Origin of the sequence: Devosia sp. Root685 (genome assembly GCF_001427875.1) — a bacterium.
In the GTDB taxonomy this organism is placed as follows: Bacteria; Pseudomonadota; Alphaproteobacteria; order Rhizobiales; family Devosiaceae; genus Devosia.
The window spans coordinates 1366696-1424366 of sequence record NZ_LMHK01000002.1; the positions used below are offsets into that span (position 1 = coordinate 1366696).

At 61.3% G+C, this 57671-nt stretch carries 54 protein-coding genes and 1 tRNA gene (2 of these 55 only partly in view); 32 read left to right on the forward strand and 23 right to left on the reverse strand.

Translation table 11 applies throughout. The annotated features are described in order from the left end of the window. Positions 1–570: the start of a DUF637 domain-containing protein gene (locus ASD83_RS14840; protein ID WP_082561214.1), read on the reverse strand. It extends 5517 nt beyond the left edge of the window; the window shows 570 of its 6087 coding nt (coding positions 1–570); the start codon lies at positions 568–570; its stop codon lies off the left edge, out of view. An 11-nt stretch (positions 571–581) separates the two neighbouring features. Next, positions 582–2288 (reverse strand): ShlB/FhaC/HecB family hemolysin secretion/activation protein, encoded by a 1707-nt coding sequence (locus ASD83_RS14845; protein ID WP_082561215.1) that lies wholly within the window; start codon positions 2286–2288, stop codon positions 582–584. A gap of 502 nt (positions 2289–2790) precedes the next feature. On the opposite strand from ASD83_RS14845, the gene ASD83_RS14855 reads away from it, so the two are divergent. The 4 genes from ASD83_RS14855 (at position 2791) to dxs (ending at position 9376) form a co-directional block, all read left to right on the forward strand. After that, on the forward strand, positions 2791–3375 hold the full coding sequence (locus tag ASD83_RS14855) for an alpha/beta hydrolase family protein (RefSeq protein WP_244489184.1): 585 nt from the start codon (positions 2791–2793) through the stop codon (positions 3373–3375). A gap of 350 nt (positions 3376–3725) precedes the next feature. After that, the gene (locus ASD83_RS14860; RefSeq protein WP_082561216.1) at positions 3726–5426 is read left to right on the forward strand and encodes a L,D-transpeptidase family protein; all 1701 of its coding nucleotides are present in this window, start codon (positions 3726–3728) and stop codon (positions 5424–5426) included. Positions 5427–5620: 194 nt separating this feature from the next. Further along, positions 5621–7303, forward strand: a complete 1683-nt coding sequence (locus ASD83_RS14865; protein WP_320409109.1) for a DUF882 domain-containing protein — start codon at positions 5621–5623, stop codon at positions 7301–7303. Between the two features lie 144 nt (positions 7304–7447). Beyond that, positions 7448–9376: a 1-deoxy-D-xylulose-5-phosphate synthase gene (gene dxs, locus ASD83_RS14870; protein ID WP_056312142.1), complete on the forward strand. Its 1929-nt coding sequence runs from the start codon at positions 7448–7450 to the stop codon at positions 9374–9376. A 133-nt stretch (positions 9377–9509) separates the two neighbouring features. On the opposite strand, the gene ASD83_RS14875 is transcribed toward dxs, so the two are convergent. Continuing rightward, positions 9510–10673: a glycosyltransferase family 2 protein gene (locus ASD83_RS14875; protein WP_056312144.1), complete on the reverse strand. Its 1164-nt coding sequence runs from the start codon at positions 10671–10673 to the stop codon at positions 9510–9512. 154 nt (positions 10674–10827) lie between these two features. Here ASD83_RS14875 and ASD83_RS14880 point away from each other — a divergent pair, with 154 nt between their 5' ends. After that, complete coding sequence (locus tag ASD83_RS14880; RefSeq protein WP_056312146.1) at positions 10828–11982, forward strand: hypothetical protein; 1155 nt, start codon at positions 10828–10830, stop codon at positions 11980–11982. Beyond that, positions 11966–12571 carry a hypothetical protein gene (locus ASD83_RS14885; protein ID WP_056312148.1) on the forward strand — a complete coding sequence of 202 codons (606 nt, stop codon included), beginning with the start codon at positions 11966–11968 and terminating at the stop codon, positions 12569–12571. Before ASD83_RS14880 ends, ASD83_RS14885 begins: the two co-directional genes overlap by 17 nt. Positions 12572–12616: 45 nt before the next feature. Here ASD83_RS14885 and ASD83_RS14890 read toward each other — a convergent pair whose 3' ends face one another. After that, the gene (locus ASD83_RS14890) at positions 12617–12877 is read right to left on the reverse strand and encodes a DUF2312 domain-containing protein (protein ID WP_056312150.1); all 261 of its coding nucleotides are present in this window, start codon (positions 12875–12877) and stop codon (positions 12617–12619) included. A gap of 174 nt (positions 12878–13051) precedes the next feature. Between ASD83_RS14890 and ASD83_RS14895 the strand changes: the two genes are divergently transcribed. Continuing rightward, on the forward strand, positions 13052–13633 hold the full coding sequence (locus ASD83_RS14895) for a DUF1036 domain-containing protein (RefSeq protein ID WP_082561217.1): 582 nt from the start codon (positions 13052–13054) through the stop codon (positions 13631–13633). After that, on the forward strand, positions 13630–15069 hold the full coding sequence (gene pyk / locus ASD83_RS14900; protein WP_056312152.1) for a pyruvate kinase: 1440 nt from the start codon (positions 13630–13632) through the stop codon (positions 15067–15069). Before ASD83_RS14895 ends, pyk begins: the two co-directional genes overlap by 4 nt. 192 nt (positions 15070–15261) lie before the next feature. On the opposite strand, the gene ASD83_RS14905 is transcribed toward pyk, so the two are convergent. Together ASD83_RS14905 and ykgO are read right to left on the reverse strand one after the other, a co-directional pair. Further along, the gene (locus ASD83_RS14905) at positions 15262–15858 is read right to left on the reverse strand and encodes a hypothetical protein (RefSeq protein ID WP_056312154.1); all 597 of its coding nucleotides are present in this window, start codon (positions 15856–15858) and stop codon (positions 15262–15264) included. Positions 15859–16167: 309 nt separating this feature from the next. Beyond that, positions 16168–16293, reverse strand: a complete 126-nt coding sequence (gene ykgO / locus ASD83_RS14910; RefSeq protein ID WP_046144158.1) for a type B 50S ribosomal protein L36 — start codon at positions 16291–16293, stop codon at positions 16168–16170. A 197-nt stretch (positions 16294–16490) separates the two neighbouring features. Here ykgO and ASD83_RS14915 point away from each other — a divergent pair, with 197 nt between their 5' ends. Continuing rightward, positions 16491–16985, forward strand: a complete 495-nt coding sequence (locus ASD83_RS14915) for a response regulator (RefSeq protein ID WP_056312156.1) — start codon at positions 16491–16493, stop codon at positions 16983–16985. Here ASD83_RS14915 and ASD83_RS14920 read toward each other — a convergent pair. The 5 genes from ASD83_RS14920 to eda all read right to left on the reverse strand — a co-directional run bounded on the left by ASD83_RS14920 (position 16982) and on the right by eda (position 20745). Then, a complete protein-coding gene (locus tag ASD83_RS14920; RefSeq protein WP_056312158.1) occupies positions 16982–18166 on the reverse strand; it encodes an alpha-hydroxy acid oxidase in 1185 nt (394 codons plus the stop codon). The genes ASD83_RS14915 and ASD83_RS14920 overlap by 4 nt on opposite strands. Before the next feature lie 75 nt (positions 18167–18241). Beyond that, positions 18242–18925: a molybdate ABC transporter permease subunit gene (modB, locus tag ASD83_RS14925; RefSeq protein ID WP_056312161.1), complete on the reverse strand. Its 684-nt coding sequence runs from the start codon at positions 18923–18925 to the stop codon at positions 18242–18244. After that, positions 18922–19650 (reverse strand): molybdate ABC transporter substrate-binding protein, encoded by a 729-nt coding sequence (gene modA / locus ASD83_RS14930; protein WP_056312484.1) that lies wholly within the window; start codon positions 19648–19650, stop codon positions 18922–18924. The genes modB and modA overlap by 4 nt, the downstream gene beginning before the upstream one ends. Positions 19651–19721: 71 nt before the next feature. Then, positions 19722–20087 (reverse strand): winged helix-turn-helix domain-containing protein, encoded by a 366-nt coding sequence (locus tag ASD83_RS14935; protein WP_056312162.1) that lies wholly within the window; start codon positions 20085–20087, stop codon positions 19722–19724. A 22-nt stretch (positions 20088–20109) separates the two neighbouring features. Further along, positions 20110–20745 (reverse strand): bifunctional 4-hydroxy-2-oxoglutarate aldolase/2-dehydro-3-deoxy-phosphogluconate aldolase, encoded by a 636-nt coding sequence (gene eda, locus ASD83_RS14940; RefSeq protein ID WP_200946516.1) that lies wholly within the window; start codon positions 20743–20745, stop codon positions 20110–20112. A gap of 166 nt (positions 20746–20911) precedes the next feature. Between eda and ASD83_RS14945 the strand changes: the two genes are divergently transcribed. From ASD83_RS14945 to ASD83_RS14955, 3 genes are all read left to right on the forward strand, one after another. Beyond that, positions 20912–21922: an SPFH domain-containing protein gene (locus tag ASD83_RS14945; protein WP_056312166.1), complete on the forward strand. Its 1011-nt coding sequence runs from the start codon at positions 20912–20914 to the stop codon at positions 21920–21922. Positions 21923–21936: 14 nt separating this feature from the next. Then, positions 21937–22386, forward strand: coding sequence for an NfeD family protein (locus ASD83_RS14950; RefSeq protein WP_056312168.1), 450 nt, complete (start codon positions 21937–21939; stop codon positions 22384–22386). Positions 22387–22471: 85 nt separating this feature from the next. After that, positions 22472–23803: an outer membrane beta-barrel protein gene (locus tag ASD83_RS14955; RefSeq protein WP_056312170.1), complete on the forward strand. Its 1332-nt coding sequence runs from the start codon at positions 22472–22474 to the stop codon at positions 23801–23803. A gap of 6 nt (positions 23804–23809) precedes the next feature. Here ASD83_RS14955 and galU read toward each other — a convergent pair whose 3' ends face one another. Next, a complete protein-coding gene (gene galU, locus ASD83_RS14960) occupies positions 23810–24694 on the reverse strand; it encodes a UTP--glucose-1-phosphate uridylyltransferase GalU (RefSeq protein WP_056312172.1) in 885 nt (294 codons plus the stop codon). A gap of 105 nt (positions 24695–24799) precedes the next feature. Here galU and galE point away from each other — a divergent pair, with 105 nt between their 5' ends. The 3 genes from galE to ASD83_RS14975 all read left to right on the forward strand — a co-directional run bounded on the left by galE (position 24800) and on the right by ASD83_RS14975 (position 28211). Beyond that, a complete protein-coding gene (galE, locus tag ASD83_RS14965) occupies positions 24800–25786 on the forward strand; it encodes a UDP-glucose 4-epimerase GalE (protein ID WP_056312174.1) in 987 nt (328 codons plus the stop codon). Between the two features lie 11 nt (positions 25787–25797). Further along, the gene (locus tag ASD83_RS14970; RefSeq protein ID WP_056312176.1) at positions 25798–26991 is read left to right on the forward strand and encodes a lytic murein transglycosylase; all 1194 of its coding nucleotides are present in this window, start codon (positions 25798–25800) and stop codon (positions 26989–26991) included. Positions 26992–27059: 68 nt separating this feature from the next. After that, positions 27060–28211, forward strand: coding sequence for a DUF459 domain-containing protein (locus ASD83_RS14975; protein ID WP_056312178.1), 1152 nt, complete (start codon positions 27060–27062; stop codon positions 28209–28211). Between the two features lie 29 nt (positions 28212–28240). Here ASD83_RS14975 and ASD83_RS14980 read toward each other — a convergent pair whose 3' ends face one another. Continuing rightward, entirely contained in the window at positions 28241–29791 is a 1551-nt protein-coding gene (locus tag ASD83_RS14980; RefSeq protein WP_413813498.1) for a UxaA family hydrolase, read from the reverse strand. A 173-nt stretch (positions 29792–29964) separates the two neighbouring features. On the opposite strand from ASD83_RS14980, the gene ASD83_RS14985 reads away from it, so the two are divergent. The 4 genes from ASD83_RS14985 to ASD83_RS15000 all read left to right on the forward strand — a co-directional run bounded on the left by ASD83_RS14985 (position 29965) and on the right by ASD83_RS15000 (position 32952). After that, positions 29965–30651: a GntR family transcriptional regulator gene (locus tag ASD83_RS14985; RefSeq protein WP_162249175.1), complete on the forward strand. Its 687-nt coding sequence runs from the start codon at positions 29965–29967 to the stop codon at positions 30649–30651. A gap of 31 nt (positions 30652–30682) precedes the next feature. Continuing rightward, the gene (locus tag ASD83_RS14990) at positions 30683–31117 is read left to right on the forward strand and encodes an RbsD/FucU family protein (protein ID WP_056312183.1); all 435 of its coding nucleotides are present in this window, start codon (positions 30683–30685) and stop codon (positions 31115–31117) included. Positions 31118–31204: 87 nt separating this feature from the next. After that, positions 31205–32056 (forward strand): fumarylacetoacetate hydrolase family protein, encoded by an 852-nt coding sequence (locus ASD83_RS14995; RefSeq protein ID WP_056312185.1) that lies wholly within the window; start codon positions 31205–31207, stop codon positions 32054–32056. A gap of 143 nt (positions 32057–32199) precedes the next feature. Next, on the forward strand, positions 32200–32952 hold the full coding sequence (locus ASD83_RS15000; RefSeq protein ID WP_156385975.1) for a hypothetical protein: 753 nt from the start codon (positions 32200–32202) through the stop codon (positions 32950–32952). Positions 32953–33174: 222 nt separating this feature from the next. On the opposite strand, the gene ASD83_RS15005 is transcribed toward ASD83_RS15000, so the two are convergent. Further along, a complete protein-coding gene (locus ASD83_RS15005; RefSeq protein WP_056312188.1) occupies positions 33175–34050 on the reverse strand; it encodes a c-type cytochrome in 876 nt (291 codons plus the stop codon). Positions 34051–34116: 66 nt separating this feature from the next. After that, on the reverse strand, positions 34117–35058 hold the full coding sequence (locus ASD83_RS15010; protein WP_162249176.1) for a carbohydrate kinase family protein: 942 nt from the start codon (positions 35056–35058) through the stop codon (positions 34117–34119). A gap of 193 nt (positions 35059–35251) precedes the next feature. Here ASD83_RS15010 and ASD83_RS15015 point away from each other — a divergent pair, with 193 nt between their 5' ends. Both ASD83_RS15015 and ASD83_RS15020 read left to right on the forward strand, forming a co-directional pair. Next, positions 35252–35815 carry a TRAP transporter small permease subunit gene (locus ASD83_RS15015; RefSeq protein ID WP_056312193.1) on the forward strand — a complete coding sequence of 188 codons (564 nt, stop codon included), beginning with the start codon at positions 35252–35254 and terminating at the stop codon, positions 35813–35815. Continuing rightward, positions 35815–37203 (forward strand): TRAP transporter large permease, encoded by a 1389-nt coding sequence (locus ASD83_RS15020; protein WP_056312196.1) that lies wholly within the window; start codon positions 35815–35817, stop codon positions 37201–37203. The genes ASD83_RS15015 and ASD83_RS15020 overlap by 1 nt, the downstream gene beginning before the upstream one ends. Positions 37204–37275: 72 nt before the next feature. On the opposite strand, the gene ASD83_RS15025 is transcribed toward ASD83_RS15020, so the two are convergent. The 5 genes from ASD83_RS15025 to ASD83_RS15045 all read right to left on the reverse strand — a co-directional run bounded on the left by ASD83_RS15025 (position 37276) and on the right by ASD83_RS15045 (position 42508). Next, positions 37276–38376 (reverse strand): TRAP transporter substrate-binding protein, encoded by a 1101-nt coding sequence (locus tag ASD83_RS15025; protein ID WP_056312198.1) that lies wholly within the window; start codon positions 38374–38376, stop codon positions 37276–37278. A 136-nt stretch (positions 38377–38512) separates the two neighbouring features. Beyond that, positions 38513–38887, reverse strand: coding sequence for a RidA family protein (locus ASD83_RS15030; RefSeq protein WP_056312488.1), 375 nt, complete (start codon positions 38885–38887; stop codon positions 38513–38515). A gap of 52 nt (positions 38888–38939) precedes the next feature. Then, entirely contained in the window at positions 38940–39977 is a 1038-nt protein-coding gene (locus tag ASD83_RS15035) for a DUF3298 domain-containing protein (protein ID WP_056312200.1), read from the reverse strand. 78 nt (positions 39978–40055) lie between these two features. Next, positions 40056–41801 (reverse strand): diguanylate cyclase, encoded by a 1746-nt coding sequence (locus tag ASD83_RS15040; RefSeq protein WP_056312201.1) that lies wholly within the window; start codon positions 41799–41801, stop codon positions 40056–40058. Positions 41802–41908: 107 nt separating this feature from the next. Next, positions 41909–42508, reverse strand: coding sequence for an alpha/beta hydrolase (locus ASD83_RS15045; protein WP_056312203.1), 600 nt, complete (start codon positions 42506–42508; stop codon positions 41909–41911). Between the two features lie 112 nt (positions 42509–42620). Between ASD83_RS15045 and ASD83_RS15050 the strand changes: the two genes are divergently transcribed. Beyond that, on the forward strand, positions 42621–44015 hold the full coding sequence (locus ASD83_RS15050) for an L-serine ammonia-lyase (RefSeq protein ID WP_056312205.1): 1395 nt from the start codon (positions 42621–42623) through the stop codon (positions 44013–44015). Positions 44016–44182: 167 nt separating this feature from the next. Here ASD83_RS15050 and ASD83_RS15055 read toward each other — a convergent pair whose 3' ends face one another. Beyond that, on the reverse strand, positions 44183–45604 hold the full coding sequence (locus ASD83_RS15055; RefSeq protein WP_056312207.1) for a mannose-1-phosphate guanylyltransferase/mannose-6-phosphate isomerase: 1422 nt from the start codon (positions 45602–45604) through the stop codon (positions 44183–44185). Positions 45605–45766: 162 nt separating this feature from the next. Here ASD83_RS15055 and ASD83_RS15060 point away from each other — a divergent pair, with 162 nt between their 5' ends. The 8 genes from ASD83_RS15060 to ASD83_RS15095 all read left to right on the forward strand — a co-directional run bounded on the left by ASD83_RS15060 (position 45767) and on the right by ASD83_RS15095 (position 54691). Next, positions 45767–46756: a LacI family DNA-binding transcriptional regulator gene (locus ASD83_RS15060; RefSeq protein ID WP_162249177.1), complete on the forward strand. Its 990-nt coding sequence runs from the start codon at positions 45767–45769 to the stop codon at positions 46754–46756. Between the two features lie 109 nt (positions 46757–46865). Then, positions 46866–48143 carry an extracellular solute-binding protein gene (locus ASD83_RS15065; RefSeq protein ID WP_056312210.1) on the forward strand — a complete coding sequence of 426 codons (1278 nt, stop codon included), beginning with the start codon at positions 46866–46868 and terminating at the stop codon, positions 48141–48143. Positions 48144–48216: 73 nt separating this feature from the next. Continuing rightward, entirely contained in the window at positions 48217–49104 is an 888-nt protein-coding gene (locus ASD83_RS15070) for a carbohydrate ABC transporter permease (RefSeq protein WP_056312212.1), read from the forward strand. Beyond that, positions 49101–49943, forward strand: a complete 843-nt coding sequence (locus tag ASD83_RS15075; RefSeq protein ID WP_082561219.1) for a carbohydrate ABC transporter permease — start codon at positions 49101–49103, stop codon at positions 49941–49943. The genes ASD83_RS15070 and ASD83_RS15075 overlap by 4 nt, the downstream gene beginning before the upstream one ends. A gap of 3 nt (positions 49944–49946) precedes the next feature. Next, positions 49947–51287: a glycoside hydrolase family 32 protein gene (locus ASD83_RS15080; protein ID WP_056312214.1), complete on the forward strand. Its 1341-nt coding sequence runs from the start codon at positions 49947–49949 to the stop codon at positions 51285–51287. Next, entirely contained in the window at positions 51280–52278 is a 999-nt protein-coding gene (locus tag ASD83_RS15085) for an ABC transporter ATP-binding protein (RefSeq protein WP_056312216.1), read from the forward strand. Before ASD83_RS15080 ends, ASD83_RS15085 begins: the two co-directional genes overlap by 8 nt. Before the next feature lie 269 nt (positions 52279–52547). Continuing rightward, positions 52548–53708 carry a type II toxin-antitoxin system HipA family toxin gene (locus ASD83_RS15090; RefSeq protein ID WP_056312218.1) on the forward strand — a complete coding sequence of 387 codons (1161 nt, stop codon included), beginning with the start codon at positions 52548–52550 and terminating at the stop codon, positions 53706–53708. Positions 53709–53767: 59 nt separating this feature from the next. After that, positions 53768–54691, forward strand: a complete 924-nt coding sequence (locus ASD83_RS15095; RefSeq protein WP_244489186.1) for a transcriptional regulator — start codon at positions 53768–53770, stop codon at positions 54689–54691. A 139-nt stretch (positions 54692–54830) separates the two neighbouring features. Here ASD83_RS15095 and ASD83_RS15100 read toward each other — a convergent pair. After that, positions 54831–54907: transfer RNA gene (locus ASD83_RS15100), tRNA-Met, on the reverse strand. A 240-nt stretch (positions 54908–55147) separates the two neighbouring features. Between ASD83_RS15100 and ASD83_RS15105 the strand changes: the two genes are divergently transcribed. Next, a complete protein-coding gene (locus ASD83_RS15105; protein WP_056312221.1) occupies positions 55148–56185 on the forward strand; it encodes an aldo/keto reductase in 1038 nt (345 codons plus the stop codon). A gap of 29 nt (positions 56186–56214) precedes the next feature. Further along, positions 56215–56946: a DUF599 domain-containing protein gene (locus ASD83_RS15110; protein WP_082561221.1), complete on the forward strand. Its 732-nt coding sequence runs from the start codon at positions 56215–56217 to the stop codon at positions 56944–56946. Positions 56947–56975: 29 nt separating this feature from the next. Here the strand turns inward: ASD83_RS15110 and ASD83_RS15115 are convergent, their stop codons facing one another. Continuing rightward, positions 56976–57671 carry the 3' portion of a tetratricopeptide repeat protein gene (locus tag ASD83_RS15115; protein WP_056312223.1) on the reverse strand. 576 nt of this gene lie beyond the right edge of the window, so the window shows 696 of its 1272 coding nt (coding positions 577–1272); the start codon falls outside the window, past its right edge — the gene reads right to left on this strand; its stop codon occupies positions 56976–56978.

Genomic DNA, 57671 nt, shown 5'->3' on the forward strand with positions numbered 1-57671 from the left:
ATTGCCGATTTCGACGACGCCCCCCTGGACAGAAAGCTCCGAAAGCTTCCCATTGGAGCCAATAACCGCAGTACCCGTGGTCAGCGTGGCGCGAGGGGTGTTGATGAAGCCGCAGCCATTGCAGGCAATGCCATTGGGGTTGGCGATGACAAGGTCAGCGGCAATACCGTGAATCTCGATAACGCCGGCCAAGGACGAGGCGTTGGAGCTCGTGACCTCATTGAGAATGAGGTTTGCGGCGCCACCGGTCAGGTTCGGGTTCGGATTGACGAAACCACCAAGCTGAGACTGACCGACGGAGGTGGCGTTGTTGAGAATGAGTCCCGAGCCTCCGACGTTGAAGTCGGAGTAGCGGTTATGTGAGAGGCCCGCATCGTTCGCCGGTGCGATGTTGACCATCGGAACGCCATTCGGCGCCGTCGTGATCAGGGTGCCTGTCCCAGATGGGTCGACCGCAAGAGACTGTGCGTATGCGACCACTGTAGTCTGCACGACCAGATTACCGGCAGCAAAAACAGCGAAGGAGACACGAGCAGCGCGAAGGAGGCGCATCGACCAGGACTTACGCATAACTACACTCACTAAAACCGGATCGGCGCGATACCCACGCTGAAGCGATAGACAGGCTGATTGTCGAAGGGTTGGGAGGAGATAAGGGGCTGCTCGAGGCTAAGCTCACCGAACAGCAGGCCGTTTTGCAGGCGGACGCCACCGGCTATGCCTGCGGCATTGCCGGTGGTGGCAGCCCCTGACGCGCCAGGGAAGGTCCAGCCGAGATCCAGGGCGCCGAAAAGCGTCCCTTGACCGAGAACGGTCTTGAAGGCGTCGTTATCAAAATCGGTCTTATGGGAGATCTCGTTGCGCAAGGTTATGGCGTTCTCGCTGCCAAGCACGGCACTTTCAAAACCACGTACCGACGAGGCCCCGCCCACACTCATATGTTCCGAGCTGTAGAGCGCGTCGGGGCTCCATTGGCCCCTCGCGGTCGTCGACCAGGCCATCCCATTCTGGTGCTGCAAGATGAGGTCGACCTGACCATCGACCTTGGTGAAGATTGAGAATGGATCTGCGTCGACGTCCACGCCGAGAATGGGCAGTCCACGCGAAATTCCGGCCGACGCCTTGATCAACCCGAGGCCGGCCAGCTTGTGCTCGTGCTCAAGACCGATGCGGGCGATCGTCAGATTCCTGCTGGAAACGTCAATCAGCGACCCGGCGAGAAAATTCCGGTTGGCCTTTGCGGACAGGCCCAGGATCAGGTGCGTCTTGCTGGACTGGTCGCGCGCCAACAGCTTGCGGATATCGAGTGTATGGGTCCAGCTGTCACCCGAGGATTCAAAGGTTTGCAACTGTCCTGCGATCGGTGACCGATAGCTGTAAAAGCTGGTGCCGATGTCGAAGGTCCAGTCGCCCAGTGGAAGCGTCAGCGAGGCAGTGACATTCTGAGAGCTCTTGCTGTCGCTTTCGCTATCGAGGTTCCGCTTGTAGGATGCTCGAATTGTTTCAAAGGCGCCAAAAACGTCTTCGAGCACCAGATTTGTCGCTGACTGCAATTTTCCCGTTGTGTCAGCGCCGCTATTGTCGACGCTTTGCTTCAAAGAGAGCGGGGATCCAGACGTGATCTCCACGACGCCGATGCTCGTTCCGACTTCGTCGCCGGGGCGAAAGGTCACCTTCGCATCCATGGACCCCAAGGCGTTGATCTGGTCGATGCCCTGCTCAAACTCTCTGAGCTGAACCACGCGGCCCGGCTGTGCTGGTACAGCCGCATGGCCGATAGCGCGCGGTTGACCATTTTCCAGGAGCTCTACGTCGGCAAGACGGCCTTCCATGACGCTGATATGCAATTGGCCGGAAGATAAATCCTGCTCCGGCAAATATGCGCGCGAGGTCACGAAGCCCGCATCGACATAGAGGTTGGTCGTCAGGCGAACCAACTCGAACATCTGTTCGAGCGAAAAGCACGAGACGCCTGCATGCAGTGCGGCCAGTCGGTCTTTCGAGAAGAGGCTTGCCCCATCGAAATGCACTTCGCTGACTGGGATGCAGGCGGCAGATGCGGTGCCCGTGAGGTCAGTTGGTTCTTCCGGCAGTTGCCCAGGGAACGATGGGGTAGTGCCATGGCGCTCTGCCTCCAGGCGGAGGGCCTGTTCTGCTTGCTGTTGCTGCGCATCGCGCTGCACTCGGGCAAGCGCATCGGCGTCTTGGGCCGATGCGTACTGCCAGCCGATCGGAGATAAACTCACCAACAGAACGGCGATCAGGCAATGCTTCTGAATATACCGCAAACCGAGATATCGACCTGATCAAATCAACCAATACAAAATCCGTACTAGTTTTGATTCCGTGGCGTGTCAATTTTCTATGTGACTGCAAAGGGTTGCGTTTCGTTACGTCGGATTTAACCAAAATCGTCGCATACGGAAATCTCCCAATATGCGAATTAGGACCTTCACTGTATGAACTTCGCCCGCCGAATTCCGGCGTCCGTCAAAAGTCGATTTCATTTGTCTCTCACCATGCGTTTCCGTGGGGTGTGGACGAGCAAGGGCAGGGCGTTGCACCCTTCCGAATTGAAGTGATAGCTGCCAAGGGGCAGGTACACTCAGCGGTGCACTGATGACTTTCGAGAAGTTCTTCATTCCATCGCCCGAACCCCGGGTCGAATTGGAGATCGTTGCCGCTAAGCCCGAGGGGAAAGGTCCGTTTCCAACAATCGTGTTCAACCACGGTTCGACTGGATGAGGGCAGAATACGGCCCTTTACACCAGGACCGTGGCGCCGGCCGTAGTGGCAAGCCATTTTGCCGATCGTGGTTGGATGGTGCTGTTCCCTCAACGTCGAGGGAGGGGGAAGTCAGGCGTAGCGTATGGCGAAGGCCTTGCTTCCGATGGCTCGGGCTATTCGTGCAAGGTTGAAATTGCGCTGGCGGGCTTCGAGCGCGCCGTCGAAGACGTCGACGCTGTCGTCCGGCATTTACGCGGTCGGATGGACGTGGATCACGGCAAGCTCGTCATCGGAGGCGTTTCGCGTGGCGGCATCCTGGCCATCGCGTATGCAGGTGTGAGGCCAAACATATTCTGCGGTGCCATCAACTTCAACGGCGGCTGGCTAGGGAGAGGATGTCCGAGCCACGAATTCGTCAATCCGCTGCTTTTCGAGCGAGGTGCCACGACCGAATTTCCTAGTCTTTGGCTGCATGGCAACTCTGACCAGTACTACCGGATAGAGCACTGCCGGGCAAATTTTGACAGGTTCCGGTTGGCGGGCGGGCGAGGGACGTTCGTCGCCGCACCGATGGGCCATGCTCTTATGTTCAAGCCGGCCCTTTGGGGCGAGCAAGTTGATCAGTATTTGCGCGATCTACGAGATTAGGCCTCCGATCGTGTGGCCGCTTATCTATCTGCAGTTCCAAAACCTGACTGTCGGCTTACCACCCCATTTCCGCCGTCCGCCTTCTACTCTCGTTCGCCAGCCCGAAGAGGGCGATCGAGCGTGTCCACTGCGGTGACGGCGCCATCAGGCATCTCGAGAGCTAGACCGGCGTCTAATGTCAAAATTTGCGCGACCAAATGGCAATGCACAGCGTGGCCTCTCCGCCACAGATGAACATCACGTTTATGGGAGCGATTGCTCCCGTTAAGGTTTCATGAGTAATGAATTTAATCCAGATCTGCCCGAATCTCAGGGATTCGCGGGCGTTTCCGGCGTGAGTAGGAGCAAAGATGCGTAAGCTAGTGGTCAGTCTCGTTGCGGTGCTTGCTGCGACCTCATTTGGCCAGGTGGCAATCGGCCAGGAAGTGGCCGCTCTTGCCATTCAGCCCGTTGTTATCGCTCCGCCGCAAAACGATCTGGCCCGCACCATCAAGACTGGACTTTCCTCTGCCTATGGCTCCGCCAAGACCGGCTCGCGCGCCTATGAAGAGGCGCAAAAACTCTATTTCCTCTATGGCGAACGCCATTTCGAGCCGATCTGGCTCAGCGAAGGCGCCGGCGGCAAGGTGACCTTCTCGCCCTCCGCCCAAAAGATCATCGCGCTCTTTCAAGAGGCTGGCGCCGAAGGCCTGCGCCCCAGCGATTATCTGACCGCCGACATCGACCTCACCCGCGCCAATAGCAGCGACCCCATTGCCCTCGCCGGCCTTGAAACCGCCTTTTCCGGCGCGGTCCTCCGCTATGCCAACCATCTCTACAATGGCCGCATTCGCCCCCAGTCGGTGAGCGAAAACCTCGACATCCAGCCCAAGCCGATCGATCAGGCCGCTCTTCTCGAGCGCCTCGCCCAGAGTTCCGACCCCGCCCCGATCCTTGCCGAACTCGAGCCCAAACATCCCGAATTCCTGGCCCTGAAAGCCGCACTCGCCAATTTCGGCGCCAGCACCACGGCCCGTCCGGCCCCGATCGGGGAAGGTCCGGTGCTGCGCCCCGGCAATTCCGATGCCCGCGTCCACGCGATCCGCGCCCGGCTCGAACTGCCCGCAGTCACCTCGAACCTTTACGACGACACCCTCGTCACCGCCGTCGAAACCTTCCAGGGCGGCGTCGGCCTCGAAGTCGACGGCATTATCGGGCCGGCGACCATCGCGGCCTTCAATGGCGGCAATGCCACGCGCCGCGAGGACATTCTGGCCAATATGGAACGCTGGCGCTGGATGCCGGCCGACCTCGGCCAGTTCAACGTCTTCGTCAACATCCCCGAATTCCGCCTCTCCATTCAGCGCAATGGCGTCGAGGAATATGCCACCCGCGTCGTCGTCGGCACCACCAAGAACCAGACCCCGATTTTCTCGGACAATATCCGCCACCTGGTGGTCAATCCCTATTGGAACGTGCCCTCCTCGATCATCAAGGGCGAGATCGCCCCGGCCGTTTTGCGCAATCCCGGCTATACCGACAGCCACAATATGGATCTGCTCTATAACGGCACTCCGGTCAGCCCCTGGCAGGTGGATTGGTCGCAGGTCTCCACCTCCTACTTCCCCTTCAAGGTCCGCCAGCGCCCCGGCGCCGGCAATGCCCTGGGCCAGATCAAGTTTCTCTTCCCCAACAAGCACGACGTCTATCTCCACGATACGCCGTCCAAGTCGCTCTTCGCCCGGTCCTTCCGCGCCTTCAGCCACGGCTGCATTCGCGTCGAAAACCCCTTCGAATTCGCCGATGCGCTGATGGCCAATGAGACCAAGATCAGCCGCACCTCGCTCGAAGCCCTGTTCGGCCCCTCCGAGCGCTGGGTGAACCCGGAAAAACAGATTCCAGTCCACCTCGCTTACTTCACCCTGCGCGTCGGTCCGGATGGTGCGATCCGCTCCTATGGCGATGTCTACGGGCACAATGAAAAGCTCATCGAAGCCATGGGTCTTGCCAATTCCGCCCCGCCGACCATCATGGCCGAGGCCGAAAACGTCCCCGAAGAGCTGTCGCCGTAACCGAATGTGGCTGCGGTTACGCTCAACGGTAACAGTCTGTTAGCATTTTCGCCTTGGTTGCGCCTGTTTTTGCCCTTAATAACGAAGGCGTGAGGGGGCCTAAGGTCGGTTCACACCTGGTTAGCGTTAATAAAATCGAGCGATTTTTGCGCTAACGTCCAACGATACTGGCATTGAACCGGGCAGAGTTAGGCGTGACGGGGATTTCCTTTTTGCAGCGTGGTGTTCTCTCGCGTTTTATCGCGACGACGCTTGTAACTATTTGTATGACCGGCATTTTCGCCGTCCAGCCCGCCGTGGCTGCGACTGAGCGCGCCCTCTATCTCTACTATACGCACACCAAGGAAACCTCGCGCATCGTCTTCAAGCGCGACGGCAAATATGTGCAATCGGGCCTCAACGAGCTCAACCAGTTCCTCCGCGACTGGCGCCGCAACGAACCCACCAAGATGGACCCCCGCCTTTTCGATCTGGTTTGGGAGGTTTATCAAGAGGTTGGCGGCACTCAGCCGATCAATGTCGTCTCCGCCTACCGCTCCCCCGCCACCAATGCCATGCTGGCCGACAAGTCTTCGGGCGTTGCCGACAATTCCCAGCACATGCGCGGCACGGCCATGGATTTCTTCATTCCCGGCGTGAACCTGTCAAAATTGCGTGCCGTTGCAATGAGTAAGCAGGTTGGCGGCGTTGGTTTCTACCCAACCTCGGGCAGCCCCTTCGTCCATCTCGACGTCGGCTCCGTCCGCGCCTGGCCGCGCATGACCCGCGCCCAGCTCAAAGAAATTTTCCCCGACGGCCGCACCATGCATCTGCCGACCGACGGCAAGCCGCTCTCCCAGGAAGGCTACAACATCGCCCTCGCCGAGTGGAAACAGTGCCACGCCTATCCCTGCAATGGCCGCAGTTCCTCGGGCACCATGGTGGCCGATTCCGGCGGCGGCAGCGGCGGCAAGACGCTGATGGACGTGCTCTTTGGCGGTAAGCCGGGCAATGCCCCAGCGCCGGTCGCAGCGGCAGCACCCGCCCCTATGCAGGTCGCCGCCGTGGCGCCGCAGACCGCCACCTCCGACCTTGCCCCCGTTCCCGCCCCACGCCCGGCCAGCATGATGGTTGCAGCCGTAGCAACGCCGCAGCCTTCCGCCGTGGCGCCCGTTCCGGCCGACCCCGCCTTCATGCCCTTCTCGACCGTCGGCAGCGCGCCGCTCGACGCCGCGGAGCTGACGACGCCCGTTATTGCCCCAATGCCGGCGATGAAATCCGAAACTCTGCGCGTCGCCACCGCTGCGGCCCTGCCCGCCGGCGATGCCGTCACGGCTCTTGCCGCGTTGACCGACGCACCCGTTCCGATGCCGCCGCTCCATGCGGCCGAGCCCGAAGTCACGCTCACAGCCTATGCCGCGGCACCAGCCGGTCTCGGCCGCCCCGTGATCGCTTCGCTAGGTCCGACCGTGACCGGCTCCATTCCCGCCACGCCCGCGTCGCGCTCCGTTCTTGCCTCGGTCGGTACGCCCATGCCAACCGAACTGACAGCGCTGCCGCCCTCGCAGACGGAAATGGCCAACCTCTTCTCAGGCACTTTTGACGCCGTCGAAAGCGCCAAACCATCCGAACTCGTCGCCGCTCTGACCAGCCACGTTTCGCGTCCGGTCGCCGCCGGCATGCGCAAGCCCGACCTCGTTGCGCCCGATTTCGAGCACGTCGCCGATGTCTTTGCCGCCCCGGTGAGCCTGAGCTCCAACCACTTCGCGGTGATCTTCGATCGTGATGAAGCCGATTTCGATCCCACCCCGGAAATGGGCCGCTACGTCATCGTCATGGGTGCCGGGGAAGACACGACCATGGGCGGAAATCGCCGTTTCGCACCCTCGACCAACTAAAACGCTGGCAACGCCGTATCGGCGCCACTTTCTTTGATTTCAAGCGTTTGGTGAGACCGGCACCTTGCCGTGCCGGTCCTTGCATTGGCACGGTCACGCGCCTAAAGAACGTTCTGCTGCCGCCGCTTCCCAAGGAGCCCTCGCTTGGCCGAAAAGCCGCACACGCCGTTGCTCGACACGGTTCAAACGCCCGCCGATCTGCGCGCCCTGCCCCGCGAGCAGTTGCGCCAGCTTGCCGATGAACTGCGCACCGAAGTCATCGACGCCGTTTCCGTTACCGGCGGCCACCTCGGCGCCGGCCTTGGCGTCGTCGAGCTGACCGTAGCGCTGCACGCGGTTTTCGACACCCCACATGATCGCATCATCTGGGACGTCGGCCACCAGGCCTATCCGCACAAGATTCTGACTGGCCGCCGCGACCGCATGCGCACGCTGCGCCAGAAGGACGGCCTTTCCGGCTTCACCCGGCGCGCCGAAAGCGAATACGATCCCTTTGGCGCTGGCCACTCCTCGACCTCGATTTCCGCAGGCCTCGGCATGGCCGTTGCGAGCGAACATCTCGATACGCCACGCAATGTCGTTGCTGTCATCGGCGATGGCGCCATGTCGGCCGGCATGGCCTATGAAGCCATGAACAATGCCGGCGACATGGACGCGCGGCTCGTCGTCATTCTCAACGACAACGACATGTCCATCGCGCCCCCGACCGGCGCCTTGCGCGCTTATCTCGCCCAACTCGTCTCAAGCCCGGCCTATCGCGGCACGCGCGACGCGGCAAAATCCGTGGTCAGCAAACTGCCGCAGTTCCTCTATGAACCGGCGCGCAAAACCGAGGAATTCGCCCGCTCCTTCTTCACCGGCGGCACGCTTTTTGAAGAGCTTGGCTTCTATTATGTCGGCCCCATCGACGGGCACAATCTCGACCACCTGCTGCCCGTGCTCGACAATGTGCGCGAGATGGAAAAAGGCCCCGTCCTCGTCCATGTCGTGACGAAGAAAGGCAAGGGCTATGCCCCCGCCGAAGACTCGGCCGACAAGTATCATGGCGTCTCAAAATTCAACGTCATCACCGGCGCCCAGACCAAGGCGCCGTCCAACGCGCCATCCTATACGTCGGTCTTTGCCGAAACGCTGATCCAGGAAGCGCAGAACGACAAGCGCGTCGTTGCCGTCACCGCTGCCATGCCCTCGGGTACCGGCCTCGACAAGTTCGCTGAACTCTTCCCCGACCGCATCTACGATGTCGGCATCGCCGAACAACACGCCGTCACCTTCGCGGCGGGCCTTGCCAGCGAAGGCATGCGCCCCTTCTGCGCCATCTATTCGACCTTCCTGCAGCGCGCCTATGATCAGGTGATCCACGACGTCGCTATCCAGGGTCTGCCGGTGCGCTTTGCCATCGACCGCGCCGGTTTCGTCGGCGCCGATGGCCCCACCCATGCCGGCAATTACGACAATGCCTATCTCGGCGCCATTCCCGGCATCGTGCAGATGGCCGCCGCCGACGAAGCCGAACTCCGCCATATGGTGGCAACGGCATCAGCCTATGACGCCGGCCCGATCAGCTTCCGCTATCCCCGTGGCGATGGCATGGGCGTCGACATGCCCGCCCGTGGCGAAATCCTGTCCATCGGCAAGGGCCGCATCATCCGCCAGGGCAGCACGATTGCGCTCCTGTCCTATGGCACGCGGCTGGGCGAAGTGCTCGCCGCCGCCGACAAGCTCGCAGCCCTCGGCCTCAACCCGACCGTCGCCGATGCGCGTTTCTTAAAGCCGCTCGATGAAGAGCTAACCGCTCGTCTCGCCCAGACGCACGACGTGCTGATATCAACCGAGGAAGGCGGCCTTGGCGGCTTTGGCAGCCACGTGGCGACCTTCCTCGCCTTGAACGGCCTCCTTGACGGCAAGGTGCGTTTCCGCCCGCTGATGATCCCGGATCGTTTCGACGAGCATTCGAGCCAGAACGACATGTACGCCGCCGCGGGCCTCGACCGCGCCGGCATCGTCCAGACCGCTCTCACCACCCTCGGATATGACGAAGCCGCCATGAAGGCGGCCCTGGCTCAGGCGTAAAGCCGCGGCCTAAAAAGCCCCAAACCCACAGTGTCATTCCCGCGAAAGCGGGAATCTCCGTTTTCAGCCTTTAGCAGAGATTCCCGCTTTCGCGGGAATGACACCGTGGTTGGGAAAATGAGGCGTTCTGGCCTTACTTCCAGGTAAAAGCCCGCGTCACAGCATAATTGAACACCGAGCTCATGATCGCGCCCGAAAGGCCCGCTACAAAAGTCTGGTGATCCCACTGGTAGATCGCGTTGGCGACGGAAATATTGGCGATGCCGCCCAGCGCGCAGATCGCACAAAAACTGAGGAAGCCGGTAATCAACCTGCGGCCCTTAAGCTTGCGATCGGCATAGGTCAGGTTGTTATTAAGCACAAAATTCCAGGCCATGGCGATCATCGTCGCGGCGATCTGGGAAATCAAAAACTCCGTCGTCTGCGACACCACCTCGCCCTGGATCAGCACCGAGGTGAAGAACCACAGCGTGGCTAGGTGCACGACGACGCCGGTGCCACCAACGAGACCGAAGAGCAAAAAACTCGGCGGCAACGCGCCGCCAGTCATCTTCGATACCCAGAGACCCAAATACTGGATCACGATCAGCGGGTTCATCTTGCTCTCGCCCGCATGGCGCGGGCGGAACGTATAGGGCACTTCGGCGATCTTCAGCGGCTTGCCCATGCGGGCTGACGTCACGATCAGGTCGATCAGAATCTTGAACCCATCGCTGGCAAGCTTCGGCGCAGCTTCAAGCGCCGCCTCCCGACGAATGAGAAAAAACCCGCTCATCGGATCGCTCACCGCCTGCCCGGCGATCATGCCGGCAAGACGATTGGCAAGATTGCTGCCCGAAAGCCGCGCCTCGCTGAGACCATCGCCGGCCGAACCGCCCTCGGCAAAGCGCGACCCGACGACGAGATCGGCGCCGCTCAGCGCTTCCGCCAACATCTGGGGAAGGATGGTTTCGTCATGCTGATGGTCGGCATCGATCACGGCAACATATGGCGCGGCCGTTACCGCCATGCCCTCGATACAGGCCGAGGCAAGTCCCCGCCGACCAAAGCGTCTGACGCAGCGGATATTGGCATAGACCCGGCTCAACTCGTTGACAACGTCGGCCGTCCCATCGGGACTATTGTCGTCGACGACGATCATTTCCCAGGCGGTATCGCCCAGCGCCAGCGCAACCTTTTCATAAAGCAACTCGATGTTGCCCCGCTCATTATAGGAGGGGACGATGACGGCGAGCTGCGGGGGGCGAAAATTGGTGGGAAGTGCGACGCTGGCTTCTTGGATAGGGCCGTTCGACATTTTCTTGAGCACTCTGGCTGCGGGCATCCCCCTTAAAAGCACGTCACGCACTTAAAGTTGCGTGGGATAGATTTCATGGCAGGGTTGCGTGGCACGCAGATGTGGCCCGCCGCGCTTTGTGTCACTTCACCCTTTCCCCATGGCAGGAGGCGCCGTGTATCCCCCCAGTATCGATTTCAGGCAGGATAGGCCCAGCGCGCTGATCCTGCTTTTGCCGCTCGTTTTCGTTCTGAGCGGCACGCTGATCCGCTTCCTCGCCTTCCGCTATGCTCAGCCCGATACCGAATGGACGCAGTATTTCAGCGCACTCTGCCGCTGGGATTGCACTTGGTATGTCCGCATGGCCGAAACCGGCTACGACACTTTTCCGGTCCCCTCGCGCGTCAATGCCGGCAATTGGGCGTTCTTTCCGTTCTATCCGATCCTCGTCGGGCTGATCGGCAAGCTCATCCCCCTGCCCACCATCGTTTTGGCGAGCCTTCTCTCGATACTGACGGCCTATGCCGCCGTCGTCGTGGCCTGGCCGCTGCTGGGCCGGAATATCCGCGCCTATACGCTCTACGCCGCCTTCATGCTGTCCGGCCCCGTCTCGTTCTATTTCACCACCTTCTTCACCGAGGTGATGTTCGTCCTCCTGACGACGCTGGTCTTCCGGTTTCTTGGTCGCTCGGACTATCTCGGCGCTGCCGCCGCATCAGCCCTCCTCTCGGCCACCCGCATCGTCGGTGTCTTCGCCTCACTCTCTATCGGCATCAAGGCGCTGATGGACTATCGGCAGGACAAAGGAACCTGGCGCGGCATCCTCGGCGGCCTTCTCGGTCAACCAAAACTGGTGCTTGCCATCTTCATCTCGCCGCTCGGCTTTTTCACCTATATGGCCTTCCTCAATTATTGGGTCGGCGATGGCCTCGCCTTCAGCCACACCCAGCGCGCCTGGGGCCGGCAGATCGCCAATCCCCTGACCTATCTCTGGGAAGGTCTCGTCAATTGGCCTGGCGCTGGTGCCCTCCTCAGCAATTCCCAGATCCTGGCGCTCGCCGCCATTGTCGGCCTCGGGCTCACCGCAGTTCTCGCCTGGCGAAAACAATGGCCTGCCGTGGTCTTTTGCCTCTTCTGCATCGTCATTCCACTCGCCGCCGGCCTTGCGTCGATGCTCCGCTTCATGGCCGGCATGGCCCCGATCACCATCACCGCGGCAACGCTTCTGGGCAAAAACCGGGTCGTCTTCGCCGTCAGCCTTGTGGGCCTCATCATCGGCGCCTGGTTCGTTACGCTCGCCTGGCTGGGAGGCAATGTTGCGCTTGTCTGATCGCTCGCCCCTGGCGCTTGGCGCCTATGCCTTCGCCGCTATTATCGCGCTCGTCGAGCTGACCATTCTCTGGCAAGGCCTACACCCCAGCGTGTCCGCGGACTATCGTGCCTACTATATCGACCGCACGACCACCTGCCTGCCGCAGCCGGTCACCGGCGAATATGTGCTGGGCGCGGAACTCGATTTCCGCTCGGACGGCGACGAAACCCGTGAACTACGCCCCTGTGGCTGGACCGGGACTGCCGGCGACGGCGCCCATTCGGTCGGCGAAACCTCGCGCCTGCGCTTTGCAGTAAGCGCGCCCGGTGCGCTGACACTGATGCTGGAATTGACCGGCGTCACCCTGCCGGGCCCCGCCCAGCAACGGGTTCTGATCTCGGCCAATGGCAAGGAAATCGGGGAAATTGCGGTAACGCCCGACAAGACCGAGCGTTTTGCCATCTCAATCCCGGCAAGTGCCCGGGACGATGATGGCTTTGTCGACATAAAACTCGACTATCCCGACGCCATTTCGCCGGGCAAGCGGGTCGCGAACACCTATTGGCGCTCGGTAAAACTCACCGCCGCTTCGCTCAGCCCGGCATGAGCAGATTTGCTCAGCCCGGCAGTACCGGGCTGAGCTGGGCAAAAATCAGTCGGAACCGCCTTCGATCATGCCGAGCGCCGACATGTAAAGTTCGAGTATGGCTTCCTGCTCCATGCGCTCATTGGCGTCCTGCTTGCGGATCGTCACGATCTTCCTGAGGATTTTCGTATCGAAACCGTTGCCCTTGGCTTCGGCATAGATTTCCTTGATGTCAGCCGCGATCGCGGCCTTTTCTTCTTCCATCCGCTCGATGCGCTCGATAAAGGCGCGGAGCTGATCCTGGGCGACGCTGTCTTCGACGGCCATCGTAAACCTCTTTTTGTTCTGGCTGTCTTGAACCCCAAGGGCTCGTTCGGTTCAAGCCCTTGACTGGCCGATTCTCCCAAGAAGCACGAAATGCATGCCCGCAATTCGGTCAAATCCAGTCATTAGCCATTGACCGCACTTGTCGCATCGGCTCAAACACTCCCGGTATCTCCCATGACCAATGGCCCGCTCTTGCACCGCTTCTGCCTCGGCTCGACGCTTTTGCCGCTTCTTGCTTGTGGCTTTTTTTTAAGCCCGGTCGTGCCCGCCTATGCGGATCTGCGCATTTGCAACGAGACGGCAAATATCCTCTCCGTGTCCCTTGGCTATCGCGCCGAGCGCGGCTGGATGAGCGAAGGCTGGTGGCAAACCCCGCCCGGCGATTGCCGAACCCTCTATCAGGGCGACCTGCAACGGCGCTTTTATTACCTCTATGCCGTCGACGATATCGGCGGCGGCGCCTGGGATGGCCAGGTGTTCATGTGCACGCGTGACGAAACCTTCACAATATTCGGGGTTGAGGATTGCCTCGCGCGGGGCTATGAGCGCACCGGGTTCTTTGAAATCGATACCCAGAACCGGACGGACTGGACGCTGCAGCTGACCGAAAGCGCGGGCGCCCCCAATGTGGTCGGTCCGGATGCCGGTGAAGATCTCGAAGAGCCAGCCTTCCTGGTTGACCCCGAAAATAATGCCGATCAGGTGGTACCTCTCCCGCCACCACCTCCAGACAGACAGAGCACGGATACGCAATGAGACGGATCAGACGCGCAAAGATCATCGCCACCCTCGGGCCTGCCAGCCACGAGGAAAAGATGATCGAGGAACTGGCCAAGGCCGGTGCGGACGTTTTCCGCATCAACATGAGCCATGCCAGCCACGAAGTGCTGCATCAGACCGTTGCGCGTATCCGCAATGTCGAAGCGCGCCTCAAGCATCCGCTCGGCATTCTCGTCGACCTGCAGGGCCCTAAGCTGCGCGTCTGGAAGTTTGCCGAAGGTTCGGTCAACCTGGTCCAGGGCCAGAAATTCACGCTCGATAGCGACAAGAACGACACCGGTAATTCCGAGCGCGTCTACCTGCCGCATCCGGAAATCATCGAGAGCGTCTCCGTCGGCGACCGTCTTCTTTTGGACGATGGCAAGCTCCAGCTCAAGGCGACTAAAGTCGGAGGCGGCGTCATTGAGACCGAAGTCGTCTATGGCGGCAAGCTGAGCGACAAGAAGGGCGTGTCCCTGCCCGATACGCTGCTGCCGACCGGCGCCCTCACCGAAAAGGATCACGCCGATCTTCTCGAAGGCCTCAAGGCCGAAGCCGACTGGATCGCGCTTTCCTTTGTGCAGCGTCCTGAAGACATCATCGACGTTCGCAAGATCGTCCAGGGCCGCGCCGGCGTCATGGCCAAGATCGAAAAGCCCCAGGCTATCGATCGTCTCGAAGAAATCGTAAAACTCTCCGACGCCATCATGGTCGCCCGTGGTGACCTCGGCGTCGAACTGCCGCTCGAAACCGTTCCGGGCCTCCAAAAGCGCATGATCCGCATGTCTCGCCGCTATGGCAAGCCGGTGGTCGTGGCAACGCAGATGCTCGAATCCATGATCACCGCGCCGGTCCCGACCCGCGCCGAAGTCTCGGACGTTTCCATCGCCGTCTTCGAAGGCGCCGATGCGGTCATGCTCTCGGCTGAGTCGGCCTCGGGCCAGTACCCGATCGAAGCCGTCGCGACCATGAACAAGGTGGCCGTTGCCGTCGAAAGCGACGCCAACTACCGCAACATCATCCGTGCCGCCCAGACCGAGCCGGAAGCAACCGCCGCCGACGCCATTTCGGCAGCGACCCGCCAGGTTGCCGAAACACTCGATCTCGCAGCCATCGTCACCTACACGGCCTCCGGCTCGACCGGCATCCGCGCTGCCCGCGAGCGGCCCAGCAAGCCCATCATCGTGCTCTCGCCCAATATGCGCACCATTCGTCGCATGTCGGTGGTCTGGGGCGTCCATTGCGTCCAGACCGAAGACGCGGTGAGCCTCGAAGACATGGTCGATCGCGCCTGCGTCATCGCCTACCAGGAGGGCTTTGCCCGCCCCGGCGACCGCATCGCCATCACCGCCGGCATTCCGCTCGGCACACCGGGCGCCACCAACATGCTCCGCATCGCCTTCGTCCGCCAGGACGGCGCCGGCTCGAGCTAAGGTCTTTTGCACCTGAATTGAAAGAGGCCTCGGACATCGTCCGGGGCCTCTTTTTTTTGGAATAGCTGGCGTGATCGAAGGGCCGGAGTCGACTCCATTGCGGGCATTGCCCCTCGGAGAAAACCGACAGGAAGCGGACGCTTGAGATAGACTCAATCCGACCCAAAAATGCGCGCTACCAGCGGATAGCATTCACTGCAAACCACTACTGCGGACCTCATCTGCCTCCCGTGGGTGACTGGTGATCACGATCCTGTCGGCCATCCCCTCGTTTGCGAGAAAGTCGAGCAAATCCAGCATCGTGCCCGCAGGGGCTGTTCCAAAGTCGACCGTCAAATACCAAAGCTGCCCATTCGTTTCGACGGGCGTCGCAGAGTGAATGGCATTCGCCGCCCGATTGGTAGTTCTTGTATCACCGATGTCCAGCCATGAGGTCAGCAAGCCTTCCAGCTTCGCTAGATCAGGCAACGGACGGTCGAATGCGATCTGGGCAGAGCACCAAGTGAATGGATAAATCTCGATAGTCACGGGGCCGAGCTGAAAGCCCGATGCCTCGAATGTCTGCGACGGATCGAGCCAAATTTCATAAGCGTGGGGTGGTCCATCCGCGCTATTTTCCATCAAGTCAGCCCGTATGAAACGGTAGGGATATGCGAGCGCATCAGTGTCTACGGAAATCAGTACTTCCCGAGCATATCGATTTGTCTTGGATGACATTTCTTCTGCAACGGCCTCGAAATGAGCCACGTAGCGATCACGCTCGGCAGAAATGATGGAATCGATCGACATGGCCAGGCACCCCTCTCACTGATTGTTCTCCGATAACACATCACGGAATGGCTAATCTGCGAAACTGCGCGCAGCAAATATTCAAGGGCACCAGCGTATCGCTCGCCTTACCCAACTTACATTCCCAACCAACCTTTCGCGTTTCTCGCCGACTTTTCCCGGCTTGGGCCGGTCCAGCCGATCTACCTATGTCGTCTTTCACATTGCAGGGGTGGCAAGCGGACTGTCCGCTACCCGCCCCATCCTCGCCAAAAACAACAAGGCCCGCATTTGCATGCGGGCCTTGTCGATACTCTTCGCGGTGAACGCTCAGCCCTGGCGGGCCTTAAAGCGCTTGTCCACCTTGTTGATGATGTAAACGCGACCGCGGCGGCGGACGAGCTTGTTCGCGCGGTGGCGCGTCATCAACGCCTTCAGCGAGTTGGTTACCTTCATCGGTCTAATTCCCTGGTCAAACAAAAGGGGCGCCAAGGCGCCCGAAAACTTGCGCTCTTCATAGGGAAAAGGGTCGGCCCTGTCAACGCGCCCGGCAAAGAGATTTACCCCTTTCGACTCCGGCCTTCCCCTCTATCCGTTAACCGGCAGGTCAGCCTTGTCAGGCTAGAGTTTGCGCCGGTTCCAGGGGGCTGGGAATGGACAGAATAGTCAAGCACGGCGTCGTGGTCGCCGATCCGGTAGAGAACATGGCGTCGCTTATCGGAGCCATGGTGCGGGGCCTTGGCCATCGCATGGTGTTGGAAATTACCAACCCGCGCGAGCTGAAAGCCGTGCTCGACAGCCGCTCCTATAGCCTGATCATCCTCGATGACATGATGGGCTCGCCGGACGCCGTCGAATTGGTGCGCCAGATGCGGACCGATATCGACAGCCCCAACCGCACCACCGCGATCATCATGATGTCATCGGCGCCCGACATTGCCCGCATTGCCGAAGCACGCGATGCCGGGGTCAGCGAGTTCCTCAAAAAGCCATTCTCCGCCACCGATCTGCAAAAGCGCATTGCCGGCCTCGACATCAAGCCGCGCGAATTCATCGAGGCGCCCGAATATGCCGGCCCCGACCGGCGGCGGCGCAAGCTCACCGCCGGCATTGAGGATCAGCGCACTATCACCGAGCCCGAGACTTAAGCGCGCGGCTTCGGCGCGTTACGCGGCGGCATGTCGTTTGAATAGATATTGTGCAGGCCGACATTGAGAATGTCGCGCTCGCCACAAAGCGCCATGGTCGTGTCGAGTTCCTTGCGGATGATCTCGAGCACGCGCGTCACGCCCGCTTCCCCGCCCGCACCAAGCCCATAGAGCATCGGCCGGCCGATAAAGGTCGCCCTGGCGCCGTAAGCCAGTGCCTTGACGACGTCCTGACCCGAGCGAATGCCGCTATCGAGATAGACCTCGGTCTGCTTGCCGACACGATCGACGATCTCGGGCAGCACGCGAATGGTGGATGGCGCGCCATCGAGCTGCCTGCCGCCATGGTTGGAAACCACCACCGCATCGGCACCATTATCCACCGCTGCCTGTGCATCGTCGGCATCAAGCACGCCCTTGACGATCACCGGACCGCCAAAGCGCTCCTTGATCCAGCGCACATCGCCCCAGTTGAGCGTCGGGTCGAACTGACTCGCCGTCCAGGCCGAGAGCGAGGCAAGGTCATGATCGCCACTCACGTGACCGACGATATTGCGGAACGTGTGCCGCTTGGTCCCCAGCATGCGCGCACACCAGAGCGGGTGCTGCATCATCTGCCAGATCGAATAGGGCGTGAATTTCGGCGGCGTCGCCAAGCCGTTCTTGATGTCCTTGTGCCGTTGCCCAAGAATCTGCAGGTCCATGGTCAGCACCAGCGCCGAGCATTTGGCCGCCTTGGCGCGATCGATCAGGCGATTGATGAAATCGCGGTCGCGCATCACATAGAGCTGGAACCAGAATGGCGCCGTGGTGTTCTCGGCCACGTCCTCGATCGAGCAGACGCTCATGGTCGAAAGCGAAAACGGAATACCGAATTTCTCGGCTGCTTTCGCCGCCTTGATCTCACCATCGGCAGTCTGCATGCCCCCGGTTGCAGCCGGCGCAATGGCGACCGGCATGGTGATTTCCTTGCCCAGCATCTTGGTCTTGAGGTTGCGCCCCTCAAGGTTGACCGCCACCTTCTGGTTGAGCTTGATCTTGTTAAAATCGCTCTCGTTCTCGCGATAGGTGCTCTCGGTATAGGAACCGCTATCGGCATATTCGAAGAACATTTTCGGTACGCGCCGCCGCGCCACCCGCATCATTTCGTCAACGGTGAGAATCTTGTCGATGGCGGTCATGGAAGAGGCTCCGAAAGCGGGTTCGACTTGCCCTAGCAACTAACATGTTAGTAGTCAATGTGGCTGGAAAACGGTCTACGAAATGGGCTGCGCCGCCTTGCGCCCCAACACCAGCGTCGAGAAAATCACGAGGAAGGCGAAGATGACCATGCCGCCGGCCACCACATGCGCCTTCTCCCATTCGAGCCGCTCGACGAAGTCATAGATGGCGATGGACAGCACCTTGGTCTGTCCCGGAATATTGCCCCCAATCATCAGCACGACGCCGAATTCGCCCATCGTATGGGCAAAAGCCATGATGGACCCGACGAGATAGCCGGGCATGGCGAGGGGCAGCACCACGCGCACAAAGCGCTGCCGCGCCGAAGCGCCCAACGTATCCGCGGCCTCCATCACATCAGCATCGATGGAAGCAAAGGCATTGCGCAGCGGCTGCACCATGAAGGGCAGTGAGGCAATCGCGCCGCCAATCACCAGCCCGCCAAAGGAAAAGGCTAGCGTCCGCGCGCCCCAAAGCGTGGCAATCGCCCCGCCCGGACCATTGGGCCCGAGCGCCAGCAGGAGATAAAATCCAAGCACGGTCGGCGGCAGCACCAGCGGCAGGGAGACCACGGCCCCAACCACCTCCTTACCGCGCCACTGACTGCGCGCCAGCCACCAAGCCAACGGGGACCCGACCAACAGCAGCACAACTGTGACACTAGCGGCCAGCGCCAGCGTCAGGAGAACTGCGGAAAGAAGCGGGTCGCTACCGGTCATGGCACCGAATAGCCCGCCGCCTCGATCACCGAAACCGCCTCGTCGGATTTCAGAAAATCAAAAAATGCCAGAGCGGCCGGATTGGTCTCGCCGGTCTTGAGCAGCACCGCGCCCTGCGCGATCGGCTCATGGAGGTCCCCCGGCACCAGCCATTGGCCGGCCTTGCCCAGCACTTGGCTTGCCGCAACAAACCCGAGTTCGGCATTACCGCTTTCGACAAATTGCAGCGTCTGGGAAATGTTTTCGCCTTGCACCAGTTTCGGCGTCAGCGTTTCCAATAGGCCGAGCGCGGTCAGGGTTTCCACCGCCGCCTTGCCATAGGGCGCCGCCGCCGGATCGGCGATGGCGAGCTTGTTATAGTCGCCCTCCAGCGCGGCTACTCCGTCCGTCACATCGCGGCCCGGCGCATAAAGCACCAACCGGCCTTCGGCATAGATAAAGAAAGTCCCATCGACACCAAAACCCTCGTCGATCGCCTTTTGTGGACGGGCCTCGTCAGCCGCAAGGAAAATCCCGAACGGCGCCGCCTGGGTGATCTGAGTATAGAGCTGACCGGTCGCGCCGAAGCTCAACGCGACCTGATGCTCGCCCTTCGCTTCAAAGATTCTGGCCAGTTCTTCCGCCACCGCGGTGAAATTGGCCGCGACAGCGACGTTGACGGTCTCGGCAAAGGCGGGGACGGACGTGGCGGCTACAATGGCAAGAGAGAGCAGCAGACGGGACAAGAAAGCCTCCGATATGTTCAACTGACCATATCGATGGATGAAACACCCCACCTTCGCAAGCGATATGTTCATCAGGATATATCGGAAATCAGCCCGCGCAATGCGACAATGTCTTCGGCAATCGCCGCCTCGGTCGCTTTCTGCATAGCACGATAGCGCGCCAGCACCTCTTCCCCGAGCGGGGTCAACCGCGCCCCACCCTGGTCGGCCCCACCCCGCGCCGTCTCCACCAGCGGCCTGCCAAACCCCTCATTGAGCGCCTGCACCAGGCCCCAGGCCCGCTTGTAGCTCATGCCCATTTCCTTGCCGGCAGCAGAAATGGACCCCGTCCGGGCAATCCCCTCAAGGAGATCGGCCCGGCCGGGGCCAACATAGGCTTTATCACTAAGGACAATTCGGAGATGGCCGAGGCCGGAGGGGCGCGCAGACTTGTTCATGCGATCACCCCCCCAAAAAATGCTACCCCCGCAGCGCGCTCGCTTCCTTCGCCAGCGCCTCGATCCGCGCAAAATCGCCGCTCGCCAGCGCGTCGGCCGGCATGATCCAGCTGCCGCCCACGCAGATGACATTAGGCAGCGCGAGATAGGTCTTGGCCTTGACCACATCGATGCCGCCGGTCGGGCAGAAGGTGATATCGGGCAGCGGCGAGGCAAAGGCTTTCAGCACCGGTGCACCGCCCAGCGCTTCGGCCGGGAAAAATTTCAGGAACGAATAGCCCCGCTCGGCCGCTGCCATGGCTTCGGTCGGGGTGCCGATACCAGGCAAGAGCGGAATGGCGACATCATCAGCCGCGTCGAGCAGCCTTGGCGAAGCGCCGGGCGACACCATGAAGCGGCAACCGGCGTCGACCGATGCCTTCATATGGCCCGCGTTCCGCACCGTGCCCGACCCGACGATGGCGCCGGTTACCTTGGCCATTTCTTCCATGACTTTCAGCGCATTGGGCGTACGCAGCGTCACTTCCAGCACCGGCAGGCCGCCGGCAACCAGTGCCTCGGCCAATGGCCGCGCCTGCGAAACATCATCGAGGATGATGACGGGCACGACGGGCGCCAGCGAGAGAATGGAACGAATGGCGTTTGCGTCCTGCGGCATGGGCATCACTTCCAAAAGGCAAAGGAAAGGTTCGCCGAAGGGTTAGGCCCAACCCCTCTTTCCTGCAAGCCCGCCCCGCAAAAAAGCGCGCTGACCTCAAGCAAGGTTGCCTATGTCGCTGCGCAACCGTAAATAGTGCCCAGGCCCCGCAAGAGGAGATCGCACCATGGCACTAGACGGCTTCACTCTCGACGGGCTCAGCATCACGCTGATCGGCCTCGGCATTCTGCTCATTCTGGTGCTGTTTGCCGGCGCCAAGACGATCCCGCAGGGTTATAATTATACCGTCGAGCGCTTCGGCAAATATACCCGCACGTTGAAGCCGGGCCTCAATCTGATCATTCCGTTCATCGACACGATCGGCAAAAAGATCAACGTCATGGAACAGGTGCTCGACGTTCCCCACCAGGAAGTCATCACCCGCGATAACGCCTCCATCACCGCCAATGGCGTGACCTTCTATCAGATCCTCGATGCGGCAGCCGCCGCCTACGAAGTGTCCAATCTCGAAAACGCCATCCTCAACCTCACCATGACCAATATCCGCACGGTCATGGGCTCGATGGACCTCGACGAACTCCTCAGCCACCGCGACGAGATCAACGAACGCCTGCTGCGCGTCGTCGATACCGCCGTCTCGCCCTGGGGCGTGAAAATTACCCGTATCGAAATCAAGGACATCGATCCGCCCAAGGATCTCGTTGAATCCATGGGCCGGCAGATGAAGGCCGAGCGCGAAAAGCGCGCCACCATTCTCGAAGCCGAAGGCAGCCGCCAGTCCGCCATTCTCAAGGCCGAGGGCGAAAAGCAAGCCCAGGTCCTCGAAGCCGAGGGCCGCAAGGAAGCCGCCTTCCGCGACGCCGAAGCCCGCGAACGCTCCGCCGAGGCCGAAGCCAAGGCCACCCAGATGGTCTCCGACGCCATTGCCTCGGGCAATGTGCAAGCCATCAATTATTTCGTCGCCAATAACTATATCGAGGCCCTCGGCAAGATCGCCACCTCGCCCAACCAGAAGGTGCTGATGTTGCCGGTCGAGGCATCAAGCGTCATCGGCGCCATTGGCGGCATTAGCGAAATCGCCCGTGAAGCCTTTGGTGGCGGCGCGCCGACGGCAGCCCGCCCGACGTCGCGTCCGCCGGCCGCCGGCCAGCCGCCGCGCGAACCCGGTCAGTTCTAGCCCGGGGGCAATCCATGGCGCTCATCGAGTTCCTCGCCGCCAATGCCCCCTGGGCCTGGATCATAGCCGGGCTCGTTCTCCTCGCGCTCGAACTCGTCGTGCCGGGCGGCTATCTCCTCTGGCTCGGCATTGCCGGGCTGATCACCGGGCTGGTGGTGCTGTTCGAGCCCATCGCCTGGCCCTTCCAGTGGTTGATGTTCGGCGTCCTGGCCCTCGTCGCCATTACCCTCTGGACACGCTGGAGCCGCAACCGCCCCAGCCAGTCCGATCGCCCCTATCTCAATCGCCGCGCCGATAGTTTTATCGGCCACGAAGCCGTGCTCGAACAGCCCATTGCGGGCGGCTTCGGCCGTCTTGCCCTCGGCGACACCATCTGGCGCATTGCCGGCCCCGACTTGCCCGCAGGTCAACGCATCCGCATCGTCGGGAGCGAAGGCGCCGTGCTGCTGGTCGAGGCGGTTTGAGACAGAAAGCAAGCATTCGTTAACCATAAGCTGAAAGGATCGCGCGCGGGGCATTCTGTCTGCCCCCAGTTTTTCGGAGCGCGGTTTGCCTTTCTCGCAGCACACCAGAAGCCTGGCCCTCAGCCTGGTTGCCGGCCTCATGGCCGGCACGGCTATGGCTGCGCCTGCGCTGCTGCAAACCGAACCGCTCGATGAGACGGCGACCGCCAGCGTCACCGCCCCGGCCCGCCAGACCGTCTCCGACCCCGCCCTTTCCAATGCTCGCCTCCGACCGGGCGTCTACCCGGCCCAGCCGGTTCCGCCCGAATTTGCAATTGGTCCCGAAACCAGTCAAAGCGCCCCGCTCGATTGGTCCGTCGGCCTGCGCGGTACCTATCTCAGTTCCAACGGCGAAGGCAGCTTCGTCGCGCACCTCTTGCCGCGCTTCACCTATACCCACGCTGGCGGGATCGCGACTATCGTGGTCGATGGCAGCGCCGATATCGCCAAGACCGGCGGCCAAAACCTGCCGACCCTCACCTCGGGCGGGCTCTCGATTTCAGGTTCCGCGCCGATCGATTCGGTTACCACCGCGTCAGCCTCCGCAAATATCGGCCTCACCCAGGACCTGCCGGGCACAGCCGGCCTTTCGCCCTCGATTCTAACCCCGCCGCAGGTTTTCACCGGCGGTGGTGAAGTCGGCGTCACCCGTCAGTTTGGCCGCTTCAATCTCGGGCTCGGCGCCGGCGTAAACCGCACCGTCTATGGCCCGACCGAGCGCAGCGATACCGGCCTCACCGACAATTCCGAGCAAAATTATTGGGCCGCCAGCGCCAATCTCCGGCTCGGCTATCAGGTCACGCCAATCCTTGAGGTTTTTGGACAAGGCGAACTGCAGCGGGACATTTTCGACACGCCGACGGCCAGCTTGGGCGTCTATCCCAATGCCACCAACCGCTCGCTGCGCGCCGGCATTGCCGGCAAATGGAACGACATCTGGTCGGCCAGCGCCTCGGTGGGCATTGGCGAACGCGTCTTCGACGAAGCAACGCTCGGCGCCATCCGCGCCCAGCTTTATGGCGCCGAAATCAGTTACACCCCTGATTCGACAGTGAAGCTAACGGCCGGTCTAGAGACCGCGCTCGCCCCCGCTGGTGCCGATAACCCGGGCAATGCCCGCATCCAGTACACCGCCTTCACCAATGCCCAATATACGGTCAATACCTGGCTGCGCCTGCGCGCCTCGGCCAATTGGAGCAATTCCGAACTCGTCGGCACCGGCACCACCGAACGCCGCCTCGGCCTCGGCGCTGGCGCCGACTATGTTTTCAACACCCATACGAGCCTGAACGCCGATTACGGCTACGGCAATACCGACAAAGCCAACGGCAACACCCAGACCCATCAGGTGAGCCTGGGCGTCACGATCGCGCGTTGATCGCGCTTAGAGCTGCTCTTCGAGATCGAGCTTGCGCAGTTCCCGAATGAAGCCGGGGCGAATGTCGTCGCGCTCGAGCGCATAGACGACATTGGCCGTGAGAAACCCGATCTTGGAACCACAGTCAAAGCTCTTGCCGGCATATTTGACGCCGGTAAAGCTCTGCTGGTGCATCAGGTTCTGCATGGCGTCAGTCAGCTGGATTTCTCCGCCCGCACCCTTGGTCTGCTCGGCGAGCAATGAGAAAATCTCCGGCTGCAGGATATAGCGGCCCGAAATGATGAGATTGGACGGCGCGTCTTCCTTTTTGGGCTTTTCAACCATCTCGGTGAGCTTGAAGCCCGTATCCGGCCCCTCGCCCCGCCCGATAACGCCATAGGAACTGACCTCGTCATGCGGCACTTCCTCGACCGCAATGACATTGCCGCCGGTTTCCTCATAGGCATCCATCATCTGCTTGAGCACACCCGGCTCGCCCTTGAACAGCATATCGGGCAGCAGTAGTGCAAAGGGATTGTCCCCCACGATATCCCTGGCGCACCAGACGGCATGACCAAGCCCCAGCGGTTCCTGCTGACGGGTAAAGCTCGTGCGCCCGGCCGAAGGCAGGTCCTTCTGCAACTCACGCAATGCCTGGCTCTTGCCGCGCACTTCGAGGGTGGTTTCAAGCTCGAACTGGCGGTCGAAATGATCCTCGATGACACCCTTATTGCGGCCGGTGACGAAGACGAAATGTTCGATCCCCGCCTCGCGCGCCTCGTCCACCGCATATTGGATCAGTGGCCGGTCTACGACGGTCAGCATCTCCTTCGGCATTGCCTTGGTGGCGGGCAGGAAACGGGTTCCGAGGCCAGCGACGGGAAAAACGGCAGTGCGGACGCGTTTGGACACGGATTATTCCTTGCTTGGTTATGCGCAACTTAGGCGTAGACCTAAATCGACATGTGTTACATATCGTTTCACAACAAAAGGGCTTTTACGGCGGGAGTACGGCCAATGACGGTTTTGGTCACAGGTGGTGCAGGCTATATCGGCAGTCACATGGTTCTCAATCTGGCCGATGCCGGACAGGACGTGGTTGTCCTCGACAATCTCGTCACCGGCTTCGATTGGGCGATAGATGGCCGGGCCCGGTTCGTCGAGGGCAATGCGGGCGATATCGACTTCGTCGTCAGCCTGATCGAGAAATACGGCATCACCGAAATCATCCATTTCGCCGGTTCGATCGTCGTTCCGGAATCGGTAACCAATCCGCTCAAATACTACGCCAACAATACCGCCACCTCGCGCAACCTCATCGAGGCAGCCGTCAGGGGCGGGGTAAAGCACTTCATCTTCTCCTCGACCGCCGCCGTCTATGGCATGACCGGCCTTGCCCCTGTCGTCGAAGATACCCCGCTCAACCCGATGTCGCCCTATGGCCGCTCAAAACTCATGACCGAGTGGATGCTGGCCGATGTCGCGGCCGCCCATCCCATCACCTTCGGCGTCTTGCGCTATTTCAACGTCGCCGGCGCCGATCCGCAGAAGCGTTCGGGCCAGTCCACCCCGCTTGCCACCCATCTCATCAAGGTCGCCTGCCAGACAGCCCTTGGACAGCGCGAAAAGATGGACATCTTTGGCACCGACTATGAAACGCCCGACGGCACCTGCGTGCGCGACTATATCCACGTCACCGACCTGATCGCTGCCCACGCGCTCCTCCTCAACCATCTGCGCAAGGGCGGAGAAAGCACTACCCTCAATTGCGCCTATGGCCAGGGCTATTCGGTGCGCCAGGTCGTCGAAACGGTCCGCAAAATCTCCGGCGTCAATTTCCGCGCCGATGAAGGCCCCCGCCGCGCCGGCGATCCAGCCTCCATCACGGCCACTGGCCAAAAGGTGCGCGCACTCCTCGGCTGGCAGCCCAAGCATGACGATCTCAACGAAATCGTCGAAACCGCCTATTCCTGGGAACGCCACCTGATGACCCGCAACCGCTGAGGTTTTTTCCCATGCGCCATCTCGTCGTCCTGCTCGTCTTGCTGATGACCGGTCCGGCACTGGCGCAGTCGGATTTTTCCGCGTTTCTCGCGAGCCTCAAAAACGAAGCCGTGGCCTCGGGCGTCAGCGCCTCCTCCTACGACGCGCTGACATCAGGCCTCACGCCCGATCCGCGCGTCCCAAAACTGGTCGAAACCCAGCCCGAATTCACCACTCCGGTCTGGGATTATATCGAAACCCGCGTCAATGCCGGCCGCATCTCCCGTGGCCAGACAGCCCTTGAGCGCAACGCCCCGCTCTTTTCAACCACCGGCCAGCACTTTGGCGTCGATCCCTATCTGCTCGGCGCCATCTGGGGCATCGAAACCGACTATGGCGCCGTCCTCGGCAATGCCGACCTGATCCGTCCCATCGTCCGCTCCCTTGCCACCGTCACCTTCCAGCACCGCACCCGCTATGCCGAGGACAAGGCCGATTTCTTCGCCGCCCTGCGCCTTGCCGAACTCAACGGCGGCACTTCCCCGATTGGCTCATGGGCCGGCGCCATTGGCCACCTGCAGGTCAATCCCACCAATGTCATCGCCCATGGCGCCGACGGCGATGGCGACGGCCGTATCGACCTTCACAATTCCCTCGCCGACGCCCTCGCCACCTCGGCCAAATTCCTGCTCGACCTCGGCTATCAGCCCGGCATGGACTGGGGTTTCGAAGTCGATGTCCCCCAAAACTTCGACTATCTCCTCGCCAGCCGCGACCAACTCCGCCCCCTCAACTTTTTCGCCGAACGCGGCATCACCCGCGTCTCCGGCCGCCCCTTCACCAATCCGAATACGCCGGTCTTCCTCTACGTCCCAACCGGCCATACCGGTCCCAAATTCCTGATGACCGGCAATTATCTGGTCCTGAAAGGCTATAATTTCTCCGATAGCTACGCCATGGCCGTCGCCCACCTGACCGACCGCCTCAAGGGCGGTGGCAGCTATGTCACGCCCTGGCCGCGCAACACTGCCTTCCCCGACCTCGCCCAGCGCCAGTCGATCCAGCAATCCCTCAAAACCCTCGGGCTCTATGACGGCGCCGTCGATGGCCGCCTCGGCCCCATCACCCAGGCGGCCTATGCCCGCTTCCAGGCCGCCCATGGCGAGATCGCCGACGGCTTTATCACCCGCGCCGCGGCAGAGGCATTGTCCAGCGCCACGCGGTAACGCCACGGCGAGCGCATGGTTTTGTTGACCTCTGTCTGCTAGACCGAAAGAACATTTCGGACCGAGCCATGAAGCGTGTTTTTGTTTTCCTGCTGATCGCCCTCTTCGCCACTATCGATGTGGCGCCGGCTTTCGCGCAGGCAGAAACCCGCGTGGAAGTCGCCCAGCAGCAAAAGCGCCGCACCCTGTTCGACGTCCTGTTTGGCGCCGAGCCCCAGCAGGCCCCGCCGCCGGTGCAGCAAACTCAGCCGCGCAAGGCCACCCCCGCCGCCCTGCCGCCACCAAAGCCGCAGGTGGAAAAAGCCGCAGACGCCACGCGCCTCGCCGTTTTCGGCGATTCCCTCGCCGTCGATCTCGCCAAGGCGCTCGAGCGCTTCTACGCCGAAGACCCCAATCTGGTGGTCATCAATCAGGGCGTCGGCTCCTCCGGCTTCGTGCGCGATGATTATTTCGATTGGAACAAGACCATTGGCGAGCAGATCGCCGCCGACAGCTTTGACCTCGCCATTGTTATCATCGGCGTCAACGACCGGCAGGAAATCCGGGTCAATGGCCAGTCCTACAATTCCCTGACCCCACAATGGACGGCCGCTTATCAAGCCCGCCTCAACGACTTCCTCGGCCAACTCCGCGCCGCCCGCAAACCGGTGATCTGGGTCGGCCTGCCGCCTATGTCGAAGACCGAATATTCCGCCGCCATGAGCCAGATCAGCGCCCTCTACAAACTGGCGGCTTTCTCCGGCGGAGCCGAATATCTCGATATCTACGAGCGCTTTCTCGGCGAAGATGGCAAATATTCGTCCCAGGGCCCCGACGTAAACGGCCAGAACGCCCGCATGCGCAAGGATGACGGCATTCACTTCTCAACCGCCGGCGCTGACAAACTGGCTTTCTACATCAGCCAGTCGATCCGCACCTTCTATCGCGGTGGCGGCATCACCGTTGCTGTAGCGGATCCGCTCCTCGGCACCGACGCCGCCGCCATGCTGCGCCCGCCCTATCAGGGCCAGGGCCAGACCCGGCTCCTCGAAGTCGCCGGCGCCGTCGTTCCGATCAGCCGCGCCCCCCAGCGCGCCGCCGATCTGCTCATTGCCGCTCCGCAACCGGCTGCGGACATGGGCTTTTCACTCGAACAGTTGATGGCCGCCCCCATCGGCCGCGCCGACGCGTTTGGCGTGGGCATCAACCCCAGCGAAACCGAGAACGAAGGCCAGGAGTAAGACGTCGTGGTGGATTGCCCGTTCGGTGATTACATCACCGCCCCGACCTGCCACGGCACAAACTCATTATCCCCATAGCCGAGCTTTTCCGACTTGGTCTCTTCGCCCGAAGCAACGCGCAGCATGAGATCGAAAATCTCCTGCCCCTTGGCCTCGATGGAAACGCCTTCGACGATATCGCCGCAATTGATATCCATGTCGTCGGTCATGCGCCCATAAAGCTCGGAATTGGTCGCGAGCTTTATGGAAGGCACCGGCTTGCAGCCATAGGCCGAGCCACGACCTGTGGTGAAGGCCAGGATATTGGCGCCACCAGCCACCTGCCCCGTCGCCGAAACCGGATCAAAGCCGGGCGTATCCATGAACACAAAGCCCTTTTCGGTCACTGGCTCGGCATATTCATAAACCGCCGTCAGCGGCGAGGTGCCGCCCTTGGCCGCCGCCCCCAGTGATTTTTCAAGAATCGTCGTCAGCCCGCCCGCCTTGTTGCCCGGCGAGGGATTGTTGTTCATCTCGCCGCCATTGCGCTGGGTATAATCCTCCCACCACTTGATGCGCTCGATCAACTTTTCGCCCACTTCGCGGTTGACCGCGCGGCGGGTCAGCAGGTGCTCGGCCCCATAAATCTCCGGCGTTTCCGAGAGGATCGCCGTACCGCCATTGCGCACCAGAATGTCGGCGGCAACGCCGAGCGCGGGATTGGCCGTGATGCCCGAATAGCCATCGGACCCACCGCATTGCAGCGCCAGCGTCAATTCCGAAGCCGCAATCGTTTCGCGCCGCGCCCGCGCCGCGATGGGCAGCATTTCCTTGATCTTCTCGACACCCCATTCGATCATCTTGGCGGTGCCGCCGATCTCCTGAATGGTCATGGTGCGGAACGTATCCGTCTCGGTCATGCCATAGGACTGCTTCATCCGCTCGATCTGGAACACTTCGCAGCCGAGGCCCACCAGCAGCGCCGCGCCAAGATTGGGATTGGCTGTATAACCCCACTGCGTACGCCGCAGAATCTGATAGCCCTCGCCCTGGTTGTCCATGGCGCAACCCGTGCCATGAACGAACGGGATAATCCCGTCGATCTCGGGATAATCGTCGAGCACGCCCGAATTATTGATCGCCTGCGCCATGAATTTCGCGACAGTCGCCGAGCAATTCACCGAGGTGAGAATGCCGATATAATTGCGCGTGCCCACCTTGCCGTTCGAACGGCGATAGCCCTGGAACGTCGCCTGGTTTGCACCAGTCAAAAACTCGACCGGAATCGCGCCTTGGGCAAAAGCATAGTCGTGGCTTAGCGTACCGTCTGGCCCACCCATGCCGCAATTGTGCTCATGCACCCAATCGCCAGCCGGAATACCGTCCTTGGCAAAGCCGATGATTTGCCCGAATTTAACGATCGCCTCGCCCGCCGCGATCGGCCGTACCGAAAACTTGTGCCCGCGCGGCACCCGCCGGACGATGGAAACGCCCTGCGCCGTTTCCGTGCCGACATCGAGATTGGCCAGCGCCACTGCGATATTGTCGGCGCTATTGAGCGTCAGGGTCTTGCCTTGCGGGCGGGTCATGGTCTCGGACATCGGCGAATTCCGCGGGGTATGAAGGTCTCAACTCGTGGCTTGTCGCCGTCCCGCATCGCAGTCAGATTGGGGCCATTGCGGTACGGCTGCACACTAACTAACATGTTAGCATGAACAACCATACAAGTTCCTATTCTTTTTTGACACGGCCTGCGACGCTCACGCGCGGCAATGTGACCGCGGAGGTCACCCAGGCCCTGCGTCAGGCCATCGTCACACTGGCCTTGCCGCCCGGCGCAGTGCTCGACAAGACAGCCATCTGCGCCCAGTTCGAAGTGTCGCGCTTCCCGGTCAGCGAAGCCTTTGCCCGGCTTGCCGAAGAAGGCCTCGTCGACATCGCCCCCCAGCGCGGCTCCACCGTATCGCTGGTCAAAATCGCCGATGTCCGCGAATATATGCTGATCCGCAAAGGCCTCGAAAGTGAAGCCCTGCGCGTCCTCATCGGCAAGCACGATGCCGAAGTCATTGAAGCGCTCCACGCCAATATGGCCGACCAGCGCGACGCCGCCGCCCGCGACGATGCCGAAACCTTCCACCAGATCGACGTCGCCTTCCACGACATCATCTTCCGCACCATGCGCATGACCAAGGTCAAGGCGATCATCGACAAGGCCCGCGCCAATCTCGATCGCGCCCGCCGCATGATCATCACCCCGCGCCGCCTTGCCCTCACTATCGCCGAGCACCAGGCCATTCTCGATGGCATTGTCGCCGGTGACACGCCCCAGGCCATCGCCGCCATCCGCGCCCATATCGACGCCGTCATGGTCGAACTCTTCGCCTTCGCCCAAGACAATCCCGGCATCTTTGCCGACGGCGCCGAAACCGTCCTCGACGCCGATTATTTCCCATTCGGCTGAGACGAACAGAACATCTCCGGAGACCAAAAAAATGCTGAAAAATATTCCGCCGCTGCTCGGCCCCGAACTTCTCGCCACCCTGCGGGCCATGGGCCATGGCGACGAGATCGTCATTGCCGACGCAAACTTCCCGGCCGAATTCCTCGGCCCACAGGTCCACCGCGCCGACGGCATTTCCGCCACCGATATTCTCGAAGCCGTCCTGACCGTCATGCCGCTCGATGATTTTGTCGATCAGGCCGCCATCGGCATGGCCGTCGTCGGCGATCCCCATGCCCGTCAGCCCATCTACGACGATTTCCAGCAGATCATTACCCGACACGAACCGGGAATGACCTTTTCGACGGTCGAACGCTTCGCCTTCTATGATCGCGCCAAAAAGGCCGCGGCCGTGATCCAGTCCGGCGAAACCCGGCTCTACGGCAATATCGTGCTCAAGAAGGGCATCATCCGCCCCAAATCGTAAGAAGCGAACGCGCGACACCAAAGTCGCACTCGACAGACTAACATGTTAGCCTCTATCAGCGAGGCAAGATAAGAGGAGCTCTGCCCCATGAAACTGCTTCGCGTCGGCCCCAAAGGGTCGGAAAAGCCCGCCATCATCGCCAAGGACGGTTCGATCCGTGACCTCTCCGGCGTCGTCGCTGACATCGGCGGCTCGACCCTGCTGCCCGAAGGCCTCGCCAGGATCGCCGCCACGGACATCGACCTCTTGCCAAAACTCGACGCCGCCGAACGGATCGGCCCTTGCGTGGCAAACGTGGGAAAATTCATCTGCATCGGCCTCAACTATGCCGACCACGCCGCCGAAACCGGTGCGCCGATCCCGGCCGAGCCGATCATCTTCATGAAGGCCACCAGCGCCATCATCGGCCCCAATGACGATGTGATCATTCCCAAGAATGCCATCAAGCCCGATTGGGAAGTCGAGCTTGCGATCGTCATCGGCAAGGAAGCCCGCTACGTCGAAGAAGCAGATGCCTTCGACCACGTCGCCGGCTATTGCGTCTGCAACGACGTGTCCGAACGCCACTTCCAGAGCGAGCGCGGCGGCACCTGGGACAAGGGCAAGGGCGCCGACACTTTTGGGCCCATCGGCCCCTGGCTCGTCACCAAGGACGAAGTCGCCGATCCCCAAAACCTCTCCATGTGGCTCGAAGTCGACGGTCACCGCTATCAGAACGGCTCCACCAGGACGATGATTTTTGGCGTCGCCAAGATCGTTTCCTATGTCAGCCAGTTCATGAGCCTGCAGCCCGGCGACGTCATAACCACCGGCACCCCGCCCGGCGTCGGCATGGGCATCAAGCCCGAGCCGGTCTGGCTGAAAGCCGGCAATGTCATGCACCTCGGCATCGAAGGCCTCGGCGAGCAGAAGCAGAACGTCAAGGCGTACAGCGCCTAGATAACAGCCTACAGTTGATACGATCGGGGCCTCGGCGATCTCGCCGGGGCCTCTTTCACTTGAGGCGTGGCACCGGCCGCAACTACGTAGTTGTGCGGTTGGTGGTACTGCTTAAAGATAGCGGAACGTCGGGGGGCGTTTCCGTGTCAAAGCTTGTCATCTTCACCAGTCTGGACAGACCGCTGCTTAATGGTGGCTCCGAGGCGTTCCCGTGTGGTCCAAACACCGCACCGGACTTTGAGGCGCGGCTTGGCGCGCAGGTCATAGTCGCCTCTATTCTTCCGGCTGAACAAGGCTATGTGGCGCTCGGCACCCTCAATGGCCTGCGAACGGATGACGCCGGCAACACCCTTGTCGACATCGCCGACCTCCGTCTCTTCCCTGAACCCGTGATGTTCGTCGAGAACGCACCCAGCCGCGATGGCATCCATGATCTATCCGAACCCCTGTTCGACCAGATCATTGCGCGGGCCCTCGGCCACGCCGAGATCGACGATGCCCCGGCCAGCGACGACTTTGTTGTCGCCATTTATCAATTCACCAGCCAGTTGGCGCGCCAGCAGCAGAAGCGCTGTAGCTTCTCCGACGTTACAACCGAGATTGGTGTCGCCTGCGTCATCCGCCCGCTCCATAAGGGCGGCGCCTTACACGTCAGCAATTTCCTGTTCCTCGACCCCGAGCCCGGGGTCCTGTTCGAGCACTTCGCCTGGACGGTGGGGCCGCAATTCGAGATCATTGTCGATATGCATGCGGTCCGTCCCGATATTGCCGACACGGTCAATCGCACCGGCATGCTAGCGCTCAGGGACGCCATTGCAGCCTGGCCCGATCGCGAGGCGCTGGCCTGGCACCGAGAACAGTTTTTTGCGCGATTTGAGGCCAAGGGCCAGCCATAGCGCGCTAGCTCGGGTGTGTGGGGATTCATGTCAGGGCGAGGCGAAAACGGTGGTTTTCGAGAAGTGATGAGCACCTTGGCAAAGGTCCAGTGGACCTTTGCCGCGAAGAACGCCCGGAGAGCTACGCTCGCAGGGCTATGCGCAGCGTACGTTCGGTACGTGAGGACCGGAAGCCCAGAAAACCGGCGTTTGCAGCCCGTCATCACGCGAATACCACACACCCTAGTCCGCCAGCAGATACGTCGCCACAGCCCTGCGATCATCCTCGGTCCAGAACGAGGTCGAATCCTTGATGACCTCGCCCATCGGTCCGCCCAAGACGTCAAAGCCCGGGGTAAACCCATCCTGGAGCGTCTGCGCCAGGGTTGCCACGTCATAGCCCTCCGCCACCAGTGCTTCACGCGTCAGCGCCGGCGCGCGGCCACCCGTACCGCCGGGCGACCCGGCAAAGGCCTGATCCCATTCAAGCGCCCCCAGCCCATTGCGCGGGGTATGGCAGGCAACACAATGGGCGGGTCCCATGGCGAGATATTTTCCGCGATTATAGACCGCGTCCTTGCCTGCCTCCGGTTCGAAACGGCGCGGGGCAAAGAACAGGTTCTTCCAGCCCGCCATGATCAGACGCATATTGAACGGAAACGGCACCGAACTCTCCGCCGCCGGCGCCGGGTCAGGCTTGGTTTTCATCAGCGCCGCGTAGAGATCGACGACATCCTGGTCGCTCATCAGCGCATAGTTTTCATAGGGAAAGGCCGGGTAGAGATGCCCCTGCGGTCCCATGCCGTTGCTGAGCGCGTCCGAAAACTGCTCCAACGTCCAGGCCCCGATCCCGGCATTTCGGTCCGAGGTAATATTGGGCGGCACAAAAGTACCGAAAGCGGTTTTGAGCCCCGCCCCACCGCCCAGTTCAATCCCCCCGGCCGCCGCATCCGTGTGGCAGGCAACGCAGCCGGCGAGCCGCATGACATAGTCGCCGCGTGTCGCGTCCCCCACCATAGTCAGGTCCCGCTCCGGCCCCGCCACGGGCTTGAGGAAATAGACCGCCGTCGCCACACCGGCCACCGCGACAACGGCAAGACCCACCCAACGCTTCTTCATGACTGTTCCCCGGCTAGTCGGCGCGATCACACCAGAGCCCGCGGCAAACCGCAATGTCAGGCACGGTCAACTGCTTGCGAGGACGGCATCCACCTGAGCGCGCGTCGGCGGCTTGCAGCCCTTTTCCGCACAGTTGAGCCCGGCCACCACGGCGCCGAAGCGCAGCGTCGTTTTGAGCGCTGCCGCGTCGAGCATGCCCAGTTTCCCCAGCTTCAATGCGCCAGTTTCGTTGAGCCAGGTGAGTATCCCCGCCATCAGGCTATCGCCCGCGCCCACCGTATCGCCAAACACGGGCGGCGTATAAATGCCCGCCTGGGCGCTGGCGACGTTGGAAAAAGCGCGCGAGCCATGCTCGCCGAGGGTAACAACCACCAGTTCGCAATTGGGCCGGTCGAGCAGGAGCCGTGCATGCTCTTCGATGCTCACGCCCGGCTCGAGCCATTCGTGGTCTTCTTCGGAAAGCTTGATGATATGGGCGAGATCGAGGAAGGTTTCGAGGCGCTGGCGATAGCCGTCCTCGTCGTCCACCTTGCGCACATTGATATCAAACGAGATCGTCGCGCCGCGCCCGATAGCGGCCTTCACCACCGGCAGCCATTTTTCCGCATCCTCTTCCAGCATCGGGGCAAAACCTCCGATCTGGTAGAGCTCGATCGATTGCGGCAGCGCTGCGAGCAGGCCTTCGCGCGTAAAGGCGCGATCGGCGCCGCGCTCGAACACATAGCTTGCCTGCATCTTGGCGTTAAAGGTGATCACCGCCTTCGTGGTCGCCTCCGCCACGCGCTCTTTGAGCAGGACTTCGACCCCGGCCTCGGCCAGTGGCTTGAGCAGCAGGTCGCCATATTCGTCCTGGCTGATCGGGCACAGAAAGCCGGTTGCGTTGCCGAGCTTGGCCAGCGCAATCGCGCAGTTGAAGGGCGATCCGCCCGGCAAAGCCAACCGCTCGGCTCCCGGTACCGCCGACACAGGCACCAGATCCACCAGGCTCTCCCCACCGACGACGAACATGCGCTTCTCCTTTTTGGGCCGTTGCAGCGTCATACCATTCGGGCAAGAAAAGTCACCAGCACCGCGGGGCTTTACGAAAAAGCGCGCCAGTATGGCGTTGACCTCATTTCTGGATGATGTTCAATCGCAGGCAGATCGCTTGTCAGGGTTCTTGAGAAACCCGGCAGCGTCATACAAGAGGGAGGATATCGCGGTGCAAGGGCTCGCCGTGCTCGTCCGGGGCATCAGCGCCATTAATTGGCTGGTCGGACAAATTCTGAGCTGGCTGGCGCTTGCCTGCGTGCTCATCTGCTTCACCGTGGTGGTGCAGCGCTATTTCTTTCATGTTTCGGTCCTGTGGATGCAGGATCTTTACGTCTGGGTCGGCGGCGCCATGTTTACAGGGGTGGCGGGCTTTGCGCTGCTGCGCGATGACCATGTGCGGGTCGATATCTTCTACCGCCCCGCCTCCATCCGCAAAAAGGCGATGGCCGACCTCTTCGGCGTCGTCGTCTTCCTTCTGCCCTTCATGTATGTCGTCATCCAATATTGCTGGACAGCCGTCGCCCGCTCCTGGAGCTATTCGGAAGGCTCGGCAAATATCGGCGGCATGCCGGGTCTCTTCGTCCTCAAGAGCTTCATCATCGTCTTTGCCGTTCTGATCGGCCTTCAGGGCATTGCCATGGCGCTGCGGTCCATCCTCGTCCTAGCGGACAAGGAAGACCTCCTGCCCCCCGACCTCCGCTACAAGATCGATGCCCCCAAGGAAGCCCATTGATGGATCCCGTTCTTATCGGCGAAATTCTCGCCGCCCTCATGTTCCTGGGCGTCATCGGCGTCCTCATGCTCGGTTTCCCGGTCGCCTTTTCTCTCGCCGGCACCGCCCTGCTCTTTGGTCTCGTCGGCTGGTGGCTCGGGGTCTATGACCCTTCGAATTACGGCTCGCTGGCCGGCCGCTATATCGGCCTCATGACCAACGAGGTGCTCGTCGCAGTGCCGCTCTTTGTGTTCATGGGCGTCATGCTCGAGCGCTCCGGCATTGCCGAGCAATTGCTCCTCACCATGGGCAAGCTGTTCGGCAATCTACGCGGGGGCCTCGGCCTTTCGGTCATTCTGGTCGGGGCGCTCCTCGCAGCCTCGACCGGCGTCGTCGGTGCCACTGTCGTCACCATGGGCCTGATCTCCCTGCCCGCCATGTTGCGCGCCGGCTACGATCCCAAGCTGGCAACGGGCGTCATCTGCGCCTCAGGCACGCTGGGGCAGATCATTCCGCCCTCGACGGTCCTGATCTTCATGGGCGATATGCTTTCGGGGATCAACGCCCAGGTGCAGATGGAAAAGGGCAACTTTGCGCCCGAGCCTGTTTCGGTGGGTGCCCTCTTTGCCGGCGCCATCATCCCCGGCCTGCTGCTTGTCTGCCTCTATGCGGCCTTCATGATCTTCAAGGCCATCACCGATCCCAAATCCTGCCCGGCAACCCCGGTGCCGGAAGCGGAAAAGGCCAATCTCGGTCGCGAAATCGTCACCGCGCTATTGCCACCGCTCCTCCTGATCATTGCCGTCCTCGGCTCGATCCTTGGCGGCATCGCCACCCCCACAGAAGCCGCGTCCGTGGGTTCTGTCGGCGCCATCCTCCTCGCGCTACTGCGTGGCAGGCTCAATTTCGGCATTCTCAAGCAGGTTGTCGTCTCCGCCGCCACCATCACCTCGATGGTGTTTATCATCCTCTTCGGCGCGGCGGTGTTTTCGGTCGTCTTCCGCATGATGGGCGGCGACAACCTCGTGCACGAGTTCCTCTCATCCATGCCCGGGGGCGCGGTCGGCGCCATCATCATCGTCATGCTGGTGATGTTCCTGCTCGGCTTCATCCTCGACACGTTCGAGATCATCTTCATCGTCATCCCGATCACCGCCCCGGTGCTGCTGGCGCTCGATGTCAACCCGATCTGGCTGGGCGTCATGGTTGGGGTCAATCTCCAGACCAGCTTCTTGACCCCGCCCTTCGGCTTCGCGCTCTTTTATCTGCGCGGCGTTGCCCCCTCCTGGGTCAGCACCGGCATGATCTACAAGGGCGTCATCCCCTTCGTGCTCCTGCAGATCGTTGCGCTCTTCATCCTGTTCATGTTCCCGCAACTCATAACCTGGCTGCCGGACATGTTGTACTAGGCGGCAACGCCACTCCCAAAAACAAAAAGCCCGGGCAATTGCCCGGGCTTTTCTTTAGCCGCTGAAGGCTGCCTATTCGTACTTGATGTATTTTTCGCGGGCCGACAGATAGGGCATGTCCGTGCCCTCGGTGCGCTGGCGCAGAAGGTTGAAGGAGGTGACAAAGCTTTCGGCCACTTCCTTGGTCAGGGCATCGCCACCGTCGCGGATTTCCGCAATCAGCTCCATCGATGCCTTGGCGCCGGCCTCAAGGATTTCATCGGGGAAGCGGCGAACCTGAACCCCATGCTCGGACACGAGCGCATTGAGGGCGCGTGGATCATTCGCATACATGTCCGAAGCGACGTCGTCATAGGAGGCCTGGGCGCAGACCCGGACGATTTCCTGCAGGTCTTCCGGCAGAGCCTGATACTTGGCCTTGTCGACGACGATTTCGGTAGCCAGGCCCGGCTCGACGAAGCTGGGGAAATAGTAATTCTTGGCGATCTGATAGAAGCCAAGCGCGAGGTCGTTGTAGGGGCCGACGAATTCGGCCGCATCGAGCGTACCCGATTGCAGCGCGGCAAAAATTTCGCCGGCAGCAAGATTGGTCACCGAAGCGCCAAGCTTGCCCCAGACCTGTCCGCCAAGGCCCGGCGTGCGGAAGCGCAGCCCCTGGATATCGGAAAGCCCGGTGAGTTCATTGCGGAACCAGCCGCCCGCCTGGGTGCCGGTATCGCCCGAGAGAAAACCCTGCAGACCGAACTGATCGTAGATCTTGTCCCACAATTCCTGGCCGCCGAGATAACGCACCCAGGCCGTCAATTCGCGGCTGGTCATGCCGAAGGGCACACCGGTGAAGAACGACAGCCCCTGGCTCTTGTTCTGCCAATAATAGGGCGTGCCATGGCTCATTTCCGCCGAGCCGTCGATCACGGCATCGAGCGCCTGCAGGCCCGGCACCATTTCACCCGCAGCAAAGACCTGCACGGTCAATCGACCGCCCGAAGCCTTGGTGATGCGGTCGGCAAGGTTCTGCGCACCCACGCCCAGGCCCGGAAAGTTCTTGGGCCATGTCGTCACCATACGCCAGGTGATCTTGTCTTGGGCTATAGCCGGCGCGGCAAGCGTCGTTGCGGCCGCCGCACCAATCGTGGCGACAGACGCCTGCTTGAAAAATTCACGTCTCTTCATGCTTTCCTCCCAAAGGGGCGCCTCTCCCAAGGCCCCGGCACTGCTTCGTCTTTGCGAATGCAGCGCAGGGCGGTAGAAAAGCAATCCACATCAAGACTGTCCAGCATCTTGTTGGGGCTCTGCAAAAAAGTGTGGCTCAGGCCCGCCGTGCCACCAGATCAATCTCGACCAGCGCACCCACCGCCAGCGCCGTTACGCCCACGGTCGTGCGCGCCGGCAATTTGCCCGCCTCGAAAAAGCTCGGCCACAGCGCGTTGAGCGCCGCGTAATCGCGCTCGAACGCGGTGAGATAAATCCGCGCCATGGTCACATCGGCAAGGGTCAGTCCAACCCCGCCCAGAACCACCTTGAGGTTGTCGATCACTTGCCGCGTCTGCGCCTCGATTCCCTCCGGCAAAGGCGCATCGGGCGCTTTGGGATCGGTCGGCATCTGCCCGGTCACAAAGACAAAGCCCCCCGCCTCCACCGCATGACTGAAAGGCGCCACCGGCCGCGGGCCGGAAGAAATCATGTGGTGGAGAAGGTCGTTCATGTCATCGCGTCCTGATCGGATTTAGCTCGGCTCAATACCGATAGCCTTCGGCATCTTCGGAGAGATAGTCCTGCAACTTCCCCCAGGGAATACGGGCCGTGGGCGCACCATAGGCGTAGTAGGACACCTCATAGGGCTGGAACTGCACGATCAGCGAATAGGGGTCCGACAGGTCCCAGCGATCCGGATCGGTCACCGCGCCGGCGATATATTGGGTGTCATCGAGCATCAGTTCGTCGCCATGCTCGGCCCTCAGCGCTTCGACGGCGAGGTCCAGAAGCGCAGTTTTCCAGCGCTTGCCGGCAAAAATGTCTTCGGCCACCAGCGGCCGGTTCTCGTCGAGACGATAGTGCAGATAATCCACCGTCCAGTTGCCATGCGCGGCGCCATGGCCATACCAATAGGTATTCACATCGAGCGTGACGCTGTTGTAATTGGCGTCTTTCACCCGGATCGAATTGAGCGAGTCGCTCGAGCCGTCCGTCTGCACATCGTCGATCGCGCCCTCCTCGCCAAAACTGCCGGAAAGCGCGACCGCCTGCTCTTCGATATAGGCATTGAACGCCTTGGCCGAAGCATCCTCGGCATCGAGCTGCACATAGCTTAGTTCGTGGGTAGCCACGGCCCAATAGGAATCCGGGCTTTCCGCATCAGGATCAGGCAGGGCCGAATATTGCGCCCGCGGATAAAACCGCTTGCCACCCATCATGCGGCTCGTTTCGAGCACGACGCTGCGGCTGTTGAAGAGGGTGACAAGGCAACGCGTACGATCCTCATCATAGCTGCCTGTCGTCATCGGCTTGGCATCGGGTGCGCAGGCGCGCCGCGCATAGTCGAGCCAGGTCCGCTGATCGCCACGCACGGCCGCCAGCGCCGCCTCCGACAGCCCGCCGACTGCCGTCTGATAGGTTTTCGCCAGCCGGTCATCCGCCATCGACAGCGCGGTGTCGTCGCAAATAGCGTGCTCGAACGGCGTCGCGGCCTTGGCGCAATCAAAGCTCGCTGCCGCAGCGGGCAGGCTCATGCCCGTCAACATGACGAGCGCGAGGAGGAAGACGTGACGAAACATTTCTCATCCTTCAGAAAACGGCACTGCCCCGATACGCCCCAATCAAGGCGCCGGCGTCAAGTCTGCAATCATCGCGGATCAGGCAACGTGCCGGCGGGGATCGGGCCGCATGTCCTTGTCAAAGACCACCACCCGGCCCCGCCCCGCCTGCTTGGCGGTGTAGAGCGCGGCATCGGCCATGTCGGTCGCCACTTCAAGCTTGTCCCCACCCTCGGCAAGGCATGCCCCGATGCTCAGCGACACGGTGATCGAGCGGCCGGGTGCCGTGGCGATAGGCTCGCCGATCGCGGCGCGCATGATGTCATGGGCGCGGGTGCGCAGGGCCGCAGGCCCGCATTCGGGCAAGAGCACGATGAACTCATCCCCGCCCCAGCGCGCCGAAACGCCTTCGGCGCCGATGGTTTCCTCTATCCGCCGCGCGACGGCAATGATGACAAGATCGCCGGCCGCGTGACCATGGCTGTCATTGACCTGCTTGAAATGGTCGACATCGATAAGAAGAATGCCATAAGCAGCCCCATTGGCCGCCAGATCGCCATGGGCCAGGGCAAAGCCGCGGCGATTGAGAATGCCCGATTGTCCATCGCGGAAGGCCAGACTCTCAAGTTCCTGCGTGCGCTCGCGCACCCGCGCTTCAAGGAGCCGCGTATGGTCGTCGACCCGCGCCGCCATCTGCGTCAGGGCTGAGGACAGCCGCCCGATTTCATCCTGCCGCCCGGCACCCATGCTCAGGGCCGGTCCGTAGTCCCCCGCCCGCGCCTTGCGCACCACATGCTCGAGCCTCGTCAGCCGGTCGAGTACCTGGTTCCTGAACATCAGCATCAGCACCGCCGCGACCACCACCATCATGGTCGCCAGCAGCAAGCCGATGGGCACGAAGAGCCGCCGGTCGATGATGGTATCGACATCCATGAAGGTAACATTGTACCAGCCGAGCTTGTCGAGATAGCCAATGCCGACCAGCGTCTCTTTGCCATTGACCGTCACGAAGGCGGAATCGGCGAGCATGCCGCCCTCAGTCACGTCACTGAACAGCCGGCGCAGCGTTGCCGCGTCGCCTGAGCCCGTGACGAGCGAATACACCGAACGTTTGCTGTCGACCCCATCGGCGAAATTCGCCAGGCTCACCAGCGCCTCATCCCGATGCGCCTGGATCATGCCCTGCCGGTCGACGAACATGGAAGTGACGCCCCGTTGGGGCACATTGACGACTTCCTGGATGAAAGAACTCAGATCGATCCCGGTCCCCAAAAGCCCCAGAACCTCGCGCCCCTCGCGGATCACGCAGTTCATCCAGACCTTCGTCACCTTGAGATTGGCGTCATTGTTGACGTTGAGATGGCAACCCTCGCCCAGCGCCAGCGTCGAATAATACCAGGCGTCATCCGCCTTGTCGGGGCTCAGCGCATAGCGGAACTGGTTGCCCGCATAGGCATTGGAGCTGTCGTTGAAATAGTAATTGCCCGAAGCCGCCACGACGAAAAAGTAGGACCCGTCGGCAAAGTAGCGCCGATAATGCTCCAGTTCGGCGAACCCGCGCGCGCGGCGTTCGGGATTGGTCTCGTCCTGCGCCCAGTCGCGGATCGCCTGGCTGCCCGCCAGCGCTTCGGCCAGCGAAACCTCCCGCACCAGCGTGCCGAGTCCGCGATGCCGGTCATAGAGCACCTGCTTTTCGGCAAATAGCGTCCCCAACTGCACGACGGTCGAATTGACCACCCACTGAAAGGCGAAAAAAGCCGGCACGGCGACGCTGGCAAAACCGAGCAGCACCAGCAGCAGCACGCGGGTGCGCAAACTGTCGGTGAAGAGGCGAAGGAGCGACATATGCGGCGACCCATGACGGCAGAAGGGCAGAGGCCCACCCCGGACACTATCCGGGCGCGGGCTCTAGACTTCGTTAATAGGCCAAGAGGGCAGGAAAAAACAGATCGTCAGGCCGCGAGAAATGCCCGCGCCGCCAGGAGCTCCTCCTGCCGGATTTCATGACCGCCATTGTGCCAGACGATCTCTGCGCTCGCGCCATTGGCCTTGAAATAATCCGCCAGCGCCTGACTCGCCCCGGCCGGTGCTATGGGATCATATTGCCCCGCCGTGACCAGCATTTTCCGTCCGCCGAACGCAACCACAGGCGGGGTAAAAGGAATGAGCGGATGCATCAGGACGGTCGCATCAAACAGCTCAGGCGCCCCGAACTGCACCGAGGCCAGAATGTTCGCACCATTGGAATAGCCAAGCCCCAGCACCTTTGAGGGTTGCCGCTTTGCCACTTCCGCCCGCACAAAATCCGTCATCGCCACCGTGCGCTGCGCAAGGTCCGCCATGTCATAGACGCCCTCTGCGGTGCGGCGGAAATAGCGCAAGGCGCCATGCTCGCTCACATCGCCGCGCGGCGCGACCCGCGCCGCCCCCGGCGCCAGTTCAGCCGCGAGGTCGAAGAACTGGTTCTCGTCCCCACCCGTACCGTGGAAAAGAAAGATCAGCGGCGAATTGGCAGCCGCACCCTCGGCAGAGCGGAATTGATATGAGGCCATAATGCGTCTCCTTGCGCTTGATCCCAGCGATATCGGCATGTCCCACCCAAACGCAATCGCCCATCCCCGCCACGCTCTGTTGCCGGTTCTGGAACAATGGGTATGATGGGCCATGTTCCTGTCTGTCTTTGACGTCTTCAAGATCGGTATCGGCCCATCGAGTTCCCACACCATGGGCCCGATGTCGGCCGCCGGCCGCTTCCTCGATGAATTGCGCGAGGGCACCTGGCCACGCGCCCGTCAGGCCCGGCCCGCCGCGATCACCGCCAGCCTCCATGGCTCTCTCGCATATACCGGCATCGGCCATGGCAGCGACCGCGCCGTCATTTTGGGTCTTGCCGGCCAAAACCCGCGCGATGTCGATCCCGACCAGATGGAGCCGATCGTCGCCAAAATCCGCGAAACCGGCCGCATCGAACCGCCGGGCCATCCGCCCTATCGGTTCCGCCCTGCCGTCGATCTCGTCCTCGATACGCGCACGCCCCTCCCCGGCCACCCCAATGGCATGCAGTTCTGCGCTTGGGATGGCGATGGCCAATTGCTGCTGCGCCGGATCTATTTCTCCATCGGCGGCGGCTTCGTCGTCAGCCAGGACGAACTGGTGGCGCTCAAGGAAGCGCCCGCCATGAAACAGGACGTGCCCTGGCCCTTCGCCAATGCCGCCGAGATGCTCGACATGGCCAGGCGCTCCGGCCTCTCCATCGCCGCCATGAAGCGCGCCAATGAGGAAGTCCGCCTGTCGCGCCAAAAACTCGATAGGGATCTCGACGAAATTTGGGCTGCCATGTCCGGCTGCATCGACCGGGGTCTGATGCAGGATGGGCAATTGCCCGGGGGCCTGAAAGTGCGCCGCCGCGCCAAGGCGCTCCACGAGCACCTCGCCGAAAAATGGCGCCGCAACGAGATCGACCCCTTGAGCGGCAATGATTGGCTCAGCCTTTTTGCCATGGCCGTTAACGAGGAGAACGCCGCCGGCGGCCGCGTCGTCACCGCGCCCACCAATGGCGCTGCGGGTGTCATCCCCTCGGTCCTCCGCTATGCGACGCAATTCCTCCCCGGCATGGGCCGCGCCGCGGTGCACGATTTCCTCCTCACCGCCGCCGCCATTGGCGGCATTCTGAAACACAATGCCTCAATCTCAGGCGCTGAAATGGGCTGCCAGGGCGAAGTCGGCTCCGCCTCCTCCATGGCGGCCGCGGGCCTCTGTGCCATTCAAGGCGGCACACCCGAGCAAATCGAAAACGCCGCCGAAATCGCCCTCGAACATCACCTGGGCATGACCTGCGACCCCGTCGGCGGCCTCGTGCAAATCCCTTGCATCGAGCGCAACGCTTTTGGTGCCGTCAAAGCGGTCACCGCCGCCTCGCTCGCCCTCAAAGGCGACGGCATCCACGCCGTCCCCCTCGACGCCTGCATCGAAACCATGCGCCAGACCGGCAATGACATGAGCGAAAAATACAAGGAAACCAGCCAAGGCGGCCTGGCCGTCAACGTCGTCGCCTGCTGAAAGGCGAGCACGCCCCCAGGTACAGTAGCCCTCATGGTGAGGTGCTTTGCCTTTGCAAAGCCTCGAACCACGAGGGCGTGCCCCAATGCCTCAGCGCCACATCCTCGTGGTTCGAGGCTGCGCTACGCTCCGCACCTCACCATGAGGACTACTGCGGCAAGAAAAATTCAACTCCGCCCGAACTCATCCTCGATCCGGATAATATCATCTTCCCCGAGATATGACCCGGTCTGCACCTCGATCAACTCCAGCTCGATCTTGCCCGGATTGGCCAGCCGATGCGTGCAGCCAAGCGGCAGATAGATCGACTGGTTCTCGCTTAGCATGGTCACCTGACCATCCACCGTCACCTCGGCCGTACCCCGCACCACCACCCAGTGCTCGGACCGGTGATGATGCTTTTGGAGACTCAGTTTCTTGCCTGGTTTGACGAACAGCTTCTTCACCTGAAACCGGTCACCCATCAAAATGGACGAATACCCGCCCCACGGCCGATACGAGGTCTTGTGCGTCTCCGTCAGTGCCCGCGTCGCCACATCGGCTTTCAGCGCCTTGGCAATCGCCCCGACATTCTGCGCCTGGCTCAACCGCCCGACGAAAACCGCGTCTTCCGTCGCAATAACGGCCACATCATCGAGCCCATCCACCACCACATGCGCCGTCTCGGTGACCACAAGCGAATTGGTCGAATTTGAAATCATGGCCGGCCCGGAAACGGCATTGCCGGCCGCGTCCCGGCTTTGCCCCTTCCACACCGCATCCCAGGCTCCAAGATCAGACCATTCGAACGACACCGGCAACACCGCCGCCCTGTCGGTCCGCTCAAATATCGCATAGTCGACCGAAATATTGGGCGAAGCGGCAAAGCTCGCTTCTTCGAGCCGGATGAAATCGAGATCGCTTTTCGCCCCGGCCACCGCCCCACGCGCCGCCGCAAAAACCTCCGGCGCCAGGTTTTCGCATTCGGCCAGAAACAGCTTTGCCGGCAGCATGAACATGCCCGAGTTCCAGACAAACCCGCCCTGTTCCAGCATGCGCCCGGCCTTTTCAAGATCGGGCTTTTCGACAAAAGCCCCCACCTTGTGCGCGCCATGGCGCAGCGCCTCGCCAATGGCGATATAGCCATAGCCGGTTTCCGGGCGATCTGGCGTGATGCCGAAAGTGACAAGATGTCCGTCGCGCGCCGCGAGCGCGGCGTTGTCCACCGCCCCAAAATATTCCGCGCTCGCCGGGATCAGATGGTCCGAAGCCAAGACATGGATGACCGCATTCTCGTCCTGGCTCACCGCCACCTGCGCCGCCGCCGCAATCGCCGCCGCGGTATTGCGCGCCACGGGCTCAAGGAGGATCGCGCCGAGCGCAATGCCCCGCTCCTGCGCCTGTTCGGCGACAAGGAAGCGATATTCGGCATTGGTAATGACGATAGGCGCCTCATAGCGCCCGGCATCCTTCACCCGCTCAAGACTCTGCTGAAAGAGACTGCTCTCGCCCACCAGATCGATGAACTGCTTGGGCCGCGCCGAACGCGACTTCGGCCACAAACGGGTCCCCTGACCCCCGGCGAGAATGACAGGAACAATGGATGACAAGGAACCGACCCGCGCTTCTATTCGAGATATTCATCCCTTAGCCCAAGCCAGGGGCCTTTGCCACAGGCCAGCGAAGAAGGCGGCGCCGCAAAAGGCGTCGCTGTTGCTCTCGGCCTCGTCATTGTGGCACCTATCGGAAATTGTCCAACGAAAGCCATTGCCTTGAGTACCCAGCGCGAAATTGCCCGGCGGGCGAAAACCTCGCTCAAAACCGTGTCCCGCGTGATCAACCGGGACCCGCTCGTCAATGCCGAAACGCGGGCGCGGATCGAAGCGATTATCGCCGAAACCGGTTATGAACCCTCCCAGGCCGCGCGCATGATGCGATCCCAGCGCAGCAATGTCATCGGCTTCCTCGCCGATGGGGTGGCGACCACCACCTCCTCGATCGATCTCGTGCGCGGCGCGCAGGACGTGGCCTGGGAACGCGGCAAGCAGATGATGCTGTTCAATATCGAGCGGGGCACCCAAAGCGCCGACATGGCCGATAGTCAGCTCGCCGCCTTTCGCGCCGAGGCGATCATCTATGCCGCCATCTTCCATCAGGAGGTGGATATTGCCCCCACGGGCGTGCCGCATGTGCTGCTCAACTGCTTCGACAAGAGCGGTCGCCATGCCGCCGTGGTCCCCGACGATTATCAGCTCGCCTTCGAACTGACCCGCATCATTTATGAGCGCGGCTATAGGCGCCCCGTCTTCCTCAATCTCGGCACCGATATCGTCGCGAGCCATTTGCGCGGCAAGGGCTTTGTCGATGCGGCCCGCGCGGCGGGATACGAAGCCTCCGGTCGAATGCATACCGCCGTGCTCTCCCCCGCCGGGGCTCCAACCAAGTTCGGGACGCGCGCCATATTGGCGGAGGTCCTCGGCGCTGATGAAAAACCCGATCTGATCCTTTGCGGTCAGGACATCATGGCGATGAATGTCTATTTCGAACTGGGGGAGCTGGGCCTGAAACCCGGCCGGGATATCGCCGTGGCCAGTTTCGACAATCTCGATCCGATCGCCGGCCTGCTGCAGCCCGGATTGTCGACGATGGAATTGCCCTATTACGATATGGGCCGGGCCGCCATGACCCTCGCCATCGATGGCGCGAAAGAGGGCCAAACCCTTCGTCTCAAAGGCAAATTCATCGAGCGGCACTCGCTTTAGTCCCGGTTTTTGCAAGGCTGCCATGCGCTATTGACAACGTGAGACAACCTGCATTAGCAATTGTCTCACGTTGTCATAAGCGGATAACCCGCCTTCGGAGGAGATTTTTGTGAACCGCATTCTTTATTCAGGGGTGGCTCTGGCCACCTGCATGATGTCTTCGCATGCCCTCGCTGGGCAGCTCACTGCCTGGGTCATCGATGGCGATAGCGAAAAGCCCTATTTCACCCAGCTCCAGGAGACCTTTAACGCCAAATACGGCGCCGAAGGCATCACCCTCAATGTCGTACCGATCCCGAGCTACAATGAAGCGATCCAGGCGGCGACCCTCTCCGGCGGCCTGCCCGACGTGATCATGCTCGATGGACCGAACATGGCCTCGGTCGCCTGGGCCGGCACCATTCAGCCGATCGGCGATCTGCTCGACCCCGCCATCCTCGAAGACCTGCTGCCCGCTATCAAGGCGCAGGGCACCTATGGTCCGCAAGAAGAGTTCTACTTCGTCAGCCCCTATGATTCCGGCACCATCCTCTGGGGCAACAAGGCGATGCTGGAAAAGGCCGGCGTGCGCATCCCCACTTCGGTGGACGATGCCTGGACGCGCGCGGAAATGGGCGAGGCGCTGGCCAAGCTCGCCGCCCTGCCCGAAGTCGAGTGGCCGCTCGACGTCAAGATGAACTATGGCGCCGGCGAATGGATGACCTATGGCTTCTCCCCCTTCGCCCAGTCCAATGGCGGCGACATCATCGACCGGCAGACCTGGACGGCTGAGGGCACGATCAATTCTGACGCCAATGTCGATACGCTGACGACGCTGCAGGATTGGAACAAGGCCGGCTACATCGTTCCCGCCAGCGCCGGCGACAACAAATTCTATGGCGAAAAGACCGCGGCGCTTTCATGGGTCGGCAACTGGATGTGGCCGGCGCATCGCGAAGGGCTTGGCGACGATCTCGTCCTCATTCCACCGCCCGCCTTTGGCGAGGCCGGCCCGATTTCGGCCAATGGCGGCTGGGGCTGGGCCGTGCCATCCAGCTCGAGCAATCTTGCGGACGTCAAGGTCTTCCTCAACTACGCCATGTCGAGCGAACAGGTGGCCGCCTATGCCGACACGACCGGCTATGTGCCCTCGCGCGCCTCGGCCATTCCGCTCTCCAAGACCTATGGCGAAGGCGGAGCCGGCGAACTCTTCGCCAAACTCGCCGCCTGCTGCGCCGTGGTGCGCCCGGTTCACCCGGCCTATCCGGTGATCACCAATGCCTGGGCGACCGCCGTGGTCAACGTGCTCTCGGGCGATGTGGACGTGAAGAGCGAACTCGATCGCGCGGCCAAGACGATCGATCAGGATATCGCAGATAACGACGGCTACCCGCCCTTCGGACAGTAAGCCGCTTTGCGGGCGCGCCACCTCCCGGCGCGCCCGTCTTCTTGAATGGCCCAAGGGGCCGGAGGATCAATCCATGCGTATCAGGACCAAGGGGCAAGGCCAGGAACTGGCCATGCTGCTGCCGGCGCTGTTCTTCATCATCGCGCTCATCGTCACGCCCTTCCTCCTGTCGGTCTGGTTCTCCTTTACCGACCAGCGTCTCGTGCCGCGGCCGATCCCGACGAAATTCATCGGCACCACTAATTACGAGCGCATGTTCGTCGATCCCCTGTTCTGGCAGGCGATCTGGAACACCGTGGTTTTCGCGCTGATCGTAACGCCGGTGCAGCTTGCCATGTCGCTCGGCGCGGCCATGGTTCTCAATTCGGCCATTCCGTTCCGCGGCTTTTTCCGCTCGATCGCCATCCTGCCGCTCTTGCTGCCGATGACGGTGATCGTCTCGATCTGGGCGGTGCTGTTCCGCATTCCCGCCGGGCCGTTCAATGCGGTCTATCAATGGTTCGCCGGCCAGGGAAACTATGTCGATTTTCTCGGCAATCCTTCGACGGCGATGCTTTCGGTCGTCGCGCTCTCGGCCTGGGCGACCTTTCCCTATCAGATGCTGATCTATCTCGCAGGCCTGCAGGATATTCCGCAGGACCTCTACGAGGCCGCAAAACTCGATGGCGCCAAGCCCTGGCAGCGTTTTCGTTACATCACCTGGCCGGGCCTGCGGAACGTCAATATCTTCCTCCTGATCATCACCACGGTCGGCGCCCTAAAGCTCTTCACCCAGGTCGATATCCTGACCAAGGGCGGGCCGAACGGGGCGACAACCACCATCATTCACTACCTCTTCAAGCAGGGCTACGCGACCCAGAAGGTCGGCTATGCCTCGGCTGTCGCCGTGTTCTTCTTCCTTGCCGTGACCGCCATCGCGCTATTGCAGCGCCGGTTCCTCAAGAATGAGGGAGAAGCATGATGCGCCTCAACCGCGATGCCATGCTGCCACTGCTTTTCGCGCTCGTCCTGGCGCTCGGCGTCCTCCTGCCGCTCATGATGATGGTGACGATCAGCCTCAACCCCAATGAGCAGGACATCATGGTGTCCATGGGCTCGCTCCGCTCCTTCATCCCGCAGGTCTTTTCCCTCCAGAACTATATCGAGGTCTGGACCGACCCCGTGCACCCCTTCGCGCGCTATCTCGCCAATACCGCGCTCATCACCTTTTCGACCCTGATCCTGTCGATTTTCTTCAATTCCATGGCCGCATTCGTCCTCGCGCAAGGCACCCTGCCAATCCGCAAGCCGGTAATGATCCTGATCCTCGCCACCCTCGCCGTGCCGGGGGAAAGTCTCGTGCTGCCGCAATTGATGATGGCGGGATGGCTGGGCCAGGTCGACAGCTATCAGGTGCAGATCGTGCCGGGCGTCGCCAATGCCATGTCGATCTTCCTGTTTTATCAGTTCTTCTCGCGCCTGCCCAAAGAGCTGATCGAAGCAGCCCGGATCGATGGCTTCTCCTTCTTCCAGATCTATCGGCACGTCGCCATGCCGCTCTCGAAGCCGGTGATCTCGGCCATTGCCGTGCTGCAATTTCTCGAAATCTGGAATGCCTATCTCTGGCCGGTGATGGTCACCCGCGGCCCCGAATATCGGCCGCTATCGGTCGCCATGTCCGCCTATTTCGGCACCAATCAGGCCGCCTGGGGCAATATCATGGCCTTCGCAGTCTCCATGGCCATCCCCGTCATCCTCTTCTTCCTCATTCTCCAGCGCCAGTTCATCGCCTCGGTGATGTCCTCCGGCGTCAAGGGCTAGGCTATGACCGAAAAATTCCGTCCCAACCTGCATTTCTCACCCCGCGCCGGCTGGATGAACGATCCCAATGGCATGATCCGTGTCGACGGCGTGTGGCACCTGTTTTTCCAGCACGACCCCGACAGCACCCTGCACGGGCCCATGCATTGGGGCCACGCCACCAGCAAGGATCTCGTCCACTGGCAGGAGCAACAGGTCGCGCTTTATCCCGGCGCGCTCGGCACCTGTTTTTCCGGCAGCGCCGTCGAAACTACCGAGGGCGCGATAAAGCTGCTTTACACCGCCCACAGCACCACCGCGGCGGGCGAAGACTATCAGGTCCAATGCCTTGTCCATGCCGACCGCGCCTTGGCCCGGTTCGAAAACCACCCCGCCAATCCGGTCGTCCCCAATCCCGGCTTCACGGCCTTCCGCGATCCCAAGGTTATCTGGCACGAGCCAAGCCAGCGCTGGATCATGCTGGTGACCGAAGGCCAGTCGATCGGCTTTTACGGCTCGGACGACCTCGAACGCTGGACCCATCTGTCCAGTTTTGGCGAAACCCATGGCCGGCACAGCCCCGGCCCCTGGGAATGCCCAGATCTGGTGCCTCTCCTCGCCCCCAATGGCGAGATCCAATGGGTGCTGATCGTCGGCCTCAATCCCGGCGGCTATGCACCAGGCTCCGGCACCCAGTATTTTATCGGGCACTTCGATGGCACGGCCTTCACCAATGCCAATCCGCCCGAAACCGAACTCTGGCTCGATTATGGCCGCGACTATTATGCGGCCCAGACCTTTTTCGAAACCGGCGGCACCCAAAGGCCCACCGCCATCGCCTGGGCCAGCAACTGGCTCTATGCCAAGCAGACAAAGACTGCCGCCTTCCGGGGCGTCATGTCCCTGCCGCGCGAATTGCGCCTCGCGGCTACCCCCGACGGCCTGCGTGTCGCCGCGCATGTTCCCGCCTCGGCCGAGGCGGGATTTGGGAGCGCCGCCCTGCCCGGTACCAGCCGGGTCGATCTCATGGCCGATCTCGCTGTGGGTGAGGAGATGGCCATTGTCCTCTTCGGCGAGGAGGAGCCGCACTTCGTCGTCCGGCGCGACAGCTCGGAGCGGGGCTCGATCCGAACCATCAGGCAGGCCATCGCGGGGATGGATCAATTCGGGCACGACTACGTCGTTGACTTCTTCTGGCCCGCCGATGACGTCCTCGACCTGACACTCTTTATCGATCGCGGCCTTGTCGAACTCAGCGCGGCTGATGGGCTGGTCTGGATTACCAACCTTTTCTATCCCGCCGATCCCGAAGCGCCGCCGGTCATGCGCAACATGGGTCAGACCCAGGAGCTTACCAATGGCTGATGTCGTCTTTTCCGCCGTCCACAAGCGCTATGGCGCGGTGGAGATCATTCCCGGCCTCGATCTCACCATCCCCGAGGGTTCCTTTACCGTGCTCGTCGGCCCCTCGGGCTGCGGCAAGTCCACCCTGCTGCGCATGATCGCCGGGCTCGAGGAGGTTTCCGGTGGCTCGATCCATATCGGGGGCGATGATGTCACGACGAGCGATCCCTCCCAGCGCGGCATTGCCATGGTGTTTCAATCCTATGCGCTCTATCCCCATATGAGCGTTGCCGACAATATCGGCTTTGGCCTCAAACTCTCGGGCATGGCCAAGACCGAAATCGCCGCCCGCGTGGCCGATGCCGCCGAAACGCTGCAATTGACCCATCTCCTCGATCGCAAGCCCAAGCAATTATCCGGCGGCCAGCGCCAGCGCGTCGCCATCGGCCGCGCCATCGTGCGCAAGCCCAGGGTTTTTCTCTTCGATGAACCCCTCAGCAATCTCGACGCGGCCCTCCGGGCCCAGATGCGCGTGGAGCTGGCCGAACTTCATAGCCGCATCGGCGCAACCATGGTCTATGTCACCCACGATCAGGTGGAAGCCATGACCATGGCCGACCGTATCGTGGTGCTCAATGGTGGTCGCATCGAACAGGCCGGCGCCCCCATGGAGCTTTACCGCCAGCCCGCCACCCCCTTCGTTGCCGGCTTCATCGGCTCACCCAGGATGAACTTCATCACCGGGGAGGAAGCCAGGAAACTAGGCGGCGATCTCGTCGGCATCCGGCCCGAACACCTGCGCCTCAGCGAAAACGGCCCCTGGATTGCCAGCGTTCGTCACGTCGAGCATCTTGGCGCAGAAACCTTGATCTATGCCGAAGCCGAAGCCATCGGCCCGCTGACCATCAAGGCGGAAGGCGACGTTGCCCTCGAAGCGGGCAAATCAATCCGGATCGGCTTCAACACCACCGACCTCCATCGCTTCGCTGGTGGCCGCCGGGTTCCGAACTAAGGAGCCACCTGGAGGGGCCTCGCCGCTACACAGCATCGAGGCCAGGTCTTGACGCGACCAGCCTACTGGCACCGAACACAGAATGAAGCTACAGCTTCAAAAACCTAAAGCCTCCCCAGACTCCCTCACCCTACAAGCCACAGCTTCAACATACGGAACCAAACTACAGAAATTAAGCTATAGCTTGCTTTTTTCCAAAACTCATCCATAATGCAGCTACAGATTAAGGGAACATCCCAAAATCCTGCAAGAAGGGCAGAGACAAAGCCATAGCTACAAATCCGTATCGTGCGGAAGTTCTTTTCAAGAATGAATCAGCCGGCACCCTCGAACAGACGGTGACGGGCGGAACGCGTTTTACCTATCACGATGGCTGGCAGAGCGATGTCGCTTGCTGCTTCCCGGCAACCCAACGCGAGCACAACTGGCCCAACGCCCTCCATCCTTTCTTCCAGCATCTCGGCCCGGAAGGATGGTTGCGTGAGAAGCAGGCACGCGGCGCCCATATCAAGGACGAGCAGAATGACTTCGCCCTGCTGCTAAGCTATGGCGAAGATTGCATCGGGGCCGTTGGCGTCAGGCCAATCGACACAACCGATATTCCAAAGATCGAGGAAGGCGCACCAACGCCGGGAAGAACGCTCTCGGGTGTGCAGAAGAAACTGCTCGTCGTGCAAAAGGGCGATCAATTCCTTCCCGCAGGCCAGGACGGACCCGCCCCCTTCATCGCAAAATTCAACTCAGACGGCGAGAAGACCCTCGTCCGCAACGAGCTTCGCTCGCTCCAATGGACCGCAGCCGTTCTGGGCAAGAAGGAAGTCACGGAGTTCCAGCTCGGACATGTCGGGGACGAAGTAGCACTGATCGTTACGCGCTTTGACCGCACGAAAACGGGCGAAAAGCTTCGTCTTGAGGATTTTGCGCAGATCCTCGTAAAACCGCGCGGCCTCAACTACGACGGCAAATACCAAAGTAGCTATGAAGAGGTCGCGCAGGTGATTAGGGATCACTCGGCGCGCCCGATCATCGATCTCGACAAACTCTTCCGGCGGCTCATCGTGTTCGCGGCCCTCGCGAACTGCGATGCGCACCTGAAGAACTTCTCGCTCCTTGAATCCAGGGAAGGACTCCGGCTTTCCCCCGTTTATGACGTCCTCAACACCGCCCTTTACGAAAACCTCGATCGGAATTTCGGGCTCTCGATCCTGGGCAAGGTGCGCAATCTCGACGACCTCACCGGCTCGCTTTTTCGCAAGTTCGGCCTCGAAATCGGTCTTCCCCCGCGCGCTATAGATCTCGCCTTCACCGACCTCAAAAGACAGATCGACAAAAACCCGATCAACACGCCCCAAGGCGAACCACCCAATGGCTTTATCAGCCGCTTTGCAGAAGGAGTGAGGAACCAATGCCTTCGTCTCTTCGAGGAGTAGAGCCGCTGAATTGGCAGAAGCTGATCGATGAAACGATCGAGCGGCGCAAAGAAAGCGGGATGACCAAGCGTCAGCACACCGCGCTTGCCGGCGTCAGCGCGCCAACCATGGCGGCGTTTGAACGCGGGGAAATGACTTTGAGCCTCGCCAAAGCCTTCGATATTCTGCGTGTCGTGGGCCTAATGGACGAACCTGCCGCCGGCGGTGCACAGGAGCGTTTCCTCCGCGAATCCATCGAGCGCTGGCAGTCATTGGTCAGCACCCTGCCCCCCCAAAGTCCGGCCCGCTTTCCCGATGGCTACTATCGCGCCGACTATTGTTTCATCGGCGAGATCAAAACGCCGACGACGCGGGAATTCGAACGGATGCTCGCCGGGGTCGCGAGGAAGAAATATACCGGCTGGCCGGTTTTCATGGTCTTGAACCGCGAAGAGATCCGTCCCCGCGAGGTTGATGGGGCGATCGAAACCTGGCTGCGGCCCGAAGGCACAGTGCAGCGCAGTTTCGAGGATCCCGCTCACTGCGACTTTTGGCGCGGCGTGCCATCGGGGCGCATGTTCCTGATCCGCGGCTACCAGGAAGACGGGCAGGAGACGTTCCCCGCGAGAACGATTTTTGACTCCACGCTGCCCATCTGGCGCATGGGCGAAATCCTGCTCCACGCCGCCGCCCTTGCTCAGCATCTGGCCAAGGATGATCCGGACGCACTCACCATAAAATTGCGAATTCTTTATACCGGCCTACAGGGGCGCCAGCTCAAAAGCTGGGCCAACCCTCTGTCGGGCGTGTTCATGGAAGGCCGGCCCTCGCGCAGCGATGAGGTCCTCATCGAGACCGAAGTCCCGGTCAAGGGCCTTAAGGACAATCTTGCCGCGCACTTGGTGCCGCTCGTGTCACAGCTCTTCGAGCGCTTTGACGCCGAGAGCGTCTCCCACGACTTCGTTCAGCACGAGGTGTCGCGACTAATGAAGGGCAACTTCTAGGCGCCGGGCCAATTTAAAGAAGCGATGTGCTGAAAAAGAAAAGCCTCCGGAAAGGGGCTTTCTTCGCTTGGCCTTTGCCGCGCTCCGCAAGGCCTAAAAAGGCAAAACCACCGACCGATGTCTCGGTCAGTGGTTCTGTTGGTTGCGGGAGCAGGATTTGAACCTGCGACCTTCAGGTTATGAGCCTGACGAGCTACCGGGCTGCTCCATCCCGCGTCAAACACAGCGCCTCGGCGCGGTGTGAGGGCTATATAGGGGGTACTTTCCAAGACCTCAACCCCCAAAGCGGATACGATGACGGTTTTTTGACGCAACACCTCCACCTTGAGGAAAATCAGGCACTTGCCGCGCAAGGCATGTGGAAAACTTCGCCTGACGCCGTTCCCGTCTTTTCCCCTTCGCGTTGAAGGGTCTACCGTCCTGCCCTGCTGGAACTATGGATTTGGGGCGCCCATCATGGAAATGAAGAAACTCGGCCGGACCGGTATCGATGTGACCGACATCTGCCTCGGCACCATGACCTGGGGCAGCCAGAACACCGAGGCCGAAGGTCACGCCCAGATCGCCATGGCCCGCGATGCCGGCATCAATTTCATGGACACAGCCGAACTTTATGCCGTGCCCGGCAGCCACGAAACCTCCGGCCGCACCGAAGAGATCATCGGCAACTGGTTCGCCACCCACAAGGATCGCGAGAACTGGGTTCTTGCCAGCAAGATCGGTGGCGGCGGCAATGCCTTCCTCCGCGAAGGCAAGCGCGCCGACGGCGCCTCGATCCGCGTTGCGGTCGATGGCAGCCTCAAGCGTCTCAAGACCGATTATATCGATCTCTACCAGATCCATTGGGCCAGCCGCGGCCATTATCATTTCGAAAATTACTGGCGCTTTGCCCCGCACAAGCAGGACACCGCCGATATCCTCGCCAATCTCGAGGACATGCTCGAAACCCTGGGCGAGCTGGTGAAATCAGGAAAAATCCGCGCCATCGGCGTTTCCAACGAAACCACCTGGGGCATTTCCCAGTGGCTGCGCATCGCCGAAGCCAAAGGCCTGCCGCGCCTTGCCTCGGTGCAGAACGAATACAATTTCCTCCGCCGCCTTTTCGATCACGACCTGGCCGAACTGAGCCACCACGAAGACGTCGGTCTCCTCGCCTATTCCCCGCTCGCCGCGGGCATGCTGACCGGCAAATATCTCGATGGTGCGACGCCCAAAGGCAGCCGCAAGGAGTACCAAAAGTCGTTCTGGCGCCAGAACGAATTCTCCGAAGCCGCCACCCGTGACTACCTCGCCCTTGCCAAAAAGCACGGCCTCGACCCCGCCCAGATGGCCATTGCCTTCTGCCGCACCCGCCCGTTCATGACCTCGACCATTATCGGCGCCACCAGCACCGAGCAATTGGCCGTCGATCTCGGCGCGGTGAACCTGACGCTCTCGCCCGAAGTCCTCAGCGAGATCGACACGCTCTTCCGCCGCCACCCGCGCCCATTGTAAGTTGTGATCAATCGCTTCGGGGGCCTTCCATGACGGCAACGCTTTTCACTTCAGTTTTTCCGCTTCTGGCCTATTACGCCTATAATATCATCGTGCCGCTGATCGAGCGCCGGCGCCCCTCGCTCTCGAGCATCATGAACATGCAGCGCCGCCGCTGGGTCACCAATGCGACGCGTCGCGAAAGCCCGTTCGATGCTATACTCTCGGGCAATATCATGGGCTCGGTGAGCTTTCTGGCCTCCACCTCGGTGCTGCTGGTCCTCGCGGTCTTTGCCGTCTTCGGACAATTGCCGACGCTGATGGACACGCTCGGCACGCTCTCCGTGGACAAGGTCTTCTCGATCGCCGACGTGCAGATCCACCTCATGGTCATGCTGACCATGTTCGTGCTGGCCTTCTTTGCCTTCACCCTGTCGCTGCGCCAGTTCAATCATTATTGCATAATGCTCGGCGCCCTCGAACATGACCGGGTAACCTCGGAAGAAGAGATCGACGCCATCACGCGCATGAACGCGCTCGGCGCCAAGAACTTCAATTCCGGCATCCGCGCCTATTACTTTTCGGTGGCCACCGTCGCCTGGTTCATTTCCGAATGGCTGGCGGTCGCCACCTGCCTTGCCACAATCCTCGTCGTCGCTCATCGCGAGTTTTTCTCGACCGCCCACCGGACCGCCGCCTCGGCCGCCGTCGTCGCCGCCCGGCATCGCCAGAAACTGGCCGATAGCGAGATCAAAAAGCAAGAAGGTCCCGGCGAGTTCTAGCCGAGGCCTTTTGTCGATTTACCTCAAGGCTACTTCGACTTGGTCTTGCCGCCCGTCGAACCGCTACCGCTGCCATTGAGCCGCGCCAGATTGTCCACGGCGAGCTGATAGCCAAAATCCGCCGACCGCTGATAATAGCTTTTGGCGAGGGCGAGATCGACATCGACCCCCAGCCCGTTCTCATAGATATGGCCCATATTGTTGAGCCCGATCGGCTGTTCCTTGTCGGCCGCCATCTCGGTCCATTTCAGCGCCTTGACATAGTCTACAGGGGTGCCGAGCCCATCCATATAGAGTAGGCCCAGATTGACCGCCGCGCGCATTTCCCCGCCCTCGGCCGCTTCCATATAGAGCGTCAGCGCCTTGGCATAATCCTGTTTCACGCCGCGCCCGTCTTCATAGAGCAGCGCCAGATTGTGCTTGGCGAGCGCCATGCCCTGGTCGGCAGCCAATTGATAAAGCTCGGCGGCTTCCGCGATGTCTTTATCGACCCCCTCGCCATTTTCGAGCAGGAACGCGAGATTGTTCTGCCCATACATGTCGCCCTGATCGGCAGCGAGCCGATAAAGTTCCACGGCGCGCGTCAGATCGACCGATTGCCCCAGCCCATCCTGCAACACCTTGCCCAGGTTCACCTGCGCCGACGCATCGCCCTGCGCCACGGCTTTTTCGAACCATGCCGCCGCCGCCACATAATCGAGCGGCACGCCAAGCCCTTCTTGATA

What these genes read in the sequence shown, in the direction of transcription:
- ASD83_RS14860 (WP_082561216.1), top strand. Translation starts at nt 3,726, where the DNA reads ATGCGTAAGCTAGTGGTCAGTCTCGTTGCGGTGCTTGCTGCGACCTCA.
- ASD83_RS14875 (WP_056312144.1), bottom strand. Translation starts at nt 10,673, where the DNA reads ATGTCGAACGGCCCTATCCAAGAAGCCAGCGTCGCACTTCCCACCAAT.
- ASD83_RS14885 (WP_056312148.1), top strand. Translation starts at nt 11,966, where the DNA reads ATGTTGCGCTTGTCTGATCGCTCGCCCCTGGCGCTTGGCGCCTATGCC.
- ASD83_RS14890 (WP_056312150.1), bottom strand. Translation starts at nt 12,877, where the DNA reads ATGGCCGTCGAAGACAGCGTCGCCCAGGATCAGCTCCGCGCCTTTATC.
- ASD83_RS14895 (WP_082561217.1), top strand. Translation starts at nt 13,052, where the DNA reads ATGACCAATGGCCCGCTCTTGCACCGCTTCTGCCTCGGCTCGACGCTT.
- pyk (WP_056312152.1), top strand. Translation starts at nt 13,630, where the DNA reads ATGAGACGGATCAGACGCGCAAAGATCATCGCCACCCTCGGGCCTGCC.
- ASD83_RS14905 (WP_056312154.1), bottom strand. Translation starts at nt 15,858, where the DNA reads ATGTCGATCGATTCCATCATTTCTGCCGAGCGTGATCGCTACGTGGCT.
- ykgO (WP_046144158.1), bottom strand. Translation starts at nt 16,293, where the DNA reads ATGAAGGTAACCAACTCGCTGAAGGCGTTGATGACGCGCCACCGCGCG.
- ASD83_RS14915 (WP_056312156.1), top strand. Translation starts at nt 16,491, where the DNA reads ATGGACAGAATAGTCAAGCACGGCGTCGTGGTCGCCGATCCGGTAGAG.
- ASD83_RS14920 (WP_056312158.1), bottom strand. Translation starts at nt 18,166, where the DNA reads ATGACCGCCATCGACAAGATTCTCACCGTTGACGAAATGATGCGGGTG.
- modB (WP_056312161.1), bottom strand. Translation starts at nt 18,925, where the DNA reads ATGACCGGTAGCGACCCGCTTCTTTCCGCAGTTCTCCTGACGCTGGCG.
- ASD83_RS14935 (WP_056312162.1), bottom strand. Translation starts at nt 20,087, where the DNA reads ATGAACAAGTCTGCGCGCCCCTCCGGCCTCGGCCATCTCCGAATTGTC.
- eda (WP_200946516.1), bottom strand. Translation starts at nt 20,745, where the DNA reads ATGCCGCAGGACGCAAACGCCATTCGTTCCATTCTCTCGCTGGCGCCC.
- ASD83_RS14945 (WP_056312166.1), top strand. Translation starts at nt 20,912, where the DNA reads ATGGCACTAGACGGCTTCACTCTCGACGGGCTCAGCATCACGCTGATC.
- ASD83_RS14950 (WP_056312168.1), top strand. Translation starts at nt 21,937, where the DNA reads ATGGCGCTCATCGAGTTCCTCGCCGCCAATGCCCCCTGGGCCTGGATC.
- galE (WP_056312174.1), top strand. Translation starts at nt 24,800, where the DNA reads ATGACGGTTTTGGTCACAGGTGGTGCAGGCTATATCGGCAGTCACATG.
- ASD83_RS14970 (WP_056312176.1), top strand. Translation starts at nt 25,798, where the DNA reads ATGCGCCATCTCGTCGTCCTGCTCGTCTTGCTGATGACCGGTCCGGCA.
- ASD83_RS14975 (WP_056312178.1), top strand. Translation starts at nt 27,060, where the DNA reads ATGAAGCGTGTTTTTGTTTTCCTGCTGATCGCCCTCTTCGCCACTATC.
- ASD83_RS14980 (WP_413813498.1), bottom strand. Translation starts at nt 29,791, where the DNA reads ATGTCCGAGACCATGACCCGCCCGCAAGGCAAGACCCTGACGCTCAAT.
- ASD83_RS14990 (WP_056312183.1), top strand. Translation starts at nt 30,683, where the DNA reads ATGCTGAAAAATATTCCGCCGCTGCTCGGCCCCGAACTTCTCGCCACC.
- ASD83_RS14995 (WP_056312185.1), top strand. Translation starts at nt 31,205, where the DNA reads ATGAAACTGCTTCGCGTCGGCCCCAAAGGGTCGGAAAAGCCCGCCATC.
- ASD83_RS15005 (WP_056312188.1), bottom strand. Translation starts at nt 34,050, where the DNA reads ATGAAGAAGCGTTGGGTGGGTCTTGCCGTTGTCGCGGTGGCCGGTGTG.
- ASD83_RS15010 (WP_162249176.1), bottom strand. Translation starts at nt 35,058, where the DNA reads ATGTTCGTCGTCGGTGGGGAGAGCCTGGTGGATCTGGTGCCTGTGTCG.
- ASD83_RS15020 (WP_056312196.1), top strand. Translation starts at nt 35,815, where the DNA reads ATGGATCCCGTTCTTATCGGCGAAATTCTCGCCGCCCTCATGTTCCTG.
- ASD83_RS15025 (WP_056312198.1), bottom strand. Translation starts at nt 38,376, where the DNA reads ATGAAGAGACGTGAATTTTTCAAGCAGGCGTCTGTCGCCACGATTGGT.
- ASD83_RS15030 (WP_056312488.1), bottom strand. Translation starts at nt 38,887, where the DNA reads ATGATTTCTTCCGGCCCGCGGCCGGTGGCGCCTTTCAGTCATGCGGTG.
- ASD83_RS15035 (WP_056312200.1), bottom strand. Translation starts at nt 39,977, where the DNA reads ATGTTTCGTCACGTCTTCCTCCTCGCGCTCGTCATGTTGACGGGCATG.
- ASD83_RS15040 (WP_056312201.1), bottom strand. Translation starts at nt 41,801, where the DNA reads ATGTCGCTCCTTCGCCTCTTCACCGACAGTTTGCGCACCCGCGTGCTG.
- ASD83_RS15045 (WP_056312203.1), bottom strand. Translation starts at nt 42,508, where the DNA reads ATGGCCTCATATCAATTCCGCTCTGCCGAGGGTGCGGCTGCCAATTCG.
- ASD83_RS15050 (WP_056312205.1), top strand. Translation starts at nt 42,621, where the DNA reads ATGTTCCTGTCTGTCTTTGACGTCTTCAAGATCGGTATCGGCCCATCG.
- ASD83_RS15070 (WP_056312212.1), top strand. Translation starts at nt 48,217, where the DNA reads ATGCGTATCAGGACCAAGGGGCAAGGCCAGGAACTGGCCATGCTGCTG.
- ASD83_RS15075 (WP_082561219.1), top strand. Translation starts at nt 49,101, where the DNA reads ATGATGCGCCTCAACCGCGATGCCATGCTGCCACTGCTTTTCGCGCTC.
- ASD83_RS15080 (WP_056312214.1), top strand. Translation starts at nt 49,947, where the DNA reads ATGACCGAAAAATTCCGTCCCAACCTGCATTTCTCACCCCGCGCCGGC.
- ASD83_RS15085 (WP_056312216.1), top strand. Translation starts at nt 51,280, where the DNA reads ATGGCTGATGTCGTCTTTTCCGCCGTCCACAAGCGCTATGGCGCGGTG.
- ASD83_RS15095 (WP_244489186.1), top strand. Translation starts at nt 53,768, where the DNA reads ATGACCAAGCGTCAGCACACCGCGCTTGCCGGCGTCAGCGCGCCAACC.
- ASD83_RS15105 (WP_056312221.1), top strand. Translation starts at nt 55,148, where the DNA reads ATGGAAATGAAGAAACTCGGCCGGACCGGTATCGATGTGACCGACATC.
- ASD83_RS15110 (WP_082561221.1), top strand. Translation starts at nt 56,215, where the DNA reads ATGACGGCAACGCTTTTCACTTCAGTTTTTCCGCTTCTGGCCTATTAC.